Raw genomic sequence first — 57215 nt, forward strand, 5'->3', positions numbered from 1 at the left:
CTCCAACAACGCGGTGTTGCATCGACCGGTTGAATCCGCCCCGGGCCGCACCGGGCTATGCGGTCTACTCCGCGGCGAAGGCGGCCGTCGAGCAGTTCGCCCGAACTCTCTCCGTGGAGGTGGCGCCGTACGGGATCCGGGTGAACAACGTCGCTCCCGATTTCGTGCCCACTCCCGGACTGGAGAAACTCGCAGTCGGGGAGCATGCTCTGGCCGACGCCACCAGTGCCGGGATCGCGATTCCGATGGGACGTGTGGGGCACGTCCACGATGTCTCGAACTGCGTGGTGTTCCTCGCATCCGGGTTGTCGTCGTTCGTCACCGGGACGACCCTCCACCCCGACGGCGGCGTCCTCGCGTCGTCGGGGTGGTTCAACTGGCCGGGCACCGGCTGGGCGAACTACGCCCCGGCGAGCGTCCTCGAAGGGATGTCGTCGCTACCTGCCGGCTGAGGGCGCGGAACGGTGAAGGTCGCAGCCACACATGCGATCGCGACGACGAAGCACGCCAGGGTGTACCACAGGTTGCCGATGGGGTCGCCGTTCTCGGTGACCCCATCGACGGCGGCGAAGTAGTCGGGCAGCGCACCGATCCACAGCACGGCCATCACGACGAGATAGACGAGGGCGTACCAGCGGACGAGGTCGTTGGAATAGGGACGCTCGGAGCCGTTGCTGCGCAAGCGCACCCATTGGCGTGAGAGCACATGGAGCGCGACGATCGACAGGATCGCGAGTTCGGCGGCGTAGATCGTCGCGCGCACCGTGGTGCTGCCCATGCCGATGACGGTCGCCGGTGCCGGGAGCACCACGGTGCCCACCGACGCGAGCAGGCCGACCACAATGGTGCGCCAGGTCAGTTCGATGCCGTTGAAACGGCGACCGGCATCGATGTGCCGGCCGACGAAGAACTGGGCACAGAACGCGAGGGACATCGGCCACAGGGCGGCGAAGACCACGACACTCGGGAGCGGAACGGAGTCGAAGAAGGGCTGATTGATCGGGTTGTCCAGCGACCATTCCCACCACCGCAACTGCGGGCCGAGATGATCGAAGATCTCGTAGAAGGCGTGGTGGACGAAGCCCACACAGGCTGCACCGACGAAGGTTCCGTATCGGTGGAAGACACCCAGCATCCGGACGATCTCGAACGCGATGGTCGCCATCAGCGGATAGATGGCGATGATGTACAGCGGCAGACGTCCCCACAGGAATTCGACGGTGAACACGTTGTGCGCGAACATCGTATCGATGTACTCCTCGACACCGAAGGCGTCCGGGAAGTACAGCAGCGGTTCGATGATGAACAGGAACGCGAGGGTGCCGAGCCACACGACGAGGTTGGTGGCGTCACCGGTCCGCCGGAGCCGGACGATCGCGTGCACCAGCATCAGCACGGCGCCGAGCACGATGGTCGCCTCGAGGACGGGTAGGGTCCAGTTCTCCAGCGCGAACGGGCTGCGCAGTTCGAAGATCCCGCCGGCTTCCTCGCACGAGAATCCGAGTCGGCCGGCGAGGTCCTCGAAGGTGGGAGAGCACAGGTCGGACATCAGTTGTTCCTCCCGGCCACGGTTTCCGCGGTGTACCAGTGCGAGACGTCGTAACCCTCGTCGAATCGCCGGAACCACACGTCGGCCAGCGCCGGCAGTTTCTCGTGGTCGGGATTGTGCTTGGGGAGCTGACTGCGGACGACTCCCACCAGGGCGACGAGTTGCTCACCGAGCGGCAGGACGTCGAACGCGCGCGGCATCGGGCCGTGATCCTCGTACTGCAGGAACGGCAGTCGGCGCCGCAGGTGCTGTTTGCGCCGGTAGGACGCGAACATCGACATCGCGTCGATCTTCCGGTCCTCGAGGGGGACGTGCTTGTTGAAACCCTCGCACGCGATGGCGATGACGTCGAGGACGTGCCGGAAGACCGACGGGGCCTGGCGCATGCGATAGCGATCGCTGCCGACGACGGCATCGAAGATGATGAGCGCGGAACTGCGGTGCTCCACCTCCTCGACGAAGTGCCAGATGAACAGTGAGGCGACCCGGTCGTCGCCGGGACGGAACAGTGCGGCCTCGTTGTCGAGCATGAGTTTGAAGACGGGAGTGAAGGTCGCCTCGAGATCCGCGGTGTACGCGAGCCGGTATTCCGCCGGCGTCTCGGCGGTGAGCGTGTCGAACGCGCCGATCACGTCGTCGAGGGTCTCCTGCAAGCCGGGATAACGCTTGATCAGGGCTTTGACGTGCTGGCGGTGTGCCGTCGAGTGCTGACCCTCCTGGTACATGAAAGCGTTCGCTTCCTCGAGGATCTCCGGATCGGTGATGCGCGGGGTGATCTCGCGGATCAGGTTCACGATCATCTTCTCGAAACCGATCGCGAGGAACGAGACGGCGTTGGCCATGCTCGAGAAGGCGGGATTCTCCTCGTTCCAGAGGAACGGCACGTCGTGATCCGCGAACGCGAAACGCATCTTGCGGACCTGCAGGTTCGTCATGGGCTACCTCGTCTCGTCGGCGCCGGCCGGCCGGGCCGGGACACGGATGGAGCTGGCCTCGGAGGAGCGGGAGGCCTCGGTCGGGCGTGACCATACACGAAATGCGATAGGTGTATGATAGGTGTCTCATCTGCTCGAGGGAGCCGTTCCGGAGGTCATCCGCGAAGACCGTGCGTGTTACCGTCGGGCTTTCTTTCGACCGTTCGAGGAAGCAGACGTGGCGCGCAGACGTGGGTGGGGCGGGAGTCCTCCTGCCGACGACGAGGAAGCAGCGCAGCGGATCGTCGCCGCTGCGGTCGAGCTGATCGGCCGGACCGGCGCCGAGATCAGCATCGCCGATGTCGCCCAGTCCCTGGGAGTGATCCGCCAGACGGTGTACCGCTACTTCCCGAGCGCCGACGCCTTGATGCGCGCCGCTGCGATCGCGTCGGTCGAGGATTTCCTCGAGCGGCTGACCCGGCAGGTCGCCGGGCTCGACGATCCGGTCGACGCCATGACCGAAGGGGTCGTCTACACCCTCGCCGAGGTACGTCGCACCCCGCATCTCGGACTGCTGCTGTCGAGCAGCTATTCGAATCCGCATCCCGAAGCGATCGCCTCCGAGGAGGCGTGGATGTTCGGGATGGCGATGATCAAGCGATTCGATGTGGACTGGGAGGGCCACGGCTACGACGACGACTCGCTCGCCGAACTGGTCGAATACGTGCTGCGCACGATGCAGTCGTTCTTCGTCTCGCCGGGAACTCCACCGCGCTCGGACGACGAACTGCGCCGGTATCTGCGTCGCTGGATGGGTACGGCGATCCTCGCCCAGAAGCAGTGGACGTCCCGGACACAGTGAAAGGCGCCACCTCCCGCGGCGAACGGTCCGGGGGCGGCCACGCTCCCGTAGAGTCCCGATCGTGAGGAGCGATCAGAAGTTCCGGCGAGCCGAACGTACGCGCGACGACGACCCGCAGAACGTCCCGCGGCCGGCGGAGGGCGAAGCCGACCGCATGGTCGTGGAGACCACCTGGGGGAAGGTGCAACCTCTGCGCGCGGCGGAGGGTGTCGCGACCGTCGGAGAGCTCGAAGTCGTCGAGATGCTCGGTGAGGGTGCGGTGCTCGTGGACACGAGGGTCCCCGATTCCCGGAGCGGGGTGACCATTCCCGGTGCCGTGAACATCCCCCACGACGACATCGTCGCGCGGAAGGGCGAACTCGACACCGACCGCACGACGATCGTCTTCTGCAACGGTCCCCAGTGCCCGCAGTCGCCCGACGCGATCCGGCAACTGATCGACGCCGGATATCCGCCGTCCGCGCTGGCCTATTACCGGGGTGGCCTGCACGATTGGGCCACACTGGGGTTCCCTCTCGAATATCTGTGACCGATCGCTGCGCCGGGGAACGCACACCCGAACCCCCGGCCCGAGGGTAGATTCCGTGGGAACGACCTCACCGTGAGGGTGCAGGGCGGCCGGGAAGGGGAAGTGGATGGGGGATCGCATCACGACCGTCGAGCGGGACGGTCTGCGACTGGACGTGCGCGACGAAGGCCCGCTGGACGGTGAGCCGATCGTCCTGCTCCACGGATTTCCTCAGGACTCGCGTTCCTGGAACGAGGTCGCCCCTCACCTGCATGCGGCGGGTTACCGCACTCTCGCCCTCGACCAGCGTGGCTACTCGCCCGGCGCACGCCCGGCCCGTCGTCGTGACTATCGCATCGACCTCCTCGTGGACGATGTCGTGGCGCTCGTCGACTCGGTGCCGGGCGGGCGCGCGCACGTCGTCGGCCACGATTGGGGAGCGCTCGTCGCCTGGGCGCTCGCAGCGCATCGGCCCGATCTCGTGCACAGCATGACGGCGGTGTCGGTTCCGCACCCGGCGGCTTTCCTGCGCTCCTTCGGCACGAGTATGCAGTTGCTCCGCTCGTGGTACATCCTCGCGTTCCAGTTGCCCTGGATCCCGGAGATCCTGTTGAGCAACAAGATGTTCGCGTCCGCAGTGCTGCGCCGCACCGGCCAGCCGTCCGCGGCGGCCGAACGCGACGCCGCGCGCCTGGCGGATCCGGCGGCGGTCCGCGGCGGGGTGCACTGGTACCGCGCGGTGCCCCTGGCGAACGTGCGGGCGACGATGAAGACCGTCACCGTGCCCACCCTCATGGTGTGGAGCGACAACGACATCGCGATCGGGCCGGCGGGCGTCGAGGCGACCCATCGCTACGTGAGCGGCCCGTACCGGGCGGAAACCCTGGCCGGCACGAGCCACTGGATACCGGACGAGGAACCCGAAGAACTGGCACGTCTGGTGCGCGAGCACGTCGCGGCCCGCAACTGAGAGCTCAGGCGCGCAACCGTTCCTGTCTCAGCAGCTCCACCTCGGGAAGATCCAGCGGGGGCAGCGAGTCCACTCCCAGGGCGCGGGCCAGAAGATGGTCGGCGAGTTCGGGATTGCGGGCCAGTACCGGGCCGTGCAGATAGGTACCGATCACCGATCCCTGCACGGCGCCCTCGAGGCCGTCACCGACACCGTTGCCGACGCCCCGGTCCACGCGGCCGAGTCCGGTCGCCTCGGATCCGAGAGTCGTTCCACCGCGGTGGTTCTCGAATCCGGTCAGGGGCCGGCTGAGCCCGGCGAGGGTGGGCCGGATGACGATCTCGCCGATCGCACGGGTGCGCTGAGGCGAGGTGGTGGCGTCGAGCATGCCCACCCCGTCCACGCGCTCGCCCGAGGACGTCTCGTACCAGTGACCGAGCACCTGGATGGCAGCGCAGATGGCGAGCACGGGGGCTCCGCGCTCGGCCGCGCGCTGCAGTCCCGGATAGCGCAGCAGATGGCGGGTGGCCAATCGCTGGGCGGCGTCCTCGGCGCCGCCGAGCGTGTACAGGTCGAGGGACTCGGGGACAGGATCGCCCAGACCGATCTCGACGACCTCGGCGTCGTGACCACGCATCCGTAGGCGCTGTCGCAGCACCAGGGCGTTTCCTCCGTCGCCGTAGGTGCCCATCACGTCGGGCAGGACGAGTCCGATGCGGACGGTCGACTCAGGCATGGGCAGCTCTCCTGGCGATGGCGGTATTGAGATCGCGGAACGCGGTGTAGTTGGCGAGCACCTCCACGCGGCCGGGAGGGCACGAGGCGATGGCCTTCAGGGGGTCCGGAACCAGGGTGTGCTCGACTCCGGCATAGGTGAGGCGGACGGCGAGATCGGTGCCGCGCTCACCCGCCGCGACCACCTGCACACCTTCGAAATGTTCGAACCGGACATCCCACAGCCACGAGAGGTCTTCGCCGTCCGGTACCTGGCCGTTGACGGCGATGACCAGACCGTCGACGGTCGGATCGATCATCGACAGGGCTTCCTGCCAGCCGGCGGGATTCTTCGCGAGCAGCATGTGCACCGAGTGCGGCCCCACCTGAACCGTCTTGTAGCGTCCGGCGATCTCTTCCACGACCGAGGCCGCCGCGGCGGCCTTCTCCGGATCGGCGCCGAGGGCCACGGCGGCGGCGACCGCCTGGGCGGCGTTACCGCGGTTCGCGCGGCCGGGCAGGGTGAGCTTCATCGGGATCACGAGACCGTCCGGCCCGTACAGATTCTCGCCGTCCACCCACCAGTCCGGCTTCGGACGCGCGAAATCGGAACCGGTGCTGTACCAGTGGTCGCCCTCGCGGACGATGGGCTCACCCGTGCGGGGGCAGCTCACCGAATCGTTGGCCCAGCCGGCACCGGCAGCGACCCAGACGACGTTCGGATTGTCGTAGGCGGCCGAGGTGACGAGAACGTCGTCGCAGTTCGCGACGATCACGGCATCGGGGTGACGCTTCAGGCCTTCGCGCAGCTTACGTTCGATCATGTTGATCTCGCCCACCCTGTCGAGCTGGTCGCGGGTGAGATTGAGCAGCACGATCGCCTGGGGGTCGAGCGCGTCGGCGACATGCGGGGTGTGGAGTTCGTCGACCTCGATCGCGGCGAGGGGTGCCTTCAGGTCGGTGGCGAGAGCGGCGACGATGCCGGCGTCCATGTTGGCCCCGTCGGCCTGCGTGACGACGGCGTCGATCGTCTCGAGCGCCGCCGCGGTCATGCGGGTCGTCGTCGATTTGCCGTTGGTGCCGGTGACGAGCACGGTCCGCCGGCCGTGACCGAGTTGCTTCATGAGTGCCGGCTCGATCTTCAGGGCCACGAGCCCGCCGATCATCGAGCCTTTGCCGCGTCCGGCCTTCTGGGACGCCCACGCGGCGGCGCGGGCTGCGCGCAGTGCGAGCCGTCCACGTGCGGTGATTCCGGTGCTAGTTCCCACGTCGGCGAGTGTTCCACAGGCCCGGGGGAGTCGTGTCGCCGGAGGCGCGTCCTGCTCGTCACATCGACGCGTGCGCCCTGGGCGATGAGGGCTCCGAGCACGACGATCGCACCGCCGATCAGGGCGGACGGAGCCGGCCGCTCCCCGAGAGTGATCCCCGCTACGGTGAATCCGACGACCGGCACCATGAGCGAGAGCGGAGCGACGGTGGCGGCGGGATAACGCGACATCAGAGAGACGTAGATGCCCGTGCCGGCGATCGTGCCGGCCAGCGCGATGTAGGCGATTCCCGCGAGCGCGAGCCAACCCTCCGTGGACGTGAACGAGGTGCCGAGGGTGGACCACGCTTCGGGACCCTCCACGAACCACGAGAGCGCGAACAGGGGGAGTACGGGGATCACGCACATCCACAGCATCAGGCGCATGGGTTCCCTCGACGCGGCCTTGCGGGTCGCGATGTTGCCCACGGCCCAGGACATCCCTGCCAGGAGGGCGAGCAGCATCGGGACGAGGCTCGCGTCCCCGGCGCCCTGGCCGAGCGCCACGATCGTCATTCCGCCGACGGCGGCAACCAGCCCCGCGATGCGGACACCACCGAGCCGCTCCCGCAGGAACACCGCTGCCAGAAGAACCGTGAAGGGCGCGGAGGACTGCAGGACGAGCGAGGCGAGCCCGGTGGGGAGGCCGGCCTCCATCGCGGCGAACAGGAGGGCGAACTGGCCGAATCCGAAGCCGGCGCCGTAGAGGAGGAGCCAGCGCACGGGCACGGTGGGCCGCGGAACGAACAGGAGTACGGGTACCGCGATGACGGCGAAGCGCAGGCCGGCGAAGAAGAACGGCGGGAAATGGTCGAGGCCGCTCCGGATCGCGAGGAAGTTGCATCCCCACAGTGCCACCACGGTGAGAGCGAGCATGCGATCCCGGAACGACATGCTCGCAATTCTTTGCCGACCGAATGATCAGGACAAGCGAATGTTTCTGAACCTTCTGTGTAGCATTTCTACATGGATGTCGCGCGTCTGCGTATTCTCCGCGAGCTCGCCGACCGCGAGACGATCGCCGCCACCGCAGGTGCGCTGTCGATGACACCCTCGGCGGTGTCCCAGCAGCTGAAGGTGCTTGCGCGGGAGGCAGGTGTGCCTCTGCTCGAGCCCGACGGCCGGCGCCTGCGCTTCACCGACGCCGGCCGGGCCCTGGTGGTGTGCGCCGACGAAGTTCTCGACGCCCTCGACCGGGCCGTGGACGAGATGTCGGCCCACGCCCGTTCCCCGCGAGGCAGGGTGCGCGTCGCCACCTTCCCGTCCGGTGCCGCGCTTCTGCTCCCCGCGGTTCTCGATTCCGTGGAGGAGACCGGCGTCGTACTCGATGTGAGCGACGAGGACGTACCGGCCTCGGCTGCGCCTGCCCTGCTCGCCGACTACGACGTCGTGCTCACCCACCGCGACGAGCGGTCGGCGCCGCTGACGGGACCGCGTGTGTCCGTCGAGACCCTCATGCGCGAACCTATCGACCTCGTCCTTCCCCCGGGGCATCGGCTCGCGTCGCGGCGGGAAGTGCGGGTCGGCGAACTCGCGGGGGAGAGCTGGGTCAGTGTGCGAGGCGGTTTCCCCGTCGACGACGTCCTGCTCTCCGTCGCTGCCGTGACGGGGATGCAGCCGCGAGTTGTCCACCGTATCAACGATTTCCGGGTGATCGAGGAACTCGTCGCCGCGGGTCGCGGGGTTGCCCTGCTGCCTCGCTATTCGGTGCTGCATCCCGCACTGGTTCGGGTGCCGCTGGCAGGGGTGCGCGCCGCGCGGATCTACGAACTCGTGACGAGGCCGGGTGCGCAGCGCAGGCCGGCGGTGGGGGCGGTGATCGACAGTTTCCGAACCGCGGCGGCGCGGGCATTGTCGGGATGACCGATCGCCGGGTGGAAGCCGGTCAGGCCAGGGCTTTCGCCTTCAGTGACTCGAACTCGGTCTGGTCGATGACTCCTTCGTCGAGCAGCTTCTTCGCGTCGGCGATGTGCTCGGCCGGAGACCTGCCCGCCACCGATCGGATGTAGTCGTCCTGCGCGGACTTGAACTGGGCGGCCTCCCTCGCGGAACGCCGGGCCATACCGTCACCGTGGACGATCAGATAGATCAGGCCCGTGAGCCACGGGAAGACGAACAGGAAGAAGATCCAGATCGCCTTGACCCAGCCGGACTGTTCCCGGTTGCGGAACAGATCTCCGATGATCATCCACAACATGATCAGGTACGCGATGAATGCGAAGCACACGATGATGTACCAGATGATGTCCATGAACTCCATGAGAACGCTCCGATCCCGGCAGAATTGTTCTGCGTGAGTAGGTTCCGGAATCCGGCGGACTTCGAGCGTGCCTTCCCGCCGTCCGGACCCGACTATAACCGCGCAAAGGGGGATCTTCGGGTGAAATACCGATCCCGGATACGGACTCGGAGGGTGAAATTCCCGTGAACGACGAATGCGGCGGACCCGGAGTGGGTCCGCCGCATTCGTGTGCGGGAGGTCAGCGGTGGGCGCGGTTCACCGCGGAGACCACCGCGCGCAGCGACGCGGTGGTGATCGACGGGGCGATACCCACACCCCACACCAGGACGGTCGTGCCGTCGGGACGGGTGACGTCCGCTTCGACGTAGGCGGCGGCGTTGGCGTCGTCACCGGCCGACATGGCGTGCTCGGCGTAACCGCGGACGGCCACCCGATACTCCAGCGATTCGAGGGCGTCGACGAAAGCCGCGAGCGGGCCGTTGCCGCTACCGGAGATCTCCTTCTCCACGCCGTCGACCTTCAGCACAGCCGAGATGGTGTCCTCGCCGTCGTCGGTCTCCGCTGCGGTGACCTTCTGCCGGATGCGTTCGAGCGGGGTGATCGGAGCCAGGTACTCCTCGTGGAAGATGTCCCACATCTCCTTGGGGCTGACCTCGCCACCTTCGCCGTCGGTGACCTTCTGCACCGCCTGCGAGAACTCGATCTGCAGGCGTCGCGGCAGGTTCAGGCCGTGGTCCTGCTTCATGATGTACGCGATGCCGCCCTTGCCGGACTGCGAGTTCACGCGGATCACGGCCTCGTAGGTGCGGCCGACGTCCTTCGGGTCGATGGGCAGGTACGGCACAGCCCAGGTGTGGTCGTCGACGTCGACGCCGGCGGCCTCCGCGTCGACCTTCATCGCGTCCATACCCTTGTTGATCGCGTCCTGATGGCTGCCGGAGAAGGCGGTGTAGACCAGGTCGCCGCCGTAGGGATGGCGCTCGGGGACGGGCAGCTGGTTGCAGTACTCGACGGTGCGACGGATCTCGTCGATGTTCGAGAAGTCGATCTGCGGGTCGATGCCACGGCTGAACATGTTCATGCCCAGGGTCACCAGGCACACGTTGCCGGTGCGCTCGCCGTTGCCGAACAGGCAGCCTTCGATGCGGTCGGCGCCGGCCTGGTAACCCAGCTCGGCCGCCGCGACACCGGTGCCGCGGTCGTTGTGCGGGTGCAGCGACAGGATGATCGAATCGCGCTTCGCCAAGTTGCGGTGCATCCACTCGATCGAATCGGCGTAGACATTGGGCGTGGCCATCTCGACCGTTGCCGGCAGGTTGATGATGACCGGGTTCTCCGGGGTCGCGCCGAGTGTCTCGACGACCGCGTCGCAGACTTCCTTGGCGTACGACAGTTCGGTTCCCGTGTACGACTCGGGGGAGTACTCCCAGCGCCAGTTCGTGTCGGGGTGGTTCTTCGCTTCCTCGAGCACCAGTTCGGCGGCGTCGGTCGCGATCTTCTTCACCGTCTCCTTGTCGGCCCGGAACACCACGCGCCGCTGCAGGATCGACGTCGAGTTGTAGAAGTGCACGATCACGTTCTGCGCGCCGGCGCAGGCCTCGAAGGTGCGCTTGATCAGCTCGGGCCGGGACTGCGTCAGCACCTGGATGGTGACGTCGTCGGGGATCGCGCCGTCCTCGATGATCTCGCGGACGAAGTCGAAGTCGGTCTGGCTCGCGGACGGGAAGCCGACCTCGATCTCCTTGTAGCCCATGCGCACGAGCAGGTCGAACATGCGGCGCTTGCGCGCGGGGCTCATCGGATCGATCAGCGCCTGGTTGCCGTCACGCAGGTCGACGGCGCACCAGGCGGGGGCGCGGTCGATGATCTTGTCGGGCCAGGTGCGATCGGGCAGCGAGACAGGCTCGACCTCCTCGGCGAACGGCCGGTACCGGTAGGTCGGCATCGAGGAGTTCTTCTGCTTGTTCCAGGCCGGCTGGTCGGCCGGAGCGGGCTTGCTCGGGGGTGTGATGGTGCGCGGGCCGGAGGTGAAAGCGTCGGCGGGTGACATGACGTACTCCAAAGAGAGAGGGGACCTGTAGGCCCAGATCGAGTATCGACCGGCGCGTCGAAACCCCGCGACGGGAAGCCGGTCTGGTCAGATCCCGCCGCGGCGGCCGAGGAGAAGCGCGCGCTGCATGCCCTGCAGTGTATCGTGCTGTCCTTGCCGACGACCAAGTGGCGCCTCCCACAGAGGCCGGCGTGTCCGTACCGGGCGGGAACCTGCTGCCGCCGACCCCGTGACGTAGCGACTTCCCCACCGCCTCTGTTGCGCACGACACTTTCGTGACGCGCCACGACCGGCGGAAGTCGCGGTCGGTAAGCTGAGCCACTGGACTTGTTTCCCGAGACCCGGAGGTTGGCCAGCGTGGCACTCGTCGTCCAGAAGTACGGAGGATCCTCGGTCGCGACGGCCGAGCGGATCCGGCGCGTCGCTGAAAGGATCGTCGAGACCAAGAAGGCGGGCCACGACGTCGTGGTCGTCGTCTCCGCGATGGGGGATACGACCGACGAACTCCTCGACCTGGCTCAGCAGGTGTGCCCGGTGCCCCCGGCCCGCGAGATGGACATGCTCCTGACCTCGGGCGAGCGCATCTCGAACGCTCTCGTCGCGATGGCGATCCATTCCCTCGGCGCCGAGGCCCGCTCGTTCACGGGTTCGCAGGCGGGCGTGATCACCACGGGCAGCCACGGCAAGGCGAAGATCATCGACGTCACGCCCGGCCGGGTGCGCACCGCTCTCGACGAGGGCAGCATCGTGCTGGTCGCCGGCTTCCAGGGCGTGAGCCAGGACAGCAAGGACATCACGACTCTCGGTCGTGGCGGTTCGGACACCACCGCCGTCGCGCTCGCCGCGGCTCTGAAGGCCGACGTCTGCGAGATCTACACCGACGTCGACGGCGTGTTCACCGCCGACCCGCGCATCGTCAAGGACGCGCAGCGTCTCGAGAAGGTCTCGTTCGAGGAGATGCTCGAGCTCGCCGCGTGCGGCGCGAAGGTTCTCATGCTGCGGTGCGTGGAGTACGCCCGCCGCTACAACGTGCCCGTGCACGTTCGTTCGTCGTACACCACCAAGCCCGGCACCATCGTGTCCGGATCGATGGAGGACATCCCTGTGGAAGAGGCCCTGATCACCGGCGTTGCGCACGACCGCAGCGAAGCCAAGATCACTGTCGTCGGCATCCCCGACACTCCCGGCTACGCGGCCAAGGTCTTCCGTGCCGTCGCCGACGCCGAGATCAACATCGACATGGTGCTGCAGAACATCTCGAAGGTCGAGACCGGCAAGACCGATATCACCTTCACCCTCCCGAAGAGCGACGGCCCGCGCGCGGTCGAGCTGCTCACCAAGCAGCAGGGTGAGATCGGCTTCACCCAGGTGCTCTTCGACGACCACATCGGCAAGGTCTCCCTCGTCGGTGCGGGCATGAAGAGCCATCCCGGTGTCACGGCCAAGTTCTGCGAGGCCCTCGCCGACGCCGGCATCAACATCGACCTGATCTCGACGTCGGAGATCCGCATCTCCGTGCTGGTCGACGACAACGAACTCGACGACGCAGTGCGGGCGCTGCACGACGCATTCGAGCTCGGCGGCGACGAAGAGGCCGTCGTGCACGCAGGAACGGGGCGGTAATCGTGACCACCAATCAGGCGAGCGAAGCGACGGGGAAGACCGTTGCGGTAGTAGGCGCGACGGGCCAGGTCGGCATCGTCATGCGCACCCTCCTCGAGGAGCGTAATTTCCCCGCCGACAAGGTGCGGTTCTTCGCCTCGGCCCGCTCGGCCGGGAAGAAGCTGCCGTTCCGGGGCGAGGAGATCGTGGTCGAGGACGTCGCGGCGACCTCCGACGAGGACCTGAAGGGAATCGACATCGCGCTGTTCTCGGCCGGTGGCACCCTCTCCAAGGAGCAGGCACCGCGGTTCGCGGCGGCCGGGGCGATCGTCGTCGACAACTCGTCGGCGTGGCGCAAGGATCCCGAGGTCCCGCTCGTGGTGAGTGAGGTCAACCCGGAGCAGGTGAAGAACCCGCCGAAGGGCATCATCGCCAACCCGAACTGCACGACCATGGCTGCGATGCCGGTACTCAAGGTGCTGCACGACGAGGCCGGGCTGCAGCGTCTGATCGTGTCGAGCTACCAGGCCGTCTCCGGTAGCGGACTCGCCGGGGTCGAGGAACTCGTCGGCCAGGTCCGCGCGGTCGCGGACGAGGCGGACAAGCTCGTTCACGCCGGCGACGCCGTGGACTTCCCGGCGCCGGACAAGTACGTCGCGCCCATCGCGTTCAACGTGGTCCCGCTCGCCGGGTCGCTCGTCGACGACGGTTCCGGCGAAACGGACGAGGACCAGAAGCTGCGCAACGAGTCGCGCAAGATCCTGGGCCTGCCGGAGCTGCTCGTGTCGGGTACGTGTGTGCGTGTCCCGGTCGTCACGGGCCATTCGCTGTCGATCAACGCCGAATTCGAGCGTCCGCTCTCGGTCGAGCGCGCGCAGGAACTGCTCGCGAACGCCCCGGGTGTCCGTCTCGTGGATGTGCCCACGCCGCTCGCCGCCGCCGGCGACGATGTCTCGCTCGTCGGGCGCATCCGTCAGGATCCGGGAGTTCCGGAGGGCCGGGGTCTCGCGCTCTTCGTCTCGGGTGACAACCTGCGCAAGGGTGCCGCTCTGAACACGATCCAGATCGCCGAGCTTCTCGTCTAGGCGTTCACGCTCTTCTTCGAACGAGCGGGTGGACCTCCTCGGAGGATCCACCCGCTCGTTTCTCGTCTTCGGGAGCTCGTCACCCCGACTCCGAAGAAAATTTACAAGCAGTCTGGACTGTTTTTTCTTTTGCCGTTACGATTCGTAGCGTGATCCAGGACACTGCGCCGCAGGGAAATCGAACCCAGGCGCAACGCACAGCTGCGACGCGAGCGAAGCTGCTCGACGCCGCGATCGACTCTCTCGTCGAGCACGGCTATTCGGGAACGAGCACCCAGGGAATCGCCAAGCGTGCCGGTGTGTCCCGGGGAGCCCAGCTGCACCACTTCCCGACGAAGGAAAGCCTCGTCGTGGCCGCCGTGGAGCATCTCGTCGACAAGCGACTGACCGAGATCCTCGAAGCACGCCCGGAGCCCGAGCGAGGCTTCGAAGCCCTCCTCGACGGCTTCTCCGGACCGCTGTTCGATGCCGCCCTGGAACTGTGGGTCGCAGCACGGACGGATCGGGTCCTGCACGAGGCGATGATCCCGCTCGAGCGCAAGGTCTCCGACGCGCTCCGTATCGGTTGCCTCGAGATCATGGGCGACCGGGTCACGCCCGAGGGGATCGACCTGAGCATCGAACTGGCGCGCGGCTTCGCGGTCTCCGCCCTGATGCGCACCCCCGAATCCGATCGAGAGTTCCGGGAGCGTCTTCTCCCGGTCTGGAAGGCTCTGGTGATGAAATGAGTCTCGCACTGCTTCCCGATCACGTGCACACGCTCGTCGTCGGCGCGGGGTTCGGCGGTATCGGCATGGTCGCAACGATGTTGCGCGAGAATCCCGATGCCGACGTACTCGTCCTCGAGCGAGGGGACGACGTCGGGGGGACATGGCGTGTGAACACCTATCCCGGTGCGGCATGCGACGTTCCGAGCGCGCTCTACTCGTTCTCGTTCGCTCCCGAACCCGACTGGTCGCGAGCGCACGGCACGCAGGAGGAGATCTACGCGTATCTCCGCCGCGTCGCCCGCGAAACGGGTGTGGCCGACCGGACGATGTTCGGATGCGAACTGCGCGAGGCGCAGTGGGACGCCGAGCGATCCCTGTGGACGATCTCGACATCGCGCGGCGACCTGACCGCCGACGTAATCGTCGCCGCCACCGGCGCGCTCTCGACCCCTACCTATCCCAAGGTTCCGGGTCTGGAACTGTTCCGCGGCAAGAAGTTCCATTCGGCCGAATGGGATCACGACCACGACCTCAGTGGTGAGCGAGTCGCCGTCATCGGTACAGGAGCCTCCGCCATCCAGTTCGTCCCGGCGATCGTCGACCGCGTCGAGCACCTCACGCTCTTCCAGCGCACGGCTTCCTGGGTGATGCCCAAGCACGATCCCGCCATCGCACGGTCTGTGCGCACGCTCTACCGCCGTTTCCCGTCGGTGCAGAAGATCATGCGCGGTGCCGTCTACGGCCAGAAGGAGATCTACGTCGTCGGAATGACGAAACCCTTCGCCCGCAAGTACTTCCTTCCGTTGTTCGAGGTCCGGGCACGTCAGATCCTGCGCAGGAGCGTGCGCGACCCCGAGTTGCGCAAACGTCTGACGCCCGATTTCGCGATCACCTGCAAGCGGATCCTCCTGTCCAACGACTGGTTCCCCGCCATCACCCGGCCGAACGTGGACGTGGTGTCCTCCGGTCTGGCGGCGGTCACCGAGGGTGGTGTAGTCGACGACAAGGGCGTCGAGTACCCCGTGGACACGATCATCTTCGGCACCGGCTTCACGCCTACCGAACCGCCTGTCGCGCACCATATCCGGGGAGGTGACGGGCGGACCCTCGCCGAGACGTGGGACGGGAGCCCCTCGGCCTATCTGGGTATCACCGTGCCCGGTTTCCCGAATCTGTTCCTCATGTACGGGCCCAACACGAATCTCGGCCACAGCTCGATCGTGTACATGCTCGAATCCCAGGCGAACTACATCGTCGACGCACTGCGCACGATGGACCGGCGCCGCATCACGGCCGTGGAGGTACGCGACGAGGCGGTGCGTCGCTACAACGCGGACCTCGATCCCGCGCTGAACGAGACCGTCTGGAATCAGGGTGGCTGCAGCAGCTGGTACATCGACGAGAAGGGCCGCAATTCCGTGATGTGGCCGACCTTCACCTGGCAGTACCGGGCGCGGACCAGACAGTTCGACCCCGAGAGCTACATCGAGCACCGCGCGACCACAGGAGTGAGCGCATGACCCATTACGACGTCCTCGTGATCGGCTCCGGATTCGGCGGCAGTGTCGCCGCGCTGCGGGCCACCGAGAAGGGATATCGGGTCGGTGTCCTCGAGGCGGGCAGGCGTTTCGAGGATCACGAGCTGCCCAGGACGAGCTGGCGCCTGCGCAAGTATCTGTGGGCACCCCAGCTGGGCTGTTACGGCGTGCAGCGGATGCACCTGCTGCCCGACGTGCTCGTCATGGCCGGCGCGGGTGTGGGCGGCGGATCACTGAACTACGCCAACACCCTGTACAAGCCGCCGACACCCTTCTTCCGCGACCCGCAGTGGGGTCACATCACCGACTGGGAAGCAGAGCTGGCGCCGTACTACGACCAGGCGGCGCGAATGCTCGGGGTGCGCCCGAACCCGACCACCAGCCCCGCCGACGAGGTGATGCGGCAGATCGCCGAGGAGATGGGGGTCGGAGACACCTACACGACCACCCCGGTGGGTGTGTTCTTCGACGAGCCCGGGAAGACCGTTCCCGACCCGTACTTCGGTGGTGCCGGTCCCGACCGGACCGGCTGCACCGAATGCGGTAGCTGCATGACGGGCTGCCCTGTGGGGGCGAAGAACACGCTCGTCAAGAACTATCTCTACCTCGCGGAGAAGGCCGGCGCGCACATCCACGCCCTGACGACGGTCACGCGGGTCGTGCCCCGTCCCGGTGGTGGATACGAGGTCCACACTCGCAGAACCGACGGAATCAGGAAGCGCCGCACGCTCTACACGGCAGATCAGGTGGTGATCGCGGCCGGCACCTACGGCACGGCCCGACTGCTGCTCGCGAGCCGGGAGACGGGCGATCTTCCGAACCTGTCGCCGACTCTCGGCACCGTGGTACGCACCAACTCCGAGGCGGTACTCGCCGCGACCGCTCAGGACCGCGTCGTCGACTACACACAGGGCGTGGCCATCACGTCGTCCTTCCATCCGGACGATCACACGCACATCGAACCCGTGCGCTACGGCAAGGGCAGCAATCTGATCGGTCTTCTCCAGACGTTGCTGGTGGACGGTGGTACCAGGATGCCGCGACTGGTGAAGTTCTTCGGTGTCGCCGCAAAGAATCCCGGGGCCTTCCTCCGGTCGCTGTCGGTACGCAACTGGTCGGAGCGGACGGTGATCGCGCTCGTGATGCAGACCGACGACAACTCGCTCGAACTCGCCACCCGTCGCACACCACTCGGACGCGGGCTCACCAGCAAGCAGGGACCGGGCACCCCGCCACCCGAGTGGATCCCGGTGGGCCACGAGGCGGTTCGCCGGATCGCCGACAAGATCGACGGTGACGCCGGTGGGTCGATCGCCGATCTGTTCAACATCCCGATGACCGCACACTTCCTCGGTGGGTGCGCGATCGGCGACTCTCCGCGCACGGGCACCGTCGACGCGTATCTGCGTGTCTACGGACACGAGGGGCTGCACGTCGTCGACGGGTCGGCGGTGAGCGCGAATCTCGGCGTCAATCCGTCGCTCACCATCACCGCACAGGCCGAGCGCGCGCTGGCGCTGTGGCCGAACAAGGGGGAGAAGGACGAGCGTCCTCCGCTCGGTTCCGCCTACGAACCGGTGCGGCCCGTTCAGCCGGTGCGGCCCACCGTTCCCGTCGATGCGCCCGCAGCGCTGCGACTTCCCATCACCCCCGTCCGGAAGGAGAGTGCCCGTGCTCTGGACAGTGCCTGAGAGCGAAGACGAACGCATCGACTATCCCGTCTCACCGCCCCCGCCCTGGCCGGCCGACGTGCGCGCCACCCTGTGGTGGCATCGCAGTACCCCGGAAGCCGCCGAATACGGCCCGGCCGGCCCGACCCTACCGATCACGCTCGCGATGATGGTCGACTATCTGGACTCGCCGGTAGGGCCGTACCGGGAGGTGCTGGCCAGTCCGGTTCTGCGACGCGGGCTCCTCCCTGCCATGGCAGTGCCCTTCATCGCCGTCGACTCCGAGCCCTCGGTACACGGCGGCCGCGAGCACTGGAAGCTCCCGAAGGTACTCGCGAAGTTCGACGGCGACGTCCTCGGTGACTTCTCCGCGACCGGAGCGCGATGGAATGTGTCGACCTCGGCCGCACCGAAGGGACCGGAACTGCCGATCGCCGGCGGGCTCACCTTCGCCCAGCCGATCCCGGGGGGCGCGGTCGAGCGGGCGTCGGCCCGGTTGCGCGGGAAGTTCCGCTACGCGCGGGTGACCGTCGCGGCGGAAGGGCCGACGCTGAGCCGCTGGCTCCGCCCGGGTACCCACCACGGCATCGTCATCACCTCCGGACGGATGTCGACGGGCCCGTCGCGGGTCGTGAGGTAGACGGAGGCATCGGGTCACGCCCTCGCGCGAGCGGGGGCGGCCCGGGCCTCAGGAGGACGCACGACCGAACAGCGTCGAACCCCAGTAGCCGCCTTCGCCGACCCCAGGTGGCACGGCGAACACCGCGGAACCGACGTGCTCGATGTACTCGTTGAGGGCATCGTTGCGGGCGAGAGCCTGCTGCATGGGGACGAACTGCTTCTGGGGGTCCCGGCAGTACGCGACGAAGAACAGACCGGCGTCGAGGTGCCCCAATCCGTCCGATCCGTCGGTGAAGTTGTACCCACGGCGCAGGATCCGGATGCCCCCGAGTTCTTCGGCCGATGCCAGTCGCACGTGCGCGTCGTCGTCGATGACCGGTCGGCCGCCGGCGCCCTTCGCCGCGAGTTGCAGGTCGTCGAATTCGTTCTCCCCCCCGAGCGGAGCACCGCTGTCCTTGCTGCGTCCGACGACGCGCTCCTGCTCGTTCAAGGTGGTGCGGTCCCACGGCTCGATCAACATGCGGATGCGCCGGGCCACCAGATACGAACCACCCGCCATCCACTCCTGATCGTCCTGGGAGTCCACCCACACGTGCTGCGCGACGGCCGAGCCGTCCTCTGCCTTGATGTTGCGCGTTCCGTCCTTGAACCCGAACAGGTTCCGCTGTGTCACCTGGCCGGTCGACGTCGACGAGGTGCGGCCGAAACCCAGCTGCGACCAGCGCACGGCCACGACTCCGAAGCCGACACGGGCGAGATTGCGTATCGCGTGCACCGCGACCTGCGGATCGTCGGCGCATGCCTGGATCGCGATGTCGCCGCCGCACCGGGCCGGTTCCAGCGCATCACCCGTGAATTTGGGGAGATCCGTCAGTGCGGCCGGGCGCAGGCCCGCGACCCCGAAACGGTCCGTGCCGTTCACCTCGAACAAGGACGGTCCGAAACCGATGGTCAGCGTCAACTTCGCCGCCGGCAGGTCGAGTGCCTCACCGGTGTCGCTGGGCGGGTTGTACTCCCCGGCGCTCGTCGCGCCACCCTCGGTAGCCTCCTCGCCGGCCGTCATCCTCTCGGCCATGTCCGTCCACTTCCGGAGCATCGCGACGAGTTCGTCCCGGGAGTCGGTGGTGACGTCGAATGCCACGAAGTGCATGCGATCCTGTGCGGGCGTGACGATTCCGGCCTGGTGGGTGTCGCGGAAGGATACGACCTGTGCGTCCGGTGAGTCGGGCGCGGTCAGCCGGCCGACCACGGCGCCGGTGCCGGCCAGCACGGCTCCGGCTCCGACGGCGCCGAAGAGCTGCCGCCGGGACAATCCCGGACGAGCCCCGCCGTCGGGCCGGCCGTTGTTCGGCGGCCCGCCGTTCTGCCTACTGTCCTGCGATGACACCTTGCACCTGGCTCACTTCGGCGGACAACGCGTCGATCTTCTGCGACAGGCTCTGTCGCTGTGGCTCGGTCACCGTGTCGTAGGCGACGAATCCGTCACCCCGGCGGTACCGGGCGAGCTCGGCATCGAGTTCTGCGAAGCGCTGGTCGATGCGTGTCGCAAGCTCGGGGTTGCGCTCGTCGATGATGGGACGCAGGGAGGCGATCGCGGCCTGTGAACCGTCGGCGTTGGCCTGGAAGTCGTACAGGTCCGTGTGCGAGAAGATGTCCTCCTCGCCGGTGATCTTGGTGCGTGCGATCTCGTCGAGCAGTGTCTGGGCACCCCCTGCGACCTGGATGGGATCGATCTCGAAGTCGGGTGCCGTGACGCCGTGTGCGAGTTCCTGTATGTCCGCGAGCAGCTGGTCGGCCATCGCGGCCGTGTCGGGCTGCAGGCCCTGTGCCCACAAGTCCTTCTCGAGGCGATGGAAGCCGGTCCAGTTCCAGCCCGCTTCGGCGTCGGCCTCGCGCAGGTCGATCCGGGGGTCGAGGTCGTCCGGGAAGCTCTCGGCGATCGGTTCGATCCGCTCGTAATACGTGCGGGTCGAGGGGTAGAGGGCTTTCGCGGTCTCGACGTCGCCGGCGTCCACGGCAGCGACGAAGGTTGCCGCGCTGTCCTGGAGCGCGGTGAGCTGGCTCTCGACGTAACGCGTGTAACCGGCGGCGGCTTCGGTGAGGCGACTGTCCTGGTCTGTGCCGATCTTCGAATCGCCGGTGACGGTGAACTCCGTGCGGATGCCGTCTCCGATCATGCCGGGCTTGCACGCGGTGTGGTACGTGCCGGCCTCGGCCAGATTCACGATCAACTCGCGGCTGAGACCGGGCCCGACGTTCTCGACCTCACCCATCACTCGGTCCCCCTCACCGTAGACGTAGAACTCGGTGACCTTGGACCCGTTGTTGGTGATCGTGAACGTGTTGTTGCCGGTCTCGCCGTTGTCCGCCGCGACATCACAGGTCGTGTCGGTGGCGGTGACCGCGATCGACTCACCGGCGGCTGTCTTGGAGGTGCATGCGGTGGCGGCGAAAGGCGCGATCGCGAGAAGCGCGAGGGCGAATCCGATGGTACGACGCACGGTGAACCTTTCGGGAACGAGCGCTCAGGATGCGGTGACGGCCCGCTCGGTCACCCGCTCGGTTCCGACCGGGCGGAGGAACAGGGGCAGCACCACGGCGAGATAGACCAGCCAGGCGACGACCTGCAGCACTGTGGGGTCGGGCCGGAAGTTGAAGATCCCCTGCGCGACGGTGCCGTACCAGCTGGAGGTGTCGAAGGTGGACGAGATATCGAACGCCATCGTGGATCCGCCGGGGAGCAGACCGGCGATCTGCAGCGCCCGGACGCCGTAGGCGAGGATGCCTGCCGCGACGACGACGAGGAGTATTCCGGTGTAGCGGAAGAACCGGGCGAAATCGATCCGCACGGCCCCGATGTACAGCAGGACGGTGAGTGCGGCGGCGACCACGATGCCGAGCAGCAGCCCGACGAGCGGCCACGTGCTCCCGGCGCTGTTCTCGGCGTAGCCCACGAGCAGCAATGCCGTCTCCACTCCTTCGCGACCGACCGCGAAGAAGGCGGTCGCGGCCACAGCAACCGGTCCGACCGCCAGGGCCCGGCCCATGCCGCCGCGTAATCGCCCGGAGATGGACGAGGCGGCGGTGCGCATCCACAAGACCATCGCGGTGACGATCGCGACCGCGACGAGCGAAGCGAGTCCGCTGAGGAGTTCCGCCGCCGTGCCGGTCACGGTCGAGGTGCCGTAGTGGATGACACCGAAGATCACGGCCACCATCGCCACAGCCGAGCCGACACCGGCCCAGACCCACTTCAGTGCGTCGCGGCGCCCCGATTTGACCAGGAAGGCGACGAGGATCATCACCACGATGCCCGTCTCGAGGCCTTCTCGGACGCCGATGAGGCCACTGCCGAACACTTGCGTCACGATGGAGGGCGCTTCGGCACCCGCGGCGGAGGCGGACACGGCATGTACTCCTGATGTGGATCGGACGGCCGAGCTTCCTCATCCCGTGTGGAGGCGGGACCGCGTCGAGTAGCTGGGGTGAACCTAGCATTCCCTAAGGTGTCGCGAAACCGCCTCGGGCGTAATGATCTTCGATCGTCCCTTCTGTGCCGATTGTCCTTTCCCGCCGGCGCGGTTCCCGTCGCGATGCCGTGCGGTCCCGGGAGTGACCGGAGCCACCCGACCTCTTTTCTTGACTAATTCCAGAAAAGGGGCATACTTGGTGCCATGCAACAAGGACACGAGCATCACTTCGACCCCCAGGAGCGGTTGCGTTCCGTGGGTTTGCGGGTGACGTCTCCCCGCGTTGCCGTATTGAAAACTGTTGCCGAGCATCCGCACTCGGATGCAGACCGGATCGCCGCGCAGGTTCGTGACGAACTCGGTTCGGTGTCGACGCAAGCCGTCTACGACGTGCTCAAAGCGTGCGTGGCGCACGGTCTGCTCCGCCGGATCGAACCGGCCGGATCACCCGCACGGTACGAGACCCGCATCGGCGACAACCATCATCACCTCGTCTGCCGCGCCTGCGGCACGGTCGTCGACATCGACTGCGTCGTCGGGGCAGCGCCCTGCCTGACGCCGTCCGACGACCACGGTTTCGTCATCGACGAAGCCGAGGTCACCTTCTGGGGCCTGTGCCCCGACTGCCGCGACAACTAATTCCCGCTCACTTCACCGGTAGCCCGGGTCCGCCACGGACCCGAGCTACGGGTTCGTGTCCCGATACCCGGAACACCCGTATTCGGAGGTCATCCATGACGAACGCCCGTCACACCACCAACAACGTCGGTATCCCCGTCGCGAGCGACGACGAGTCGCTGACCGCGGGCACTCAGGGCCCCATCCTGCTGCACGACCACTATCTGGTCGAGAAGCTCGCACACTTCAATCGCGAGCGGGTACCCGAGCGGGTCGTGCACGCCAAGGGCGGCGGTGCGTTCGGTGAACTCCTCGTCACCGAGGACGTCTCCGCCTACACCAAGGCCAAGCTGTTCCAGCCCGGTGCGAAAACCGAGGTGCTGGCGCGCTTTTCGACCGTTGCAGGGGAGCAGGGCAGCCCCGACACCTGGCGCGACCCGCGTGGTTTCGCGCTGAAGTTCTACACCGAGGACGGGAACTACGACCTCGTCGGCAACAACACCCCGGTCTTCTTCATCAAGGATCCGATCAAGTTCCCGGACTTCATCCACTCGCAGAAGCGTCTGCCCGGTTCGGGGCTGCGCGACCACACCATGCAGTGGGACTTCTGGACCCTGCGTCCGGAGACCGCCCATCAGGTCACCTGGCTCATGGGCGACCGCGGTCTGCCCCGCACCTGGCGGAACATGGACGGCTTCGGATCGCACACCTACCAGTGGATCAATGCTGCCGGTGAACGCTTCTGGGTCAAGTACCACTTCAAGACCGACCAGGGCATCGAGTGCCTCACCCAGGCCGAGGCCGACCGGCTGGCGGGATCGGATCCGGACCACCACCGGGCCGACCTGTACCAGGCGATCGAGCGTGGCGAATTCCCGAGCTGGACGCTCCACGTGCAGATCATGCCGGTCGCGGAGGCGGAGAACTACCGGTTCAACCCGTTCGACCTGACGAAGGTCTGGTCACAGAGGGACTACCCGCTCGTCAAGGTCGGCGTCATGACCCTGAACCGCAACCCGCGCAACTTCTTCGCCGAGATCGAGCAGGCCGCGTTCGCGCCGTCGAACGTCGTGCCGGGTGTCGGCTTCTCGCCCGACAAGATGCTGCTCGGCCGTGTCTTCTCCTACGCCGACGCGCACCGCTACCGCATCGGCGTGAACCACGCGCAGTTGCCGGTCAACGCGCCGAAGAGCCGTGTCAACTCCTACAGCAAGGAGGGCAACATGGCCTACAACTTCAACGATCCGGAGACGCCGGTGTACGCGCCGAACAGCTTCGGCGGCCCGCACGCCGATCCCGAGCGCGCCGGTGACGAAGGAGTGTGGGGCTTCGGCACCGAGGCAGTGCGCGCCGGATACGTCCGGCACGCCGAGGACGACGATTTCGGGCAGGCCGGAACCCTCGTCCGGGAGGTCATGAACGACGAGGAACGCGATCGGCTCGTGAGCAACATCGTCGGTCACGTCCTCGGCGGTACCTCGGAGGCGCTCTACGAGCGGATCTTCGAGTACTGGCGCAACGTGGACGAGGAACTCGGCAAGCGTGTCGAGGCCGGAGTACGCGCGGGAGCCTGATCTCCCCGCCGCGGCCGGGCGGGAGGGCGTCGGCCGGTCAGGCCAGGCCCCACAGGTAGATCAGAGTGGCCAGTGCCAGCACGATCCATGTGTTGTCCATGACGTTCTCCCTCCGGTCGAGGAACCACAACTCCATCATCCGCCGACGGCATCCGCCGTCCGTCGAACAGGGTCGCTCACCTTCCACGGTGAGCGGCCCTGTCGTCGTCAGGGGACCGTACCCGCTTTCGAACATGCGTGTGACGGATGTGTCCGGTGTGGTTGTTAGGTTGGAGATCCGCGCCGGCGGCTCCCCGTCCGGCCCGCAGTCGCGTCCGCTCGTCGAAAGGTTTCGTCCGACATGGTGATGGGCCCTACCCATGCAGTATCCGGAGCGCTGGTGGGTCTCATCGTCGCCGATGTGCTTCCCCCCGAGTGGGGCGCGCCCGCGTCCACAGCCGAGACGTTCGCCTTCGCGGCGGTGTGTTCGGGCGCCGCGCTCCTTCCCGACCTCGACACGGCACAATCGACGGTCGCGCGGTCGTTCGGTCCCGTCAGCCAGGCGTTCGCGCGGGGCGTCGACGCGGTCTCGCTCGGGTACTACTCGGTGACGAAGGGCAAGCGCGACCGGAAACGACGGGGCGGCCACCGCACCATGACGCACACCGCGTTGTTCGCGATCCTGCTCGGACTGGGCGTCTCGGCGCTCGTGGCGCGCTTCGGACGCGAGGCGATCATCGGCGTCCTGTTCGTCACCCTCGGTCTCGCCCTGCGCGGGTTGTTCGGCACGTGGTCGAAACGGCGTGGCTGGGTCGTCGTCACCCTGAGCGCACTCGTCCTGTCGATCCTGTCGTGGAGATGGTTCCCCGAGGAGGTCGCCTCCACCGGGCTGGGTGTCGCCGTCGCACTCGGATGCGCGACACACTGTCTCGGCGACGCGGTCACCAAGGAGGGGATTCCCTTCCTCGCACCCTTCGTGCCGTGGCGCGGGTCGCGGTGGTGGGAGATCAAACTGCCCTCGATGCTGTCCATCCGGGCGGGCGGCCCGTTCGAGATGGGATTCCTGGGGCCGGCTCTCACCGTCGCGGCGGTCGCGCTCGCGATCTGGTCGGTCGACGGCGCGCCCGAACACATTCTCGGCACGCTGGAGGCATCGGGACTGTCGTTCTGGGAGGGCGACCTCGCAAACCGGTAGCGGCACTGGCCCGTAAACAGAACTTGTTCTATTTTCGACGGGATCCGTGTCCGCCGAACAGAACGGAGCTCGCCCCCGTGAGCGCTCGTACCTCAGGCCCCACCATCAGTCGTCGAGGTCTTCTCGGAGCCGCCGCAGGAGCGACCGTCCTGGCAGGTACCGGATGGACGCTCGCAGGCGCGGTACCGCTCGGCGATCCGGCCGCGACGATCCCGGCGCCTCCGGAGTTCCCGGCCGACATACCGCTGTCACAGCAACAGTTCGTCAACTGGGCCAAGACCATCCGGTTCGACGCCGTGTGGACGGCGACCGCTCGCAGTGCCGACGACGTCGTCCGCCTCGCGAACTGGGCACACTCTCACGGTTTCCGCATCCGCCCACGCGGATCCATGCACAGCTGGAGCCCCCTCACGCTCGAAGCCGGGCAGGAGATCGGCAACGTCGTGCTCGTCGACACCATGTCGCAGCTGAATCAGGTGGCCGTCGACGCCGCTGCCCCACCCGCCCGGGTGACGGCCGGCGCGGGCGCGAGCATCGAAGCGATCCTCACCGCGCTCGAAGCGAACGGACTCGGCTGGGCCAACTCGCCCGCGATCGGCGACATCTCCATCGCGGGCGCACTGTCGATCGGCGCCCACGGAGCCACCTATCCGGCCGCGGGGGAGACCGTGATCCCCGGCCAGTCGTTCGGCTCCCTGTCCAATCTCGTCCTCGCCCTCACCGCCGTGGTGTGGAACGCATCGGCCGGTGTGTACGAACTCCGCGAATTCCGCCGGGCCGACCCGGAGATCGGTCCGCTCCTCGCCCATCTCGGGCGCACCTTCGTCACATCCGTGACCCTGCAGGCCGGCGCGAACTACCGGTTGCGCTGCCAGAGTTTCACCGACATCCCGTGGCGCGAACTGTTCGCTCCACCCGGATCGCCGGGTCGCACGTTCGAGCGATACGTCGAGGAGCACGGACGCGTCGAAGCGATCTGGTTCCCCTTCACGGAGACACCCTGGCTCAAGATCTGGTCCGTCTCCCCGGAGAAACCGGCAGCGTCCCGTGAGGTGCAGGGCCCCTACAACTACTTCTTCTCCGACAGCCTGCCGGAGGAGGTCACCGGCCTTCTGGGGCAGGTCGCGCGTGGCGCCCAGGCCGTCACCCCGGCGTTCGGGGCCTCGCAGTTCGGTGCCGTGGCGGCGGGACTCGCCGCAACCGGCACGAACGACCTGTGGGGATGGTCGAAGGACCTGCTGTTCTACCTGCGTGCGACGACCCTGCGGGTCGTCGCGGGCGGGGGCGTCGTGGTGACCCGGCGCGACAACATCGCCCGCGTCATCAACGAATTCACGACGTGGCTGCACGAACGGATGACGCACTACGCCTCGCAGGGGCAGTACCCCGTCAACATGCCCTTCGAGGTGCGGCTGTGCAAGATCGACGACGTCGACGAGGTGCTCGTCGACGCCGCCGGAGCGCCCGACCTGTCGCCCGTGCGTCCTCGGCCCGACCGGCCGGATTGGGACACGGCGATCTGGCTCAACGTGGTCTCGATTCCCGGCACCGCAGGAATGCCGGCCTTCTTCCGCGAGATGGAGCAGTGGATGGCCGCCCACTATTCGGGCGACTACGCGACCTTCCGCTCCGAGTGGTCGAAGGGATGGGCATTCGACGACCAGGGCGGCTATCGCGATCCGGGCTTCCTCGACGGCACGGTGCCGGCCATGTATCGCACCGGGCTCCCGTCCGGCCAGGGCTGGGATGCCGCGCTCGCCGCCTTCGAGCGGTACGACCCCAATCGCGTGTTCAGCAACCGGTTCCTCGATCGTTTCCTACCCTGATCGTCGGCCGGGATCAGGCGTCGCCGTCGGCCTCCGCCGGTGAGGGCGCCGGATGCTCCGTTTGTTGGGGGGCAGCAGGAACCCATGCGCGTAGTGGCTGAACCACCTCGCCGTAGAAAGCGTCGGCTGAAGACGTCACACTCGTGATGAAGCCTGTTGCGGTACCCGACGACCGGCGACTGCCCAGCGCGAATGTCTGCTCGAGAGTAAATGACACGATGTCGCCGACGCGTCCCTCGATCAGCATTCGTGGATCAGCGCGCACAGTATCGAGGTGCTCGCACGCTTCGTTACCCCGTTCGGAGAACACGGCTTCGAGTCGTACATTTCCCGGTGCGGTCTTCAACTGCTTGAGCAGCCACGACACTCTCTTACGGGAGGTGCCTTCGTCGGGTGCCTCGACGGTCGTGCGACACCGGACCTTGTTGGTGTGCAGGTCCGCCGAGACCACGAGGTCGCCTGCAGTATCCGGAATCCGTAGCACCGCTTCGAATACCCCCTCGGTTGCAAGCCTCTCGGCGATGTAGGCATTCCGCGCGTCCGGGTCGGTCACGAAACGACGCGGCAGGACATGCGTAACCGGGACGCCCAGTTCCGCAGTGAACCTCAACGCCAGGTGACGGGCCAACGCGACCCAGGTACTCGCGACCATCAGTGCTTTGGAATCACCGGCACGAAGCGTGCCCGCTGTGACGGCGTCACGAACGGCAACCCAGTACCGTCCCATATCGACGAATTCCGAGACACCACTGCGCGGGTGATCGATATAGCGGAGGAATTCACGCAGGATCCAATCCTGGAGATCGTTTTCGAGTCCCCCGTGGGAGAGCACCATGCGTGCCTCGTGGGCGATCTCGGCCCAGGAGAGGTGCCGAAGCGAAACCTTGGTGAGCTTGCGCCGATCCACTGCGACAGGAAGTTCCCCCGCAGCTGCGGGGATGTCGTTCGAAATACTGACGACGACGTCGTACTTCTTGCGACGTGCGACGTCCAAGTAGTTCTCGAGCTGTTCCCGCTTGAGTTTGCCGTTGCCCGTTTTCACCTCGACCAGACCCGTCCAGCGTCTGGTTCCACGCGCCACCTTGAGCACCGCGTCCGGTACGACACGGGATTCCCCGCGCTCGTACGGTACTTCCAGATAACCCTCGAAAGTCCCCGCAGGAGCACCGAGGCGAAGGCACACCGCACGGGCGAACAGCGGTACTGCCTGCATGGTGGCTACGAGTGCTGAAGTCGCGCGACGTTCCTGCTCGTCACCCGCACCGATTCCGGCTACGGAGAAGAGGCGCGCAGGCTGCCAGCTTTCTTGTTCGGCCTGCGAGAAGGTGATCGATTTGGCCCTTCGCGCGGTTCTCTTGACCGTGCGTACGCCGGACTTCTGCCGCGTAGAGGCGGTGCTCGTCGGGGCAGGAGCGGACCCCGGGGCCGATGGGTCGGTCTCTTGTTCTTCGGTCGTAGGCGTGGACACGACCGGGGGCGGGTCCTGCACACCGTCTTCGCCGGCGTCATCCACCTCTACGCCGTAGTCCTGCGCCAAACCTGCAAGACCTGAGTCCCATCCTTGCCCTATCGCCCGGACTTTCCAGGCACCGTCCCGGCGATAGACTTCGCCGAATACGAACGCTGACTCGGAATCTGCGTCGGCAGTGATGTACTCGGCTACCGGACGCCCTGTCGGGTCTACGACTCGCAAGGTGAGCTTGCCGAGGGCACCGAATGTGCCGTCGGAGAGACTGCCGGCGAGTGCGATCGTGTGTACATCCTCGGGGACCGTCGCGAGGTCCACACTGATGCGTGCTTGCGCGCCTTCTTCCGTCGCGCCATTCCCGAGGAAGCGAACGGATCCGTCGGATGATTCCGGTTGGTTGTAGAAGACGAAGTCCGCATCGGACCTCACCTTGCCGGCGTCCCCAAGAAGTAATGCGGAGGCGTCCACTTCGGTCTCTGCTTCGGTCCAACCCAGCACGATGTCGATATGGGAGACGTCCGTCGGGAGCGGCATGTTCTGCCCCTTGGCGAGAAGTGGGAAATCCATCAGTGCACCTTCATTCCAGTGGCAGTCGTGCGCGCGGTATCGATCGCTACTGAAACATCGAAGGCAATGAGTCCGACGTTTCACGATGGGCGCAAGTGAATTACCGGTGTCAGTTGTCGACCGGCGAATCGTCGAGCTGGTGATGAATCGGAACCCGTGGACCCGGGGGAGGAATACCCTGCTCTTACATCCTGCAGGGACCGGCCGGAAACCCCGTTCCGTCGCTGTGACGGGTGGGTCCCTTCGGGGAAAGGATCGCGATGACTCGGATCGGAAATACCCCGAGGCGCGGACTCTTCCGGGTCAAATCGGTGGAGCAGTCCATTCGCGACACCGACGACCCCGACTCGAGGCTGCGTAAGGACCTGACTGCCTGGGATCTCATCGTCTTCGGCGTGGCCGTGGTCATCGGCGCGGGCATCTTCACGCTCACCGCCCGGACCGCGGGCAATGTGGCGGGCCCGTCGGTCTCGCTGGCCTTCGTCTTCGCTGCGATCGCATGCGCGCTCGCTGCCCTCTGCTACGCCGAGTTCGCCTCGACCCTGCCTGTCGCCGGTAGTGCCTACACCTATTCGTTCGCGACCTTCGGTGAGTTCGTCGCGTGGATCATCGGCTGGGATCTCATCCTGGAGTTCGCGCTCGCCGCGGCGGTGGTCGCGAAGGGATGGTCGCTCTATCTCGGCGAGGTCATGACGGTCTCGTCGAGTTTCATGCTCGGCTCGGTGAAGATCGACTGGGGCGCGGTGCTGATCGTCGCGGTGATCGGGGTGTTGCTCGCCACGGGAACGAAGATCTCGTCGCGGGTCTCGCTGGTCATCACCTCCATCAAGATCGCCGTCGTGGTGTTCGTGGTTGCTCTCGGTGCCTTCTACATCAAGGCGCAGAACTTCTCGCCGTACATTCCGCCCTCGCAACCCAGCGAGACGGGGGAGGGGCTGCACCAGTCGTTGTTCTCGTTCGTCACCGGCGCCGGGGGCAGTACTTTCGGGTGGTACGGCCTCCTGGCCGCAGCGAGCCTGGTGTTCTTCGCGTTCATCGGATTCGACGTGGTGGCCACCACCGCGGAGGAGACACGTAATCCGCAGAAGGCCGTGCCGATCGGCATTCTCGGCTCCCTCGCGATCGTGACAGTGCTGTACGTGGCTGTCAGCTTCGTCCTCACCGGGATGGTGAACTACACCGAACTCGCAGGGGATGAGTCGACGCTGGCAACGGCGTTCGCGCTCAACGGCATGGACTGGGCGAAGAACCTGATCTCGATCGGTGCCCTCGCGGGTCTGACAACCGTCGTGATGGTGCTCATGCTGGGCCAGACACGGGTGCTGTTCGCGATGGCGCGGGACGGACTCGTACCGCGCAGGCTCTCCCACACCGGTAGGCGAGGAACGCCGGTGCGCACGACCGTGCTCGTCACGGTGGTCGTCGCCGTGCTCGCAGGTGTCGTTCCGCTCGGGACGCTCGAGGAGATGGTCAACATCGGCACGCTCTTCGCCTTCGTGCTCGTGTCGATCGGTGTGATCGTGCTCCGTCGAACCCGGCCGGATCTCGAACGCGGATTCCGGGTGCCCTTGGTGCCGCTGGTGCCGATTCTCTCGGTCCTCGCGTGCGTGTGGCTCATGGTGAATCTGTCCGTCGAGACGTGGCTGCGATTCGTGGTGTGGATGCTGCTCGGCCTGATCATCTATTTCGTCTACAGCCGGCATCATTCGGTTCTCGCGCACTTGCCGCCGTGAGTTCGGCGGGGAATGTTCCCGCCGTTCCCGAAAGGTGCGGAAACCGGTCAGGGCACCTTCCCGGTGAGGGAAAGGTGCCCTGACGAGTTCTTTCACGAGTCGGGGTGGCGGGATTCGAACCCACGACCTCTTCGTCCCGAACGAAGCGCGCTACCAAGCTGCGCCACACCCCGTGATGAACCTCGGTCAGCTTACATTACGAGCGCGCCGAAGATTAAATCGGCTGGTCAGCGGCGTAACTCCGCGCTCTCCGTCGCGTTGTCCGCAGCGCGGTGCGCGCTGTCGCGCGAGGCCGGAACGAGGGTGAGCAGGGTGGCTTCGGGACGGCAGAAGAAACGCGCGGGAGCGAACGGCGAGGTACCGATTCCGGCGGAGACGTGCAGTCGCATGTGGGCACCCCACCGGGACGCGCCCTTCACACGGGAGCGGTCGATCCCGCAGTTGGTCACCAGCGCCCCGTAGAACGGCAGGCACAGCTGGCCGCCGTGCGTGTGGCCGGCGAGGACGAGGTCGTAACCGTCCTCGGCGAAGCGGTCCAGAACCCGCGGCTCGGGCGAGTGGGTCAGGCCCAGACGCAGATCGGCGGACGGATCCGCCGCACCGGCGATCGTCTCGTAGCGGTCGCGCTCGAGGTGCGGGTCGTCCACGCCGGCGACCGCGATGCGCACGCCGCCGACCTCGATGTCGCGTCGCACATGGGTCATGTCCTGCCATCCGCGCTCGGTGAAGGCGGCACGCAGATCCCCCCACGGAAGCGGAGGACCGTAGACGCGGTCGTGGTTCTTGTCGAAGTAGGCGAGCGGGTTCTTCACCACCGGGGCGAAGTAGTCGTTGCTGCCGAACACGAACAGGCCCGGACGGGCGAGCAACCCACCGAGAGCCTGGACCACGGCGGGAACCGCCTTCGGATGCGACAGGTTGTCGCCGGTGTTGACGACCAGATCGGGTTCGAGACCGTCGAGCTCGCGCAGCCAGTTCTGCTTCAGGCGCTGATCGGGTGTCATGTGCAGATCGCTGATGTGCAGGACCCTCAGGGTCGACGCGCCGGGGGCGAGCACCGGCACCGTGACCTCGCGAAGGGTGAACGCGTTCCGTTCGATCAGCGTGGCGTAGCCGAGGCCGAGAGCGGAGGCGCCGGCGGCGCCGAGAGTTACGCGGCGGATTGCAGACAGGTCAGGCACTTCTCCAGCGTACCGCCGCACGTCGTCCCCGCACGTGGTTCGTCCACCCCGCGTAGCGTTTCCCGCATGACCGACACCACATCCTCACTCGAGTCCCGGCTGCGCACGGACCTGACGGCCTCGATGAAGGACCACGACAAGCTGCGTACCGAAACGCTCCGGATGCTGTTGGCGGCGATCCGGAACGAGGCCGTCGCGGGTAAGGAAGCACGCGAACTCTCCGACGACGACGTGATCAAGGTCCTCGCCCGGGAGTCGAAGAAGCGCGGCGAAGCCGCCGAGGTCTACACCGAGAACGGCCGCGGTGAACTCGCGGCGAAGGAGCACGCCGAAGCACGGATCATCGACGAATATCTCCCCACACCACTGACCGACGCCGAACTCGTCGACGTCGTGGAGACCGCCCTCGCGCGCGTCGCGGAGGAACTCGGAACGCGCCCGGGTCCGAAGAACATGGGCCAGGTGATGAAGGCGGCTACCGAGATAGCGGCAGGGAAGGCCGACGGCAAGCGTCTGTCCGCGGCGGTGCGTTCACGCTTGTGATCGACCGGTCGTGCAGTCCTCGTCGCCCCCTCCGATGGGAAGTCGACGAGAACTGCACGACCGTCGGAGCCTCGCGGCTCAGTTGTCCGGGCGACTCGGCGTCGTGGTGGGAGTGGAGTCCTCGTCCTCCGGCGATTGCGACTCGGTCTGCGGCGGCTCGCGGCCCGGCATCGGCGAAGGAGTCGACCGCCGGGTCGTGTCGGGAACCTCGCGATCGTTCGGCCGGGCCGGGGTAGCGCTCGTGGTGGGAGCGACGCGGATCGATCCGTCACTGATGAACAAGGTGACCGTCGAACCCGGCACCGCCGAGCCACTCGGGGACGTCCCGGTGATCGTGCCGGCGCGTTCCTCACCGGCGATCGTGGCCTCGGACACCGAGAAACCGGCATCCTTCAGTCGCTGCACCGCGCGGTCCTTCGACAGGCCCGTGACGTCGGGTACCTGAGCGTTGCCCGCGCCGCGGACATACCGGGCGTCGGCAGCGGGGAGTTCGACGGGACCGAACTTGTTCGCGACGGGCAGCATGGCCGAGAACCACGTCCGCGCCGGCTCGGTGCCGCCGAAGAGATTGCCGTCGTAGCAGGGCCGGACGGGGCCCGAGCAGATCTGGCCCGGGGTGGGCGAGTCGCCGTAGGTGTAGACCACGCCGGCGAAGCGGTTGGTGTACCCGAGGAAGGCCGACGACATGTGCGACTCGGTCGTACCGGTCTTCGCCGCGACCGGCAGGTTCCAGCCCACCGAACCCGCGGCGCCCGAGGCGGTGCCGCCGGCGGCGGTGTCCTTGCTCATCGCATTCGTCAGGGTGTCGGCGAGACCGGGCTCGACGGCCTGCTCGCAGGCCTGCTGAGTGATCGGCACGGGCTTGCCCTCACGGTCGAACACACCCTCGATCGGGGTGGGCGGGCACCACTTGCCGTGCGACGCGAGTGTCGCCGCGACGTTCGACAGTTCGAGCGCGTTGATCCATGTGGGGCCGAGCGTGTACGAACCGAGATGCTGCTGCTTCTGCATCTCGGCCATCGACTGGTCGCCGAAGCCGGAGGTGCGCGGCTGCAGGTACGAGCGCAGGCCGAGGCGCACGGACATGTCGACGACCGCATCGACACCGGTGGCCTCGATGAGTTTGACGAACGCCGTGTTCGGCGACTGTGCCAGCGCGTCGGTGACCGAGAGCTTCGACGGGTACTCCGCCGCGTTCTCGACGCAGTAGTAGTTGGGCGGGCAGCCGCGGGCGCCACCGTCGCCGAGACCGCGAGCGTCGTAGCGGGACGGCACGTCGAGTACGGCCGAGGTGCCCAGCCCCTGCTCCATGGCCGCCGCGACCGTGAAGACCTTGAAGATCGACCCGGCGCCGTGGCCGGCCAGCGAGTAGGGCTGCGGCTGGACGGTCTCCTTGGCGTCGGCGTCGAGACCGAACGTGCGGCTCGAACCCATGGCGAGGACCTTGTGCGAGTCCTGGCCCGGTTCGATCACGTTCATCACCGAGGCCACGTCGTCGACGGTGGGGCTGGTGAACTTGTCGAGCGATGCCTTCACGGAGTCCTGGACTTCGGGGTCGAGCGTCGTGCGGATGAGATATCCACCCTTGTCGATCTGCTCGCGCGCCAGTCCGGCGTTCTCGAGGTACTGCAGTGCGTATTCGCAGAAGTAACCCCGGTCGTCGGCGGCGATGCACCCGCGCGGGAGCGTGTTCGGTTCCGGGAGGACACCGAGCGGCAGTTCCTTCGCGGCACGGATCTCGTCGGCCCGTTCGGGGATGTTCTCGATCATGGTGTCGAGGACGATGTTGCGCCGGGCCAGGACACCGTCGGGATTCGTGTACGGGTTCAGTGCCGAGCTGGACTGCACCATGCCCGCGAGCATCGCGGACTGGGGGATGTTCAGATCCTTCGCGTCGATACCGAAGTAGGTCTGCGCGGCGTCCTGGATACCGAACGATCCGTTGCCGAAGGGCACCAGGTTCAGATAGCGGGTGAGGATCTCGTCCTTGCTGAGCTGGTCGTCGAGCGTCAGCGCCATCCGGATTTCGCGGATCTTGCGGGCCGGCGTCGTCTCGATCGCGGCGCGCCTCTCGGCATCCGTCTTGGCGATGACGTGCAGCAGGTAGTTCTTCACGTACTGCTGGTCGATCGTGGATGCGCCCTGCTCGACCTGACCGCTCGTGGTGTTGGTCAGGAACGCGCGGATGGTGCCCTGCCAGTCGACACCCTGGTGCTCGGGGAAGCGCTTGTCCTCGATCGACACGATCGCCAGCTTCATCTCGTTGGAGATCCGGTCGCTGGGGACCTCGAATCGGCGCTGGTCGTAGAGCCAGGCGATGGGTTCGCCCGTCTTGTCGACCATGGTGCTGACTGCGGGGACCACGCCTTCGACGAGCTCTGCAGAACTGTTGTCCACGGTGTCCGCGGCACGGTTCGAGACGTACCCGAATCCACCTGCGGCCGGGAAGAGCATTCCTGCCACGAGAACGCCGCCGAGGGCCGTGCAACCTGCGAGCTTCGCCACCGTTCTTCGGATCGACACGCCTACACAGTACGTGCAGGGGGAGCGCTCATAGGTTCGCAGGGAGTGGGCGTGGCTCGACATGCGCTGCGGAAGTGCCTCCGACGTGGCACTTTGTACGTACGTACCAGAAAAGGTTTCGTTCGCCTTGCGCCTGGGCACTAGTTTACCTAGATTGAGACACTAGTGTGACGCAGATAACACCTTGACGGGCAGGCTTCGCGCCGTCGCGACACACAGACGGCGCGAACCTCGAACACCGCGAACCGGCGTTCGGAATGTAAAGGGGCAACTGAATGCACATGACCACCCCGACGACCCGACTCGACGTCGACCAGGCCGAAGCGCGTATCGCTTGGGTCTCCAAGGCTCGCTGCCGCGAAGTCGATCCCGATGAACTGTTCGTGCGCGGCGCCGCGCAGCGCAAAGCAGCGGTCATCTGCCGGCACTGCCCGGTGATGCTCGAGTGCGGGGCCGACGCTCTCGACAACCGAGTCGAGTTCGGCGTCTGGGGAGGCATGACGGAACGCCAGCGTCGTGCACTCCTCAAGCAGCATCCCGAGGTCGAGTCCTGGGCCGATTTCTTCTCGGCCCAGCGGCAGCATCAGAGCGCGGTCTAATACGGTCCGCCTCTACCGAACCGCCTGCCGGTACGAACCGTCGAGACCCTGACCCGCGAGACGTCACGCCTCGCGGGTCAATTGCTCGCCCACCGCGCGCAGCGCTTCGAGATCGGAGACCTCGAAGGGCAGCGACGGCACCCCGATCACCGGCACCGTCGGGTGTGCTGCGGTGAAGTTGCGTAGCAACCTCAGTTCCCGCTTCGCGATCACGGCGCGGTGCGCATGGATGCGGAGGACTGCTTCGGCAGCCTGCGCATCCATTCCGTCATGCGTGGCGAGCTGATCCGCCGCGGTGAGCGCATGGTCGGCCGGAAGCGCCGACAGGGTCGGATGCGTGCGATTGAGCACCAGACCCGACAGTGGCATGCGATCACCGGAGAGCCGTTCGACGAAGAACGACGCCTCGCGCAGCGCGTCGGGTTCGGGCGCCGCGACCACCACGAAGTGGGTTCCCGGCTGCTGCAGCAACCGGTAGGTGCGATCGGCCCGCTCCCGGAATCCGCCGAACATCGAGTCGAGCGACTGCACGAAGGCCGAGGCGTCCGACAGCATCTGGCTTCCCACGATGGTCGAGACCGCCTTGAGTGCCAGCCCCATCGCGCCCGTCACCAGCCGGCCGAAGCCACGGCCGGGCGCCGTGAACAGCCGGATCATCCGCCCGTCGAGGAACGCCCCGAGCCGTTGCGGCGCGTCGAGGAAGTCGAGGGCGTTACGGGAGGGCGGAGTGTCGACGACGATCAGATCCCACTCGTCGCTCTGCGCCAGCTGGCCGAGCTTCTCCATCGCCATGTACTCCTGCGTGCCGGAGAACGACGACGCCACGGTCTGATAGAAGGGGTTGTCCAGGATCTGCTGGGCCTTGTCCGACGACGAGTGCTCGAGCACCATGTCGTCGAAGGTGCGACGCATGTTGAGCATCATCGCGTGCAGCTCGCCCTTGGCCTCCGGTCCCAGTTCCACCTTCTGTGGCGAATTGTCGAGCGAGGCGACGCCCAGCGCCTGTGCCAGCCGCCGCGCCGGATCGATCGTGAGTACCACGACACTGCGGCCGCGTTCGGCGGCGCGCAGTGCCACCGCCGCCGCGGTGGTCGTCTTGCCGACGCCACCCGAACCGCAGCACACGATCACCCGGGACGAGCGGTCGTCCAGGATGCGGTTCACGTCGAGAGTGTTCGGTCCCCGGCTGCTCATCGGACGCCCTGCTCCGCGAGGGCCTCGGCGAGCTCGTAGAGACCGCCGATATCGACACCGTCGGCAAGAGCCGGTAGGGACATGCGTGCCACCTTCACATCGTCGAGTTGAGCGGCGCTCACCTGCTGCGCCTGGAGGACCGCGGCGTGCTCGACGGTCTCGGTGAGCAGGCCCGCGAAATCGTCGTCGGAGAGCTCGAGGGACACCTTGCCGAGCGTCGCCCGGATCTCGGGACCGGCGATGTGCCCGGCTGCGAAGCCGTCGACGAGTTCCTCGGGCAGGTGCTCGGGAGCGGTGCGATTGACGATCACCGTTCCCATCCGGAGATCCGCCGCCTCGAGTTCCTCCACCGCGTCCGCCGTCTCCTGGACGGGCAGCGCTTCGAGCAGGGTCACCAGGTGGATCACCGTCCGATCCGAGTGCAGCAAACGGACCACACCCTCGCTCTGGGAGCGGATGGGGCCGGACTTGGCGAGATCGGCCATCGCCTTGGTGACGTCGAGGAAACTCGCGATGCGGCCCGTCGGCGGTGAATCGACGACCACCGCGTCGTAGACGGGTTTGCCCGACGCGTCGCTGCGCACCACCGTCTCCTTGATCTTGCCGGTGAGGATCACGTCGCGCAGACCCGGGGCGAGGGTCGTCACGAACTCGATCGCACCCATCCGGCGCATGGCGCGACCCGCGAATCCGAGGTTGTAGAACATGTCGAGGTATTCGAGGAAGGCCGCCTCGATGTCGATCGCGAGAGCCGACACCACTCCGCCGCCCTGGGCATCGGCGATCTTCGTCTCCACCGGAGGCAGCGGAGGCATGTCGAACAGCTGGGCGATGCCCTGCCGCCCTTCCGTCTCCACCAGCAGGACCTTGCGACCTCCTGCGGCGAGCGCCAATGCGAGTGCTGCGGCCACAGTGGATTTCCCGGTCCCACCCTTGCCGGACACGAAGTGCAGTCGCGCCTGAGCGGCGACGTCCGGCCACTCGCCGGAATGTGATGTCGGAGATGCCACGATCACGAGCCTATAAGTCGTGGACGGTCGACGGTGCCGGATAGGGTCAGGACATGAGTGAAACGACCACATGGGAATACGCAACCGTGCCGCTGCTCACGCACGCGACCAAGCAGATCCTCGATCAGTGGGGTGCCGACGGCTGGGAACTCGTCACCGTGCTGCCCGGCCCGACCGGGGAGCAGCACGTCGCCTACCTCAAGCGTCCGAAGGGCTGATCCGTGGCACACAGGACCTGGAGTGAACGTCTGACCGAACTCGGGATCACGTTGCCGCCCGTCGCAGCACCGGTGGCGGCCTACGTGCCCGCCGTCCGCAACGGCGACGTCGTGTACACCTCCGGCCAGCTGCCGCTCGTCGACGGACAGCTGACCCACACCGGCAAGGTCGGTGCCGAGGTGTCGGCGGAGGACGCGAAGACCGCCGCGCGCACGGCCGCGCTCAACGCGCTCGCAGCCGTCGACGGCATCGTCGGGCTCGACAACATCGCCAGCATCGTCAAGGTCGTGGGGTACGTCGCCTCCGCCGAGGGCTTCACCGGTCAGCCCGGCGTGATCAACGGAGCGTCGGAGCTGCTCGGCGAGATCTTCGGTGATGTCGGAGCGCATGCCCGCTCGGCGGTCGGTGTCGCGGAGCTGCCGCTCGGCGCTCCCGTCGAAGTGGAGCTGATGGTCGAAGTACGCTGACGCCACCCTTCCGGCGAAACCGGTCGACACGAGAGGCGAGAGAGATGGCCCTGGTTCACCCCGCCTACGCACAGCTGCGGCAGGTCACCGAGAACGCGGCCGTGATCCTGGCGGAGAACCCCTCGATCATGTCCCTCGAGGGCACGAACACCTGGATTCTCCGAGCCCCCGGCAGCGACGAGTGCGTCGTCGTCGATCCGGGCCCGCTCGACGAAGGGCATCTCGAGCGGGTCGCGCAGGTTCCGGTGGCTGCGACATTGATCAGCCACCGGCACTTCGACCACACCGAGGGTGCCGAACGGTTCGCGGAACTGGCCGGATGCCCTGTACACGCCAATGCACCCGAGCATCGGCACGCCGGGGGAGAACGGCTGTCCGACGGCGACGTCGTGGAGGCGGCGGGACTCCGCATCCGGGTGCTGGCGACTCCGGGGCACACGGCGGACTCGTTGTCGTTCGTGATCGAGGACGACGGCAGTGTGCTCACCGCCGACACGATCCTCGGGCGCGGCACGACCGTTCTCGACGACACGGACGGCGACCTCGGCGACTATCTGCGGTCCCTGCGGTCGCTCATCTCGCTCGGTGGCGGCTACACGGTTCTTCCGGGGCACGGACCCGAGCTGCCCGACCTCGAAACGATCGCGCGGGAGTACCTCGCGCACCGGGAGGGGCGGCTCGAGCAGGTTCGCGGAGCTCTGCGGGCCCTCGGCGCCGAGGCCTCGGCACGTCAGGTCGTCGAGCACGTCTACGCCGACGTCGACCGATCGCTGTGGGGGGCGGCCGAGAAGTCGGTCAACGTGCAGTTGGAGTATCTGCGCAGTCACGGCTGACACGCCGCGAAGCGCACGAAAGGCCGGGACGCGACGAAGCGTCCTGGCCTTTCGTGGATGTCGGGGTCGTCAGCGGGCGCGACGCGCCAGACGCTCCGAGTCGGAGATCAGCACGCTCTTGCCTTCGAGGCGCAGCCAGCCGCGGTGCGCGAAGTCTGCCAGCGCCTTGTTCACGGTCTCGCGGGATGCGCCCACGAGCTGCGCGATCTCTTCCTGCGTCAGGTCGTGCGTCACACGCAGTGCGCCGGCCTCCTGCGTACCGAAGCGCTGTGCGAGCTGCAGCAGCGCCTTGGCGACACGGCCGGGGACGTCCGTGAAGATCAGGTCGGCGAGGCTGTTGTTGGTGCGACGCAGACGGCGGGCGAGCACGCGGAGGAGCTGCTCGGCGATCTCGGGTCGCTGGTCGATCCAGGCCTTGAGCGCCTCGCGGTCCATGCTCACGGCACGCACCTCGGTGACCGTGGTCGCGGTCGACGTGCGCGGACCCGGATCGAAGATGGAGAGCTCGCCGAACATGTCGGACGGGCCCATGATCGTCAGGAGATTCTCGCGGCCGTCGGGCGAACGACGCCCGAGCTTCACCTTGCCGGAGACGATGATGTACAGCCGATCGCCGGGCTCACCCTCGTTGAAGATGACATGGCCGCGCGGGAAATCGACGGGTTGAAGCTCTTTGATCAGCGCCGCAACCGCCGAGGGCTCGACTCCTTGGAAGATGCCTGCTCTGGCCAGGACCTCGTCCACGTGCGCTCCTTTTGGGAATGATTCTCGTCATCTACTGCCGGGTCTGCACGTCGACGGACTTCCCGGGCAGGTCACCTGTCAGGCGTACGAGTGTCCAGTCTACTGTGCGCATCGGGTGGGTGAGTGACCGATACCACGGAAACCGTCGACGAAGCGGGTCGTCGACGTATTCGAGGCTACCGGCAGGTAGCGGATCAGCTCGCGTGACGGGCCCGCAGTCGGCGATCGGAATCGTCCGATCCGTCCGTCCCGGACCCCCGGCGGCGGCGACGCTGGAAGCGGGCGAGAGCTCCGGGGAAGCCCTCTCGGGCGAGTGCCGCGACGTCGGCCTGGTCGGCCTTGTCGAGGAACTCCTCCACCTCCTGCTCGCGAACCGACAGCCGACTCAAGCGCGCCTCCACGCGCTCCATGGACAACGCGAACAACATCAGCAGCACCGGGAAGAGCACTACAGCAAGAGCTTGCATACCGGGAAGTAAACACCCGGAAGGTCTCGGAAGTGACACGGGGCCGAATCCTGGGGACAGGGTTTACGTACAGTGGTTCAGGTGCATGCGACCCAGTCCGAGAGCCCCGAGGCGGCCCCGCGCCGAACGAACGGAAAGGCTCGCGGACCCGAGTCGCGGCTTGCACTCGTCCGTCGTGCACGGCGGATGAACCGCCGGCTCGCCGAGGCTTTCCCGCACGTCTACTGCGAGCTGAACTTCACGAACCCGCTCGAACTCGCCGTGGCCACGATCCTGTCGGCACAGTGCACCGACGTGCGGGTCAACCAGGTCACCCCCGCTCTGTTCGCCCGGTATCCGGACGCTCGCGCGTACGCCGAGGCGGACCGCACCGAGCTCGAGGAGTACATCCGGTCGACCGGCTTCTACCGGAACAAGGCCACTGCGCTGATCGGACTCGGCCAGGCCCTGCTCGAGCGTTTCGACGGTGAGGTCCCTGCCCGGCTGGAGGATCTCGTCGCGTTGCCCGGTATCGGCCGCAAGACCGCCAATGTGATTCTCGGCAACGCCTTCGATGTGCCGGGCATCACCGTCGACACGCACTTCCAGCGACTCGTGCGCCGCTGGGCGTGGACCGAGGAGACCGATCCGGTCAAGATCGAACATGCCGTCGGTGCGCTCATCGAGCGCAAGGAGTGGACGCTGCTGTCCCACCGCGTGATCTTCCACGGCCGGAGGGTGTGCCACGCGCGTAAGCCGGCCTGCGGGGTGTGCGTTCTCGCGAAGGACTGCCCGTCCTACGGGACCGGGCCCACCGATCCGCAGACCGCGGCCGCGCTGGTGAAGGGACCGGAGACCGAGCACCTGCTCGAGCTGGCCGGGCGGTGACGGGGTGCGTCCTTCGACAGCAGGCCGCTGGAGCCTGGCAGCACTGGTCGTCGTCGTCGCGTTGATCGTCGCGATCTGGCCGCGCGACCCGGGTGACACGTCCTCGTCCGGGAACTCCCGGACCACCGCCGCGTCGTCGGCGCCTGTGGACAGGCGTCCGCAGGACGACGCACAGTCCCTCGCACCGTTGCGGGAGGCCGCCGCACTGGAGTCGTGTCCGCAACCGGGCGTGCCCGAGCCTGCCGCCGGCCCGCTCGCCGGACTGGTCTTCGAGTGTGTCGGTGACGGATCCTCCGTGGACCTCGCGGCCGCACTGGCGGGCAAACCCGCCGTGGTCAACCTGTGGGCCTGGTGGTGCGGCCCCTGCGCCGAGGAACTTCCCGTGCTCGAGGAGTACGCCGCCCGCGTCGGCGACGCGGTCACGGTGGTCACCGTCCACACCGATCCCAACGAGTCGAACGCGCTCTCCAAACTCGCCGACTACGACGTGCGGTTGCCGGGTGTCCAGGACGGATCCGGACGGGTCCAGGCCGCAGTCGGCGCGCCTGCGGTCCTTCCGGTGACCGTGCTGCTCCGCGCGGACGGGTCCGTCGCCGCGGTGCTCCCGATCCCGTTCCGAACCGTCGACGAGGTGGCCGCGGTCGTGGAAGAACACCTGGGAGTGGCCGCATGACCCCCGAATGGCTCCGGCGGGTCGCCTCGACGTCCCCGACCGACCCGCACGGACTCAATCCGATCCTGAATCGTCGCGCACCGCGCGATGCGCGAGTCCGCCAGGCCGCGGTCCTGGTGTTGTTCGGAGGATCACCGGTGGCCGACCCCATGGCCCGCGGAGGACTCCCTGCCGATGCCGACGTTCTGCTCACCCAGCGTGCGGCGACGCTCCGTCAGCACAGCGGGCAGGTCGCGTTCCCCGGCGGAGCCGCCGATCCGGAGGATTACGGCGCCATCCACACCGCACTGCGGGAGGCAGAGGAGGAGACGGGACTGGATCCGTCCGGAATCCGGCCGCTCGCGGTGTTGCCCGAACTGTTCATCCCGCCGTCGGGTTTCGACGTGACGCCCGTGATCGCCTACTGGGAGACGCCGAGTCCTGTCGGCGTGGTCGACCCGGAGGAGGCGACCCGCGTGGTACGAGTGTCGCTGCACGAACTGCTCGACCCCGACAACCGCTTCCAGGTCCGGCACCGGCTCGGCTATCAGGGCCCCGCCTTCCAGGTGGACGGGATGCTGGTGTGGGGTTTCACCGCAGGGGTACTCGCGGGTCTGTTCGCGGTGTCGGGGTGGGAGATCGAGTGGGATCACGACGATGTCCGTGATCTCGACGTCGTGCTCGCCGAACTGGAGACGGGGGTGGTCGAATCGTGACCGGATCGGGCTGGATCGATCTGATCATCGTGGTGATCGTCCTGATCGCCGCGTCCTCCGGACTCCGCCAGGGAGCCGTCGCATCGGCCCTGGCCTTCCTCGGTGTGCTGCTCGGAGCCGTCGCCGGCATCCTCGTCGCCCCGCACGTCCTCGTCCACGTGGAAGATGCGCGCCTGCGGATCCTGGCCGGCATCGCCCTGATCGTGGTGCTCGTCGTGGTGGGCGAGGTGGCGGGCATGGTGCTCGGGCGTGCAGCACGCAGTGGCATCCACAGCCCGGGCGCGCGTGCGGTGGACAGCGTCGTCGGTGCGGGCCTCCAATCGGTCGCGGTGCTCGTCGCCGCGTGGCTGCTCGCCATCCCGCTGACCGCCACCACCCAGCCCGCCGTCTCCGCTGCGGTCCGAGGATCCCAGGTGCTCGGAACGGTCGACGATCTCGCCCCGGACTGGATGCGCGCGATCCCGAACGAGTTCTCGGCGCTGCTCGACACGTCCGGGCTTCCGGAGGTGATCGGTCCGTTCGGCCGGACACCGATCGCCGAGGTGGACGTGCCCGACGGGGCTCTCCTCGAGGGATCGGTACCGGCCCGGCTGCAGACGAGCGTCCTGCGCATCAACGGCGTGGCACCGAGCTGCCAGAAGGCCCTCGAAGGATCCGGCTTCGTCGTGGCACCCGAGCGGGTGATGACGAACGCGCACGTCGTGGCGGGAACCGCCGCGGTGACCGTCGACACGGATCGCGGTCCGCTCGACGCGACCGTCGTGTTGTTCGATCCCGAAGTGGACGTCGCGATCCTCGCGGTGCCGGGCCTGACGGCTACGCCTCTGACCTTCGCGTCGCAGCCCGCCGAATCGGGTGACGACGCGATCGTGCTCGGCTATCCGGGCGGCGGTCCGTACACGGCCAGCGCGGCGCGGATCCGCGAGACGCTCGATCTGCAGGGGCCGGACATCTACCGCGGCGGCACCGTCGAACGCGAGGTGTACACGGTGCGCGGCATGATCCGGCAGGGCAACTCGGGAGGCCCGCTGGTCGACCCGTCGGGGAACGTTCTCGGGATGGTGTTCGGGGCCGCGGTCGACGACACCGACACCGGTTTCGTCCTCACCGGCGGAGAGGTGAGCCGGCAGCTGGCGATGGCCGGTGGGAACCAGCCGGTCGCGACCGGCGCCTGCATCGTCTGACCGCTCGATCGGGGACATACGGTCAGACGACGCCACCGACGAAGTCGCTGAGCAGAGCCGTCACCGCCCCGGGTTTCTCCTGATGCGCGTAGTGGCCGGCGCCGTCGACGAACTTCAGGATCCGTCCGGGTGCGTGCCGCGCACAGCGACGGAGTGTCGCGGCGAGCACGTAAGGATCCAGCACACCGTGCACCTGCAGGACCGGCAGGGTCAGCTCGACGTCCATGGCCTTCATGAAGCGGCGCCCGTCGGGACGCCATTGGCTGCGGAACGCCCAGCGCTGGTATTCCAGGGTCAGATGGGCCGTGCCCGGAATCCGGATAGCGGTCCGCAACCGGTCGGTGACCTCGTCGAACTCCTCGGTGCGGCACCACTCGGGTCCACACCGCAGCCGCAGCAGTCGTTCGATCTCGTATCCGTCGTCGCGCGTCAACTGTCGTTCGGGACGCCAGGGCAGCTGATAGGCGAGGAAGGTCGGCAGCAGCGCCGCGCGTTGCGCCCGGTCGCGGACGGCCGCATCACGCAGCGAGATCGGATGCGGGGAGTCGACGACCGCGATCGCCCGCACGAGATTCGGGTGGAGCACTGCCGTCGCCCAGCACACGAGCCCCCCGTCGGCATGGCCGACCAGGATCGCCTCCGTGTGGCCGAGCGCCCGGATCAGCCCCGCGATGTCGTTCGACAGTGTCCACCCGTCGTAACCGCGTGGCGGTTTGTCGGAGTCACCGTAACCCCGCAGATCGACCGCGACGGCCCGGTAGCCGAGGTCGGCGAAGGCCGTGAGCTGATGGCGCCACGACCACCACAGATCGGCGAAGCCGTGCACGAACACCACGAGCGGTGTTCCCGGATCATGGGGTCCGGCTTCCACGGCGTGGAGCCGGATGCCGTTGGCATGGATGTCTCGATGCGTCCACGGACCGGGATATCGGACCGTGGACGGGTCGGGGACGGGCACTCGCGATCCCGGTCGTCAGCGGGTGTGACGCGGCGCGGCGTGGCGGGGCCCGGCCGGATCCTGCGCGTCCTGATTGCTGGGGAGGATCGACGCGGTCTGCTTGAGCGAGTCGATGGTCTTGTTGGGTGCGCGCAACTTGCGCACCCGCATGTATCCGATCAACGCCAGGATCGCGGTGACGACCACCATGATCAGGAAGACGATGAGGAAGGCGAGCCAGCGAGCCACCCAGACGTCGAGCAGTTCGGCCAGGAAGAAGAAGAAGAAGAAAGAACTGAAGGTCAGAACCGCGAGCGCGAGGATGAAGAACAGGCTGCCCTGAAGGCCCTTCTTGACCTCCCCCGTCACCTCGGCCTTGGCCAGCTGGACTTCGGCACGGAACAGGGTGGACACCTGTGTCGCGGCATCGCGCACGAGCTCTCCCACGCTCGCGTCCCGGGGTGTCGGAGCGTCCACCTTCGACAACGGAATGCCGGAGATGCCCGACGGGACTCCGTTCTCCGGATGCTTCGCGTTCGTCACGCTCACTACTCGACCCCTTCGGTTGGTTCGTTCCGTTGACGGTGGGCGCGCCCACGCCGTAACAGTAGCGCCGACCCGAGCACGGAAGCGATCAATGACGTCACCAGTACGGCGGCCTTGGCGATCTCGGCCGATTCTCCCGTCAGCGACAGTTCGGTGATGAGAAGACTGACGGTGAACCCGATCGCGCCGAGCACGGCGAGGGCGAACAGGTCGCCCCACAGCAGCCCGGTCGGTTTCGTCGCGAGGCGGAACCGGATGGCGATCCAGGTGCTGCCGAAGATCCCGACCGTCTTCCCGACCAGGAGTCCCAGCACGATCGCGAGGCCGACGGGTTCGGTGAAGACGTTGCCGATCATCTCGGCACCGATGGGGACACCGGAGGCGAACAGCGCGAAGACCGGAACGCACAGGCCGGCCGACCACGGCTGGAGGCGGTGGACCAGTCGCTCCGCAGGCCCGTAGTCCTCACCGGGATCCGTGCGGACGCGGGTGAGCAGTCCGAGGAGCACTCCGGCGACGGTCGCGTGGATGCCCGCGCTGTGCATCGCGTACCAGGTGAAGAGCGCGAGGGGTACGTACAGCCAGGGGGTGGTGATGCGCCGTCGCTGAGCGAGCCAGTACAACCCCGCCGCGGCGACGGTCGCGAGGATCCAGCCGATCGCGAGACCCGAGGTGAACAGGATCGCGATCAGTGCGATACCGATCAGGTCGTCGACGACCGCCAGGCTCAGCAGGAAGACGCGGGCGCTGGTGGGAATGCGGGAGCCGGTGAGTGCGAGCACTCCGAGGGCGAAGGCGATGTCGGTCGCGACCGGGATCGCCCACCCGCGATCCATTCCGGGTGTTCCCCAGCCCACGGCCGCGGCGATGAGGGCCGGAAGGACCACGCCACCGCACGCGGCGATGACCGGGAGGATCGCCTTCCGTCGGTCGGCCAGTTCGCCGGTGACCAGTTCTCGCTTGAGTTCGAGGCCGGCGACGAAGAAGAAGACGGCGAGCAGTCCGTCCTTCGCCCACGTCCCGAGCGAGAGGTGCAGGTGGAGGGCTTCGGGCCCGATCTCGACGTCGCGCAGGGCGATGTAGGAATCGCCGAAGGGAGAGTTGATCCAGATCAGGGCCACTGCGGCGGCGACCAGCAGCAGCGAACCGCCGACCGTTTCGGTGCGGAGATAGCGGTTGAGAGAACTGGTCCAGGTGGTGGCGGAGGCGTCGGACACGGGTGTCTTTCGGTGAGCGGATACGGGCACGGTGGAACCGTTGCCGATCCGGACTTCCGGCACACCTGGAGGTGAGTCTAGTCCCGGGGAGAGAGCGTCCACGGAGGCGCCCGATTTGCGGTGGGCGGAAATCCGGGTGTTCACTTTCCTAGCAATTGGGAATCCCTCTCAACATGTGAATCGAAAGTGGAGTTGGTTCAGTGAGCACATCCGTCGGAGTCGGGAACGACGGTTCCTCGGTCGTCGCGGGAGTACCACGACGCCGCATCGTCGTGGCCAGCATGGTCGGCACGTCCGTCGAGTTCTACGACTTCTACATCTATGCGACGGCCGCCGTATCGGTCTTCCCTCACCTGTTCTTCCCTCAGGGCAACAGCACGACCGCGCTGCTCGCGTCGCTCGCGACCTTCGGTATCGCCTTCGTCGCCCGCCCGGTCGGATCCATCGTCTTCGGGCATTTCGGCGACCGGATCGGTCGCAAGGTCACACTCGTCGGCTCGCTCCTCACGATGGGTATCGCGACCTTCCTGATCGGCCTGTTGCCCACCTATCACCAGGCCGGGCTCATCGCGCCGGCGCTGCTCGCCCTCATGCGCTTCTGTCAGGGCCTCGGCCTCGGTGGTGAATGGTCCGGGGCGGCGCTGCTCGCCACCGAGACCGCCGAACCGGGCAAACGTGCCTGGGCAGCGATGTGGCCTCAGCTCGGCGCGCCGATCGGCTTCATCGGAGCCAACGGGTTGTTCCTGATCATCACGTTGCTGCTCGGACATGACAACGGGGACCCCGACCTGTCCGGCGCGTTCCTCGAGTGGGGCTGGCGCATTCCGTTCCTGCTGAGCGCCGTCATGGTCATCATCGGCCTGTACGTGCGGCTCAAGCTCGAGGAGACGCCGGTCTTCGCCAAGGCGGTCGCCGAGGGCAAGAAGGTCAAGACACCGCTCGCCGAAGTGTTCAAGACCAGCTGGCGGCAGCTGATCATCGGCACCTTCGTCATGCTCGCGACGTACACGCTCTTCTACCTCATGACCACCTGGGTGCTCAGTTTCGGTACGGGCAAGACCCCGGCCGAGGGCGGCCACGGTGCCGGCTTCCAGTACTCCGATTTCCTCGTGCTGCAGCTCGTCGCGGTGTTGTTCTTCGCGGCCGCCGTGCCCCTGGCAGGGTGGCTCGCCGATCGTTACGGCCGCCGCGCGACCCTGCTGGTCGTCACCGGGGCGATCATGGTGTTCGGGCTGTGCTTCCAGTTCCTGCTGTCGAGCGACGGCATGAGCTCGGGCGAGATGCTGTTCTTCCTCGTGATCGGCATGCTCCTCATGGGTCTGACCTTCGGACCGCAGAGTGCGATCCTGCCCGAGCTCTTCCCGACCAATGTCCGATACACCGGATCCGGAATCTCGTACAACGTCTCGAGTATTCTCGGCGCCGCTGTCGCACCCTTCATCGCGACCTGGCTCGCAACGAGCTACGGCGTCGGCTGGGTGGGCATCTATCTGGTGATCGCCGCGGCGACGACCTTCGTGGCGTTGCTCGTCGTGAAGGAGACGCGCGACCGCTCTCTCGACGAGGTGTAGGCACCGCACACGAGCGAAGGCCCCCTTCCGGACCGGATCCGGAAGGGGCCTTCGCTGCTCGGTCTACTTGCCGCGGATCGCGTCGAAGACCGCCGGGTCGACGAGTGTCGAGGTGTCGCCGAGTTCGCGACCTTCGGCCACGTCGCGCAGCAGCCGGCGCATGATCTTGCCCGAACGGGTCTTCGGCAGTTCCGGCACGACGGTGATCTGGCGCGGCTTGGCAATGGGGGAGATCTCCACGGCCACGTGATCGCGCAACTGCTTGATCAACTCGTCACCGGTGTTCTCGACGTTCTCGCGGAGGATCACGAACGCGACGATGCCCTGGCCGGTCGTCTCGTCCGCGGCGCCGACGACCGCCGCCTCGGCGACCGACGAGTGGCTCACCAGCGCGGATTCGACCTCCGAGGTGGAGATGCGGTGACCGGAGACGTTCATGACGTCGTCGACCCGGCCGAGCACCCACAGCGCCCCGTCCTCGTCGTAACGAGCGCCGTCGCCGGCGAAGTACCAGCCCTGATCCTCGTAGCGCGACCAGTAGGTCTCGCGGTAACGCTGGTCGTCGCCCCAGATGCCGCGGAGCATCGACGGCCACGGCTGGTCGAGAACGAGATAGCCGTTGCCACCCGGACCGAGGGGCTCGGCTTGGTCGTCGACGATCTTCGCCGAGATGCCGGGCAGCGGCGCCATGGCCGAACCGGGCTTGGTGGCGGTGATACCGGGCAGCGGCGAGATCATGATCGCGCCCGTCTCCGTCTGCCACCAGGTGTCGACGATCGGGGCGGAGTCCGCGCCGATGACCTCCCGGTACCAGCGCCAGGCCTCCGGGTTGATCGGCTCACCGACGCTGCCGAGCAGGCGGATCGACGACAGGTCGTGGGCATCGGGGATCTGGCGGCCCCACTTCATGAAGGTGCGGATCAGTGTCGGCGCCGTGTAGTAGATGCTCACACCGTACTTCTCGATGATCTCGAAGTGCCGGTGCTCGTTCGGCGAGTTCGGGGTGCCCTCGTAGACGACCTGTGTCACACCGTTGCTCAGCGGACCGTAGACGATGTAGCTGTGCCCGGTCACCCAGCCGATGTCCGCGGTGCACCAGTAGACGTCCTTGCCCGGCTTGTGGTCGAAGACGTAGTGATGGGTGTACGAGGCCTGCGTCAGGTAACCGCCCGAGGTGTGGACGATGCCCTTGGGCTTACCCGTGGTGCCCGAGGTGTACAGGATGAACAGCGGATGTTCGGAGTCGAACGGCTGTGCGGTGTGCTCGGGGGAGGCCTTCTCGACGGTCTCGTGCCACCACAGATCCCGGCCCTCGGTCCACTCGACGTCGATACCGGTCCGAGCGACGACCAGCACGTGCTCGATCGACTTCGCGTCGGCAACCGCCTCGTCGGCTGCGGCCTTGAGCGGCGCGGCCTGGCCGCGGCGCCACTGCCCGTCGACCGTGACGAGGAGCTTGGCCTGCGCGTCGTCGATGCGTGAGCGCAGGGCCGACGACGAGAAGCCGCCGAACACCACGGAGTGGGTGAGGCCCAGCCGGGCGCACGCGAGCATGGCGACGATCGCCTCGGGGATCATCGGCATGTAGATCGCAACGCGGTCGCCGGCGACCAGACCGAGTTCGGTGAACGCGTTGGCCGCCCGCGAGACCTCGGCGAGCAGGTCGTTGTAGGTCAAGGTCCGGCTGTCGCCGGGCTCACCCTCGAAGTGGATAGCCACCCGGTCGCCGTTGCCGGCCTCGACGTGCCGGTCCACACAGTTGTAGGCGACATTGAGCTTTCCGCCGACGAACCACTTCGCGAACGGTGCGTTCGACCAGTCGAGCACCTCGGTCCACGGTTCCGCCCAATCGAGCCGCTTCGCCTGGTCCTCCCAGAATCCGAGCCGATCGGCATCGGCGGCTTCCTGCAGCTCCGGACCGGCATTCGCGGTTGCGGTGAACTCCGGACTCGGCGGGTACGCCTTCGATTCGTGCTCCTGGGCTGCGCTCGTCATGATGCGGGGCCTCTCTCGGGGTCGTTCCGTTTGGGGTTCTTGTGAGCGTAATCATCTGTGACCCGCGCCGCACCGTTGCGGTGGCGGGCAGAGCTGTCACATTCGCCCATCGGTTGCTTTCGCGCGACGAACGGCATCCGCGGGGCGACCCGGGGAACCTCGCGCCCGTCCACCTGCGGCGCGCCGGTACCGTCGTCCCCGTGACCGACCCTCTTCAGCCTCTCGTCGACCTTCCGGGTGTGCGCGATTCCGCCGACCGCGCCCGCGACGCGCTCGCGGAGGTGCACCGTCACCGGACGAACCGGCGTGGATGGGCGAACACCGCCGCGGAGGCATCGGTGCGTGCCGCGCGGGCATCGGCGTCGATCGACGGTGGTTCGACGGAGCTGCCGCAGCCGGGGGAGAGCGGAGACCCGATCCTGGCGGGAGCCCTTCGAGTGGCGCAGGCGCTCGACGGCGACGCGCTCGGCAACATGGTTGCGACCTGGCGTCGCGCACCGTTGCAGGCGCTCGCTCGTCTGCACCTGCTGGCCGCGGCCGATCTCGTCGAGGATGCCGAGGAGCTGGGCCGTCCGCGCGTGGAGCCCGGACTGGCGGAGCGTCTCGACATGCTGGCCCAGCTCGTCACCGGCGGAACGAGCGCGCCGGCGCCGGTCCTCGCGGCCGTCGTGCACGGCGAGCTGGCCGTCCTGAAGCCGTTCGGCGTCGGCGACGGTGTGGTGGCGCGGGCGGCCTCGCGTCTGGTGTGTGTCGCGTCGGGGCTCGACGTGCGCAATCTCGGCGTGCCCGAGGTCCACTGGATGCGACGGTTGCAGGCCTACCGTGACGGCCTCGCAGGATTCGAGGCCGGAACGGTGGACGGCGTCGGCGGCTGGCTGATCTTCTGCTGCGGGTCGCTCGAGGCCGGTGCCCGTGAGGCCACCTCGATCGCCGAGGCGTTCGCAGGCTGATCGCGTCCGCGGCCCGAGGGATGCACCCTCCACACGTGAAAGCGGGTGGCATGTCGATCGGGATCGACTCCGCCACCCGCCGGCACGGGCGATCCGAGTTACCATGCGTGCGGAATGGGTTGTGATTCAACGGCCTCGGCGATGATCCGGATATCGCGGATTCGTCTCGCAACGGGTGCGGTACTCGTCTTCGAAAACCCGGAGTTCGCAGGCCCACAACACTTGCGCCCTTATAGTGGCATCGGCTTCGCGTGGGTACTCGGTGTCCGTGCCGGGAAGATCGGTCGGGAGATCGAACCTTCTCTTCCGGTTCGGTCTTGGCCTTCCGTTCTTCCGTAACTCCTTTCTACCCCGTCGGCGGGGCGTCGGCAAGACCCCGACCACCCTCTTTCGTCGTCGTCCGGCGCAATGAGCGGCTCTGGGTGTCAACGCATCCGGAAGTTCGTGTAGCGCCGAGCGGCACCGAGTACCAGCGCCGTGACGCCGAGTGTGGCCGCGAGTGTCACCAGTGCGCGCAGAGAAGGGCGCGCGCGTCGGCCCAGCGGTACGGGTCGGGCGAAAATCAGTACAGGCCAACCATTTTCGATGGCAGCTCGGCGTAGAGGGCGGTCCGGATTCACCACTCGGGGGAAACCGACCTCCCGGAGCATGGGTAGGTCGGTGGCCGAATCGGAATAAGCGTAGCTGAGGGAGAGGTCGTAACCGTATCGTTCGGCGAGTTCACGGATGGCGACCGCCTTGGCCTCTCCGAAACAGTAGAAATCGACTTCGCCGGCATATCGGCCGTCGACGATCCGCATCCTGCTCCCCGTGCTGTGCGCCGCCCCGAGTGCCCGCGCGATCGGCGTCACCACCTCCTGCCCGGACGCCGACACGATGACGACATCGTGACCGCGGGCCCGGTGATCTGCGATCAGATCCTTCGCCTCCGCGTAGACGAGTGGGGTCACCACGTCCTGCAGTGTCTTGTCCACGATCGACTTGATCTGCTCGACGTCCCATCCGTTGCACATGTGCGCGATGTGCTCGCGCATCCTGTCCACCCGTGCCTGATCGGCGGCCGACAGCAGATAGAGCAATTGGGCGTAGGTGCTCTGGAGAACCGCGCGGCGGCTGAGCAGGCCCTCTTCGAAGAACGGGCGGGTGAACGCCAGCACGCTCGATTTCGCGATGACGGTCTTGTCGAGGTCGAAGAAGGCCGCGATCCGACCGGAGTCCGGAGCGCTCCCCGTCGACGGGTTCGGTAGGGACGGGTTCGCCGACGCGTCTGTCACGCTCCCCACAATAGGTCCGGACACACCGACGGGCGCCGGGTGATGTGCGCGGCACGCCGATGTTTGAAGTTGCAAGCAACCGCGCCTAACGGTGTACTATCGCGAATGCCCGGATCGACATCCGGGTTGTGTTCAGCCCGACCCCCCGGGGCTGAACGCAGACGGCCCTCGCCTCCTCCCCCCTGGCGAGGGCTGTCGCTTTGTCGGAGGGCCTTCTTTCCACCTCTCGCACCCTTTCCGCGCACCGGATCCTCGCGTTGCAGCGAGTTGTCCACAGGGATGCGATTCATCCACAGAACGGGCTCCCCACGCCGTTGCCGCGGGCCGGCCGGACTCCGGGCACGGCAGCCTGGCGGGCATGAACGACATCCTCGGACTGATCGGCGACCCCACACTGGTCGCCGACCTGCGCCGCGTGGTCGCAGCAGCCGACCGCACGTTGCACGAGATGCCCGTGCCGGTGCCGCGCCGGGCGTGGACCGACGCGGCGATCGTCGTCCTCGATGCGGCCGCGGCAGCAGCATGCACGGGTGGTCATCCGCGCCGGCCCGGCGTGATCCTCGTGTGTACCGGGACGGCCGGCCTGCCGGAATGGCAGGCCGCCGCGGGTGTGGGCGCCGAGCACGTTCTCGCGCTTCCCTCGGAGGAGGTGGAGCTGCTCGCGATCGTCGCAGCCGCAGGTGAACCGGCCACCGGCACCGGCACCGTTCTCACGGTCGTCGGTGGGTGCGGTGGGGCGGGTGCCTCGACGTTCGCTGCGGCGCTCGCCTGGGCAGCAGGACACGACGAGCGACGCGAGACCCTGCTCCTCGACGCCGATCCGTTCGGTGGCGGACTCGACGTCCTGACCGGGCTCGAGGAGCGCCCCGGTGTGCGATGGTCCGGTCTCACCGTCGACGGCGGACGCGTCTCGGCACGTGCCCTGCGCGACGCCGTGCCCGCCTGGGCACCCGGCGTGGGCGTCCTGTCCACCGATCGGGAGCACACCGGTCGACTCGCACCGGCGGCGGTCGAAGCCGTGGTCGAGGCAGTGCGGGGAGTAGGGACGACGGTCGTCTGCGATGTGGGACGCAGTTTCGATCCGGTCGCCGAAGCGGTCGTCGCACTGTCCGATCTCACCGTCGTGGTCGTACCGGCCCGGATCGGATCGGTGCTCTCTGCCGCGCGCATCGCCCGCAGACTCTCCGCCGGAGGGGAACCGGCGGGGCTCGTCGTCCGTGGGCCCGCACCCGGTGGGCTGCGTGCCACCGATGTGGCCGACGCCGTCGGTCTCGAGGTGCTCTCGTCGATGCGGCCCGAACCCGGTCTGACCGAGATGCTCGAACGCGGCGGCCTGCGCCTGCGGACCCGATCACCCTTGCTCGGTGCGGCCCACGACGTGTTGGCGTCGGCCGGACCGGATCGGACCGGTCCGAGGTGGGCGGCATGACCGGCATCCTCGGCGGCGATCTTCTCGACAGAGTGCGCGACCGACTGGCCGACGAGACCGGAGAGCTCACTCCGGCCCGCGTCGCCGCCGCCCTGCGTGCGGAATCGGGCGGAGTGCTGGGCGATTCCGATCTCCTCGCAGCACTGCGGCATCTGCAGACCGAACTGACCGGTGCGGGCCCACTCGAAGCTCTCCTGGCCGACCCGGCGGTCACCGATGTGCTCGTCACCGCACCCGACCGGGTCTGGGTGGACCGGGGCAGCGGTCTGCAGCTGACGGGCGTGACCTTCCCGGACGAGGCCGCGGTCCGCCGTCTCGCACAGCGACTGGCACTGTTCGCCGGTCGCAGGCTCGACGACGCCCAGATGTGGGTGGACGGCAGGCTGCCCGGACACGGCGAGTTCGGGGTGAGGCTGCACGCGGTGCTCTCACCCGTCGCGCAAGGAGGGACGTGCCTGTCCCTGCGGGTACTGCGGCCGGCCTCCCAAGGCCTCGACGCGCTGCGTGAGCGAGGAGCAGTCGGGGAGGAGGCCTACCGCCTGTTGTTGCGTATCGTCCGCGCACGTCTGGCCTTCCTGGTCGTCGGCGGGACGGGCGCCGGGAAGACCACTCTTCTCGCGGCACTGCTGGGCGTGGTCGACGGCACCGAGCGCATCGTCTGTGTCGAGGACGCGGCCGAACTGGTCCCCGCCCACCCCCACGTCGTCCGCTTGGTGGCCCGGGCACCCAACGTCGAGGGCGTCGGCGAAGTCACCGTCCGCGACCTCGTGCGGCAGGCACTGCGGATGCGGCCCGACCGCATCGTCATCGGCGAGGTCCGTGGAGCCGAGGTCGTGGATCTTCTGACCGCGTTGAACACCGGTCACGACGGCGGCGCCGGAACGGTGCACGCCAATTCGCCCGACGAGGTACCCGCGCGACTCGAAGCCCTCGCGGCCCTCGGTGGCCTCGATCGCGCCGCACTGCACAGTCAACTCGTCGCAGCGGTCCAAGTGGTCCTGCACGTGCACCGCGGTACCGACGGCGTTCGGCGCCTCGTGGAAATCGGTGTGGTCGAACGAGATCCCGTTGCGGGAGTGATCGTGACACCGGCGTGGACCCACGTCCGCGGGCGGGAACCCGGCATGGACATTCTCGAACGCGTGCTGCACCGGCGGGATGCCCGGTGAGCGCGACGGTCCTCTGCCTGGCGACGGCATTGTTCGTATTCCCTGCCTCCTCCGCGCGCCACCGGCTGCGGCGGGGGATGCCCGCCACGGGACGCCGCCCGGCGCCGCGCCTTCTCGTCGGTGGGGCGGTGATCGCGGCGGCCGTCCCCTTCGTGATGTGGGCAGGAGCGACACCTGCTCTCGCGGCTGCAACGGTCACGGCGACGATGATGTGGCGCCGCCGTTCCCGGCAGCGTGCCGCGGAACGCGAAGGCCATCGCCGCATGCTGTTGTCCGGGCTCGACACTGTGATCGCCGACCTGAGGGTCGGGACGCATTCCGCGGACGCATGCGACACGGCTGCCCGTGAGACGACCGGTCCTGTTGCCGCAGCCTTCCGGGTCGCTGCGGCGCGAGCGCGGCTGGGCGGTTCGGCTGCCCACGGATTGCGTTCGGCTGCGGAGCTTCCGGAGTCGGGCGGGGTCGCCGACAGTCTGAACCGGGTCGCCGACGCGTGGTCGGTATCCGATCGTCACGGTCTCGCTCTCGCCGAACTGCTGGGTGCAGCCCGGGTCGATCTGGCCGCTCGGCTGCGGATCCGGGCTCGGACGGAGGCCGGACTCGCCGGCGCTCGCGCCACCGCGTCCGTACTGGCGGGGTTACCTGCTCTCGGTGTGGGCCTCGGGCAACTCATGGGGGCGGCTCCCCTCGGGATCCTCCTCGCCGGCGGTCTCGGTGGCGCGATGCTCGTCGCCGGAACGACACTCGTCTGCGCAGGTCTGTTGTGGACCGACCGCATCGCGGCCCGGGTGGGAACATGAGCGTGGCCTGGGCTGCGTTGCTGGGCGCCGCATCGCTGGTCGCCGTACCACTACCGCGGTGCGCGACACGGCTGGTCTCCGGGAGCGCCGAAGCGGACGGACGGCGGAGCGCGTCCGGATCTCCCATCGATCCGCACGCGATGCCCGCTGCCTTCGACCTCTTCGCTGCGTGTCTGCGGGCAGGGATGCCTGCGGCGACCGCCGCGCGGGTCGTGGCGGAGTCGGCTCCCCCCGATCTGGCCGCAGCGCTGCGTCGAGGTGCAGACCGCATGCAGTTGGGTGCCGATCCGGCCGACGCCTGGGCCGGCTCGGCAACCACCGATGCACTCGACGACTTCGCCCGTGCTGCCCGTCGATCCGCGAAATCCGGTGCTCCGCTGTCGGACACCGTGGCCGAACTCGCCACCCGCCGACGGGCCGAGACCGAGGACCGCGTGGCCGCCGAGATCGACCGCGCAGGCGTGCTGGTGAGCGGCCCGCTCGGATTGTGTTTTCTGCCCGCGTTCATCTGTCTGGGCATCGTGCCGGTCGTCGTCGGCCTGGCGCGTGACGTGCTGGGCGAAGGGCTGATGTGAGCGTCGGCGCGGACCGTCCGCGCCGTATCGATGGGAGGTAGGGAAGATGACGGAACACGAAGTGGCTGTCGAGGACGTGCGTGGACTGCGCGGTCGCCTCCTCGGTCTCGTGGTGCAGGAGGACGGCATGTCGACGGCGGAATACGCCATCGGAACGATCGCCGCGGCGGCGTTCGGCGCCGTGCTCTACACGGTCGTCACAGGTGACTCGATCGTTTCGGCGTTGACCGGCATCGTCGAGCGTGCACTCCAGACGTCGGTGTGACGGCGCGCCGGATCGGGTTGCGGGGTCTCGCGGGGGAGGACGGCGGCGTCACGGTCGAGGCAGCACTCGCGATCGCCACTCTCGTGACGGTTCTCGCACTGTGTATCGGTGCGCTGTCGAGTATTTCGTATCAGATGCGTTGCCAGGACGCGGCGCGCGAGGCAGCCAGACTCGTGGCGCGTGGAGATCGGGAGCGTGCGCTCGATGTGGCTTCGCGGGTAGCTCCTCCGGCGGCACGTATCGGGATCGGGGAGGACGGTGATCTGATCGTGGTCACGGTCGAAGCGGACGGGCCGCTGCCGATGCTGACCCTCACGGCCGAGGCCGTGGCGGCACGTGAACCCGATGGTCTTCGATGATCCTCTCCGACGATCGGGGAAGCGCTTCGATTCTCGGGTGTTCCGTCATGGCGGCGCTCGTCGTGATCACCGCGACTGCGCTTCATGCCGGTTCGGCGGTCGTGACACGCCATCGGGCGCAGGCGGCGGCCGATCTCTCGGCCCTCGCGGTGGCGTCGGCGCTGGACAGTGGGGTGTCG

Annotated in this window: 56 protein-coding genes and 1 tRNA gene (1 of these 57 running past the window's edge); 34 read left to right on the forward strand and 23 right to left on the reverse strand. The window is 67.4% G+C overall.

What is annotated here, in order from left to right; all coding sequences use genetic code 11:
- Window positions 1-29 precede the first annotated feature (29 nt).
- Complete coding sequence (locus MOM01_RS21540; protein ID WP_241387490.1) at window positions 30-452, forward strand: SDR family NAD(P)-dependent oxidoreductase; 423 nt, start codon at window positions 30-32, stop codon at window positions 450-452.
- Here MOM01_RS21540 and MOM01_RS21545 read toward each other — a convergent pair.
- Both MOM01_RS21545 and MOM01_RS21550 read right to left on the reverse strand, forming a co-directional pair.
- On the reverse strand, window positions 401-1549 hold the full coding sequence (locus tag MOM01_RS21545; protein WP_241387491.1) for a DUF7802 domain-containing protein: 1149 nt from the start codon (window positions 1547-1549) through the stop codon (window positions 401-403). The two genes, MOM01_RS21540 and MOM01_RS21545, sit on opposite strands and share 52 nt — an antisense overlap.
- A complete protein-coding gene (locus MOM01_RS21550) occupies window positions 1549-2484 on the reverse strand; it encodes a metal-dependent hydrolase (protein WP_241387492.1) in 936 nt (311 codons plus the stop codon). The genes MOM01_RS21545 and MOM01_RS21550 overlap by 1 nt, the downstream gene beginning before the upstream one ends.
- Before the next feature lie 217 nt (window positions 2485-2701).
- Here MOM01_RS21550 and MOM01_RS21555 point away from each other — a divergent pair, with 217 nt between their 5' ends.
- The 3 genes from MOM01_RS21555 (at window position 2702) to MOM01_RS21565 (ending at window position 4803) form a co-directional block, all read left to right on the forward strand.
- A complete protein-coding gene (locus MOM01_RS21555) occupies window positions 2702-3325 on the forward strand; it encodes a TetR/AcrR family transcriptional regulator (protein WP_241387493.1) in 624 nt (207 codons plus the stop codon).
- A gap of 58 nt (window positions 3326-3383) precedes the next feature.
- Entirely contained in the window at window positions 3384-3854 is a 471-nt protein-coding gene (locus MOM01_RS21560) for a rhodanese-like domain-containing protein (protein WP_374112358.1), read from the forward strand.
- A gap of 106 nt (window positions 3855-3960) precedes the next feature.
- Entirely contained in the window at window positions 3961-4803 is an 843-nt protein-coding gene (locus MOM01_RS21565) for an alpha/beta fold hydrolase (protein ID WP_241387495.1), read from the forward strand.
- Between the two features lie 4 nt (window positions 4804-4807).
- Here MOM01_RS21565 and MOM01_RS21570 read toward each other — a convergent pair whose 3' ends face one another.
- The 3 genes from MOM01_RS21570 to MOM01_RS21580 are packed head-to-tail and all read right to left on the reverse strand — an operon-like array spanning window position 4808 to window position 7696.
- Window positions 4808-5518, reverse strand: a complete 711-nt coding sequence (locus MOM01_RS21570; RefSeq protein ID WP_241387496.1) for a type 1 glutamine amidotransferase — start codon at window positions 5516-5518, stop codon at window positions 4808-4810.
- Window positions 5511-6764, reverse strand: a complete 1254-nt coding sequence (locus tag MOM01_RS21575; RefSeq protein WP_241387497.1) for a Mur ligase family protein — start codon at window positions 6762-6764, stop codon at window positions 5511-5513. Before MOM01_RS21575 ends, MOM01_RS21570 begins: the two co-directional genes overlap by 8 nt.
- Window positions 6659-7696 carry an EamA family transporter gene (locus tag MOM01_RS21580; RefSeq protein WP_241387498.1) on the reverse strand — a complete coding sequence of 346 codons (1038 nt, stop codon included), beginning with the start codon at window positions 7694-7696 and terminating at the stop codon, window positions 6659-6661. The genes MOM01_RS21575 and MOM01_RS21580 overlap by 106 nt, the downstream gene beginning before the upstream one ends.
- Before the next feature lie 72 nt (window positions 7697-7768).
- Between MOM01_RS21580 and MOM01_RS21585 the strand changes: the two genes are divergently transcribed.
- The gene (locus MOM01_RS21585) at window positions 7769-8665 is read left to right on the forward strand and encodes a LysR family transcriptional regulator (RefSeq protein WP_241387499.1); all 897 of its coding nucleotides are present in this window, start codon (window positions 7769-7771) and stop codon (window positions 8663-8665) included.
- Window positions 8666-8687: 22 nt separating this feature from the next.
- Here the strand turns inward: MOM01_RS21585 and MOM01_RS21590 are convergent, their stop codons facing one another.
- Window positions 8688-9062, reverse strand: coding sequence for an SHOCT domain-containing protein (locus MOM01_RS21590; RefSeq protein WP_241387500.1), 375 nt, complete (start codon window positions 9060-9062; stop codon window positions 8688-8690).
- Between the two features lie 220 nt (window positions 9063-9282).
- Window positions 9283-11094 (reverse strand): 2-isopropylmalate synthase, encoded by a 1812-nt coding sequence (gene leuA / locus MOM01_RS21595; protein ID WP_241387501.1) that lies wholly within the window; start codon window positions 11092-11094, stop codon window positions 9283-9285.
- 357 nt (window positions 11095-11451) lie between these two features.
- Here leuA and MOM01_RS21600 point away from each other — a divergent pair, with 357 nt between their 5' ends.
- The 6 genes from MOM01_RS21600 (at window position 11452) to MOM01_RS21625 (ending at window position 18339) form a co-directional block, all read left to right on the forward strand.
- A complete protein-coding gene (locus MOM01_RS21600) occupies window positions 11452-12717 on the forward strand; it encodes an aspartate kinase (protein WP_241387502.1) in 1266 nt (421 codons plus the stop codon).
- Between the two features lie 2 nt (window positions 12718-12719).
- Entirely contained in the window at window positions 12720-13781 is a 1062-nt protein-coding gene (locus MOM01_RS21605; RefSeq protein ID WP_308197025.1) for an aspartate-semialdehyde dehydrogenase, read from the forward strand.
- A gap of 149 nt (window positions 13782-13930) precedes the next feature.
- Window positions 13931-14509 (forward strand): TetR/AcrR family transcriptional regulator, encoded by a 579-nt coding sequence (locus MOM01_RS21610; protein ID WP_241387503.1) that lies wholly within the window; start codon window positions 13931-13933, stop codon window positions 14507-14509.
- Window positions 14506-16011 carry a flavin-containing monooxygenase gene (locus MOM01_RS21615; protein ID WP_241387504.1) on the forward strand — a complete coding sequence of 502 codons (1506 nt, stop codon included), beginning with the start codon at window positions 14506-14508 and terminating at the stop codon, window positions 16009-16011. Before MOM01_RS21610 ends, MOM01_RS21615 begins: the two co-directional genes overlap by 4 nt.
- Complete coding sequence (locus MOM01_RS21620; RefSeq protein WP_241387505.1) at window positions 16008-17720, forward strand: FAD-dependent oxidoreductase; 1713 nt, start codon at window positions 16008-16010, stop codon at window positions 17718-17720. Before MOM01_RS21615 ends, MOM01_RS21620 begins: the two co-directional genes overlap by 4 nt.
- Window positions 17713-18339 carry an acetoacetate decarboxylase family protein gene (locus MOM01_RS21625; RefSeq protein ID WP_241387544.1) on the forward strand — a complete coding sequence of 209 codons (627 nt, stop codon included), beginning with the start codon at window positions 17713-17715 and terminating at the stop codon, window positions 18337-18339. The genes MOM01_RS21620 and MOM01_RS21625 overlap by 8 nt, the downstream gene beginning before the upstream one ends.
- 48 nt (window positions 18340-18387) lie before the next feature.
- Here MOM01_RS21625 and efeB read toward each other — a convergent pair whose 3' ends face one another.
- From efeB to efeU, 3 genes are read right to left on the reverse strand one after another with little or no spacing between them, the layout of a single operon-like run.
- The gene (gene efeB / locus MOM01_RS21630) at window positions 18388-19632 is read right to left on the reverse strand and encodes an iron uptake transporter deferrochelatase/peroxidase subunit (RefSeq protein WP_241387545.1); all 1245 of its coding nucleotides are present in this window, start codon (window positions 19630-19632) and stop codon (window positions 18388-18390) included.
- Window positions 19633-19687: 55 nt separating this feature from the next.
- Complete coding sequence (efeO, locus tag MOM01_RS21635) at window positions 19688-20821, reverse strand: iron uptake system protein EfeO (protein WP_241387506.1); 1134 nt, start codon at window positions 20819-20821, stop codon at window positions 19688-19690.
- A gap of 24 nt (window positions 20822-20845) precedes the next feature.
- Window positions 20846-21727 (reverse strand): iron uptake transporter permease EfeU, encoded by an 882-nt coding sequence (gene efeU / locus MOM01_RS21640; protein WP_241387507.1) that lies wholly within the window; start codon window positions 21725-21727, stop codon window positions 20846-20848.
- Window positions 21728-21994: 267 nt separating this feature from the next.
- Between efeU and MOM01_RS21645 the strand changes: the two genes are divergently transcribed.
- The 4 genes from MOM01_RS21645 to MOM01_RS21660 all read left to right on the forward strand — a co-directional run bounded on the left by MOM01_RS21645 (window position 21995) and on the right by MOM01_RS21660 (window position 26982).
- Window positions 21995-22429 carry a Fur family transcriptional regulator gene (locus tag MOM01_RS21645; RefSeq protein ID WP_241387508.1) on the forward strand — a complete coding sequence of 145 codons (435 nt, stop codon included), beginning with the start codon at window positions 21995-21997 and terminating at the stop codon, window positions 22427-22429.
- Between the two features lie 95 nt (window positions 22430-22524).
- Window positions 22525-23982: a catalase gene (locus MOM01_RS21650; protein ID WP_241387509.1), complete on the forward strand. Its 1458-nt coding sequence runs from the start codon at window positions 22525-22527 to the stop codon at window positions 23980-23982.
- 340 nt (window positions 23983-24322) lie between these two features.
- Entirely contained in the window at window positions 24323-25156 is an 834-nt protein-coding gene (locus MOM01_RS21655; RefSeq protein ID WP_241387510.1) for a metal-dependent hydrolase, read from the forward strand.
- 77 nt (window positions 25157-25233) lie between these two features.
- Entirely contained in the window at window positions 25234-26982 is a 1749-nt protein-coding gene (locus MOM01_RS21660) for a cholesterol oxidase substrate-binding domain-containing protein (RefSeq protein ID WP_241387511.1), read from the forward strand.
- Window positions 26983-26995: 13 nt separating this feature from the next.
- Here the strand turns inward: MOM01_RS21660 and MOM01_RS21665 are convergent, their stop codons facing one another.
- Window positions 26996-29017: a TerD family protein gene (locus MOM01_RS21665; RefSeq protein WP_241387512.1), complete on the reverse strand. Its 2022-nt coding sequence runs from the start codon at window positions 29015-29017 to the stop codon at window positions 26996-26998.
- A 260-nt stretch (window positions 29018-29277) separates the two neighbouring features.
- Between MOM01_RS21665 and MOM01_RS21670 the strand changes: the two genes are divergently transcribed.
- The gene (locus MOM01_RS21670) at window positions 29278-30750 is read left to right on the forward strand and encodes an amino acid permease (RefSeq protein WP_241387513.1); all 1473 of its coding nucleotides are present in this window, start codon (window positions 29278-29280) and stop codon (window positions 30748-30750) included.
- A 99-nt stretch (window positions 30751-30849) separates the two neighbouring features.
- Here MOM01_RS21670 and MOM01_RS21675 read toward each other — a convergent pair.
- Both MOM01_RS21675 and MOM01_RS21680 read right to left on the reverse strand, forming a co-directional pair.
- Window positions 30850-30923: transfer RNA gene (locus tag MOM01_RS21675), tRNA-Pro, on the reverse strand.
- Between the two features lie 54 nt (window positions 30924-30977).
- The gene (locus tag MOM01_RS21680; RefSeq protein ID WP_241387514.1) at window positions 30978-31931 is read right to left on the reverse strand and encodes a metallophosphoesterase; all 954 of its coding nucleotides are present in this window, start codon (window positions 31929-31931) and stop codon (window positions 30978-30980) included.
- Window positions 31932-31997: 66 nt separating this feature from the next.
- On the opposite strand from MOM01_RS21680, the gene MOM01_RS21685 reads away from it, so the two are divergent.
- Window positions 31998-32474, forward strand: a complete 477-nt coding sequence (locus tag MOM01_RS21685; protein WP_241387515.1) for a GatB/YqeY domain-containing protein — start codon at window positions 31998-32000, stop codon at window positions 32472-32474.
- A 78-nt stretch (window positions 32475-32552) separates the two neighbouring features.
- Here MOM01_RS21685 and MOM01_RS21690 read toward each other — a convergent pair whose 3' ends face one another.
- Window positions 32553-34979, reverse strand: a complete 2427-nt coding sequence (locus MOM01_RS21690) for a penicillin-binding protein (RefSeq protein WP_308197027.1) — start codon at window positions 34977-34979, stop codon at window positions 32553-32555.
- A 293-nt stretch (window positions 34980-35272) separates the two neighbouring features.
- Between MOM01_RS21690 and MOM01_RS21695 the strand changes: the two genes are divergently transcribed.
- Window positions 35273-35596, forward strand: coding sequence for a WhiB family transcriptional regulator (locus MOM01_RS21695; protein WP_277610083.1), 324 nt, complete (start codon window positions 35273-35275; stop codon window positions 35594-35596).
- A gap of 63 nt (window positions 35597-35659) precedes the next feature.
- Here MOM01_RS21695 and MOM01_RS21700 read toward each other — a convergent pair whose 3' ends face one another.
- Together MOM01_RS21700 and MOM01_RS21705 are read right to left on the reverse strand one after the other, a co-directional pair.
- Window positions 35660-36790 carry an ArsA family ATPase gene (locus tag MOM01_RS21700; RefSeq protein WP_241387517.1) on the reverse strand — a complete coding sequence of 377 codons (1131 nt, stop codon included), beginning with the start codon at window positions 36788-36790 and terminating at the stop codon, window positions 35660-35662.
- Window positions 36787-37803 carry an ArsA family ATPase gene (locus MOM01_RS21705; RefSeq protein WP_241387547.1) on the reverse strand — a complete coding sequence of 339 codons (1017 nt, stop codon included), beginning with the start codon at window positions 37801-37803 and terminating at the stop codon, window positions 36787-36789. Before MOM01_RS21705 ends, MOM01_RS21700 begins: the two co-directional genes overlap by 4 nt.
- Window positions 37804-37853: 50 nt before the next feature.
- Between MOM01_RS21705 and MOM01_RS21710 the strand changes: the two genes are divergently transcribed.
- The 3 genes from MOM01_RS21710 to MOM01_RS21720 are packed head-to-tail and all read left to right on the forward strand — an operon-like array spanning window position 37854 to window position 39319.
- Entirely contained in the window at window positions 37854-38018 is a 165-nt protein-coding gene (locus tag MOM01_RS21710; protein WP_006552429.1) for a DUF4177 domain-containing protein, read from the forward strand.
- Window positions 38019-38021: 3 nt separating this feature from the next.
- The gene (locus MOM01_RS21715; protein WP_241387518.1) at window positions 38022-38486 is read left to right on the forward strand and encodes a RidA family protein; all 465 of its coding nucleotides are present in this window, start codon (window positions 38022-38024) and stop codon (window positions 38484-38486) included.
- 44 nt (window positions 38487-38530) lie between these two features.
- A complete protein-coding gene (locus tag MOM01_RS21720) occupies window positions 38531-39319 on the forward strand; it encodes an MBL fold metallo-hydrolase (protein WP_241387519.1) in 789 nt (262 codons plus the stop codon).
- 69 nt (window positions 39320-39388) lie between these two features.
- Here the strand turns inward: MOM01_RS21720 and MOM01_RS21725 are convergent, their stop codons facing one another.
- Together MOM01_RS21725 and MOM01_RS21730 are read right to left on the reverse strand one after the other, a co-directional pair.
- On the reverse strand, window positions 39389-40063 hold the full coding sequence (locus MOM01_RS21725; RefSeq protein ID WP_016934470.1) for a Crp/Fnr family transcriptional regulator: 675 nt from the start codon (window positions 40061-40063) through the stop codon (window positions 39389-39391).
- A gap of 194 nt (window positions 40064-40257) precedes the next feature.
- The gene (locus MOM01_RS21730) at window positions 40258-40530 is read right to left on the reverse strand and encodes a hypothetical protein (RefSeq protein ID WP_241387520.1); all 273 of its coding nucleotides are present in this window, start codon (window positions 40528-40530) and stop codon (window positions 40258-40260) included.
- Between the two features lie 72 nt (window positions 40531-40602).
- Between MOM01_RS21730 and nth the strand changes: the two genes are divergently transcribed.
- Genes nth through marP form a run of 4 tightly spaced genes read left to right on the forward strand, consistent with a single transcriptional unit; the run spans window position 40603 to window position 43949 of the window.
- Window positions 40603-41397 (forward strand): endonuclease III, encoded by a 795-nt coding sequence (nth, locus tag MOM01_RS21735; RefSeq protein ID WP_241387521.1) that lies wholly within the window; start codon window positions 40603-40605, stop codon window positions 41395-41397.
- A 4-nt stretch (window positions 41398-41401) separates the two neighbouring features.
- Window positions 41402-42070: a TlpA family protein disulfide reductase gene (locus MOM01_RS21740; RefSeq protein WP_241387522.1), complete on the forward strand. Its 669-nt coding sequence runs from the start codon at window positions 41402-41404 to the stop codon at window positions 42068-42070.
- The gene (locus tag MOM01_RS21745; RefSeq protein WP_241387523.1) at window positions 42067-42765 is read left to right on the forward strand and encodes an NUDIX hydrolase; all 699 of its coding nucleotides are present in this window, start codon (window positions 42067-42069) and stop codon (window positions 42763-42765) included. Before MOM01_RS21740 ends, MOM01_RS21745 begins: the two co-directional genes overlap by 4 nt.
- Entirely contained in the window at window positions 42762-43949 is a 1188-nt protein-coding gene (gene marP, locus MOM01_RS21750; protein ID WP_241387524.1) for an acid resistance serine protease MarP, read from the forward strand. Before MOM01_RS21745 ends, marP begins: the two co-directional genes overlap by 4 nt.
- Window positions 43950-43971: 22 nt before the next feature.
- Here the strand turns inward: marP and MOM01_RS21755 are convergent, their stop codons facing one another.
- Genes MOM01_RS21755 through nhaA form a run of 3 tightly spaced genes read right to left on the reverse strand, consistent with a single transcriptional unit; the run spans window position 43972 to window position 46649 of the window.
- Complete coding sequence (locus MOM01_RS21755) at window positions 43972-44907, reverse strand: alpha/beta fold hydrolase (RefSeq protein ID WP_241387525.1); 936 nt, start codon at window positions 44905-44907, stop codon at window positions 43972-43974.
- A 15-nt stretch (window positions 44908-44922) separates the two neighbouring features.
- A complete protein-coding gene (locus MOM01_RS21760) occupies window positions 44923-45435 on the reverse strand; it encodes a phage holin family protein (RefSeq protein ID WP_241387526.1) in 513 nt (170 codons plus the stop codon).
- Window positions 45435-46649, reverse strand: coding sequence for a Na+/H+ antiporter NhaA (gene nhaA / locus MOM01_RS21765; protein WP_241387527.1), 1215 nt, complete (start codon window positions 46647-46649; stop codon window positions 45435-45437). The genes MOM01_RS21760 and nhaA overlap by 1 nt, the downstream gene beginning before the upstream one ends.
- A gap of 200 nt (window positions 46650-46849) precedes the next feature.
- Here nhaA and MOM01_RS21770 point away from each other — a divergent pair, with 200 nt between their 5' ends.
- Complete coding sequence (locus MOM01_RS21770; protein ID WP_241387528.1) at window positions 46850-48220, forward strand: MFS transporter; 1371 nt, start codon at window positions 46850-46852, stop codon at window positions 48218-48220.
- Window positions 48221-48283: 63 nt separating this feature from the next.
- Here MOM01_RS21770 and acs read toward each other — a convergent pair whose 3' ends face one another.
- Window positions 48284-50215: an acetate--CoA ligase gene (gene acs, locus MOM01_RS21775; protein ID WP_241387529.1), complete on the reverse strand. Its 1932-nt coding sequence runs from the start codon at window positions 50213-50215 to the stop codon at window positions 48284-48286.
- 200 nt (window positions 50216-50415) lie between these two features.
- On the opposite strand from acs, the gene MOM01_RS21780 reads away from it, so the two are divergent.
- Complete coding sequence (locus MOM01_RS21780) at window positions 50416-51165, forward strand: oxidoreductase (protein WP_241387530.1); 750 nt, start codon at window positions 50416-50418, stop codon at window positions 51163-51165.
- 425 nt (window positions 51166-51590) lie between these two features.
- On the opposite strand, the gene MOM01_RS21785 is transcribed toward MOM01_RS21780, so the two are convergent.
- A complete protein-coding gene (locus tag MOM01_RS21785; RefSeq protein WP_374112355.1) occupies window positions 51591-52439 on the reverse strand; it encodes an HAD family hydrolase in 849 nt (282 codons plus the stop codon).
- A gap of 358 nt (window positions 52440-52797) precedes the next feature.
- Between MOM01_RS21785 and ssd the strand changes: the two genes are divergently transcribed.
- The 7 genes in view from ssd to MOM01_RS21820 are tightly spaced (at most 46 nt apart) and all read left to right on the forward strand, a layout consistent with a single transcriptional unit that may run on beyond the window.
- A complete protein-coding gene (ssd, locus tag MOM01_RS21790; protein ID WP_241387531.1) occupies window positions 52798-53868 on the forward strand; it encodes a septum site-determining protein Ssd in 1071 nt (356 codons plus the stop codon).
- Complete coding sequence (locus MOM01_RS21795; protein ID WP_241387532.1) at window positions 53865-55037, forward strand: TadA family conjugal transfer-associated ATPase; 1173 nt, start codon at window positions 53865-53867, stop codon at window positions 55035-55037. Before ssd ends, MOM01_RS21795 begins: the two co-directional genes overlap by 4 nt.
- Complete coding sequence (locus tag MOM01_RS21800; protein ID WP_241387533.1) at window positions 55034-55837, forward strand: type II secretion system F family protein; 804 nt, start codon at window positions 55034-55036, stop codon at window positions 55835-55837. The genes MOM01_RS21795 and MOM01_RS21800 overlap by 4 nt, the downstream gene beginning before the upstream one ends.
- Entirely contained in the window at window positions 55834-56412 is a 579-nt protein-coding gene (locus MOM01_RS21805) for a type II secretion system F family protein (RefSeq protein ID WP_241387534.1), read from the forward strand. The genes MOM01_RS21800 and MOM01_RS21805 overlap by 4 nt, the downstream gene beginning before the upstream one ends.
- Window positions 56413-56458: 46 nt before the next feature.
- The gene (locus tag MOM01_RS21810; RefSeq protein ID WP_241387535.1) at window positions 56459-56677 is read left to right on the forward strand and encodes a DUF4244 domain-containing protein; all 219 of its coding nucleotides are present in this window, start codon (window positions 56459-56461) and stop codon (window positions 56675-56677) included.
- Complete coding sequence (locus tag MOM01_RS21815; protein WP_241387536.1) at window positions 56674-57036, forward strand: TadE family type IV pilus minor pilin; 363 nt, start codon at window positions 56674-56676, stop codon at window positions 57034-57036. The genes MOM01_RS21810 and MOM01_RS21815 overlap by 4 nt, the downstream gene beginning before the upstream one ends.
- A protein-coding gene (locus MOM01_RS21820; protein WP_374112356.1) for an Rv3654c family TadE-like protein crosses the window boundary here: on the forward strand, window positions 57033-57215 show its 5' end (the start). The gene runs 240 nt beyond the window's last position; the window shows 183 of its 423 coding nt (coding positions 1-183); it begins with the start codon at window positions 57033-57035; its stop codon lies beyond the right edge, outside the window. Before MOM01_RS21815 ends, MOM01_RS21820 begins: the two co-directional genes overlap by 4 nt.

Source organism: Rhodococcus sp. CH91 (assembly GCF_022554085.1).
GTDB lineage: Bacteria > Actinomycetota > Actinomycetes > Mycobacteriales > Mycobacteriaceae > Rhodococcus.

Bases quoted from the DNA above. Each gene is read 5' to 3' on its own strand.
- MOM01_RS21620 (WP_241387505.1), top strand. From the start codon at position 16,008: ATGACCCATTACGACGTCCTCGTGATCGGCTCCGGATTCGGCGGCAGT.
- MOM01_RS21710 (WP_006552429.1), top strand. From the start codon at position 37,854: ATGAGTGAAACGACCACATGGGAATACGCAACCGTGCCGCTGCTCACG.
- MOM01_RS21695 (WP_277610083.1), top strand. From the start codon at position 35,273: ATGCACATGACCACCCCGACGACCCGACTCGACGTCGACCAGGCCGAA.
- MOM01_RS21745 (WP_241387523.1), top strand. From the start codon at position 42,067: ATGACCCCCGAATGGCTCCGGCGGGTCGCCTCGACGTCCCCGACCGAC.
- leuA (WP_241387501.1), bottom strand. From the start codon at position 11,094: ATGTCACCCGCCGACGCTTTCACCTCCGGCCCGCGCACCATCACACCC.
- MOM01_RS21580 (WP_241387498.1), bottom strand. From the start codon at position 7,696: ATGTCGTTCCGGGATCGCATGCTCGCTCTCACCGTGGTGGCACTGTGG.
- MOM01_RS21720 (WP_241387519.1), top strand. From the start codon at position 38,531: ATGGCCCTGGTTCACCCCGCCTACGCACAGCTGCGGCAGGTCACCGAG.
- MOM01_RS21615 (WP_241387504.1), top strand. From the start codon at position 14,506: ATGAGTCTCGCACTGCTTCCCGATCACGTGCACACGCTCGTCGTCGGC.
- MOM01_RS21590 (WP_241387500.1), bottom strand. From the start codon at position 9,062: ATGGAGTTCATGGACATCATCTGGTACATCATCGTGTGCTTCGCATTC.
- MOM01_RS21730 (WP_241387520.1), bottom strand. From the start codon at position 40,530: ATGCAAGCTCTTGCTGTAGTGCTCTTCCCGGTGCTGCTGATGTTGTTC.
- MOM01_RS21665 (WP_241387512.1), bottom strand. From the start codon at position 29,017: ATGGATTTCCCACTTCTCGCCAAGGGGCAGAACATGCCGCTCCCGACG.
- MOM01_RS21700 (WP_241387517.1), bottom strand. From the start codon at position 36,790: ATGAGCAGCCGGGGACCGAACACTCTCGACGTGAACCGCATCCTGGAC.
- MOM01_RS21670 (WP_241387513.1), top strand. From the start codon at position 29,278: ATGACTCGGATCGGAAATACCCCGAGGCGCGGACTCTTCCGGGTCAAA.
- MOM01_RS21795 (WP_241387532.1), top strand. From the start codon at position 53,865: ATGACCGGCATCCTCGGCGGCGATCTTCTCGACAGAGTGCGCGACCGA.
- MOM01_RS21655 (WP_241387510.1), top strand. From the start codon at position 24,323: ATGGTGATGGGCCCTACCCATGCAGTATCCGGAGCGCTGGTGGGTCTC.
- MOM01_RS21550 (WP_241387492.1), bottom strand. From the start codon at position 2,484: ATGACGAACCTGCAGGTCCGCAAGATGCGTTTCGCGTTCGCGGATCAC.
- MOM01_RS21585 (WP_241387499.1), top strand. From the start codon at position 7,769: ATGGATGTCGCGCGTCTGCGTATTCTCCGCGAGCTCGCCGACCGCGAG.
- MOM01_RS21685 (WP_241387515.1), top strand. From the start codon at position 31,998: ATGACCGACACCACATCCTCACTCGAGTCCCGGCTGCGCACGGACCTG.
- MOM01_RS21565 (WP_241387495.1), top strand. From the start codon at position 3,961: ATGGGGGATCGCATCACGACCGTCGAGCGGGACGGTCTGCGACTGGAC.
- MOM01_RS21545 (WP_241387491.1), bottom strand. From the start codon at position 1,549: ATGTCCGACCTGTGCTCTCCCACCTTCGAGGACCTCGCCGGCCGACTC.
- ssd (WP_241387531.1), top strand. From the start codon at position 52,798: ATGAACGACATCCTCGGACTGATCGGCGACCCCACACTGGTCGCCGAC.
- MOM01_RS21810 (WP_241387535.1), top strand. From the start codon at position 56,459: ATGACGGAACACGAAGTGGCTGTCGAGGACGTGCGTGGACTGCGCGGT.
- MOM01_RS21650 (WP_241387509.1), top strand. From the start codon at position 22,525: ATGACGAACGCCCGTCACACCACCAACAACGTCGGTATCCCCGTCGCG.
- MOM01_RS21570 (WP_241387496.1), bottom strand. From the start codon at position 5,518: ATGCCTGAGTCGACCGTCCGCATCGGACTCGTCCTGCCCGACGTGATG.
- MOM01_RS21645 (WP_241387508.1), top strand. From the start codon at position 21,995: ATGCAACAAGGACACGAGCATCACTTCGACCCCCAGGAGCGGTTGCGT.
- acs (WP_241387529.1), bottom strand. From the start codon at position 50,215: ATGACGAGCGCAGCCCAGGAGCACGAATCGAAGGCGTACCCGCCGAGT.
- MOM01_RS21805 (WP_241387534.1), top strand. From the start codon at position 55,834: ATGAGCGTGGCCTGGGCTGCGTTGCTGGGCGCCGCATCGCTGGTCGCC.